At 62.0% G+C, this 55,586-nt stretch carries 55 protein-coding genes and 1 tRNA gene (2 of these 56 only partly in view); 23 read left to right on the top strand and 33 right to left on the bottom strand.

The features are described 5' to 3' along the window. Nucleotides 1-2,027 carry the 3' portion of a site-specific recombinase gene (locus CSQ92_RS00800; RefSeq protein ID WP_099394537.1) on the top strand. The gene continues 85 nt to the left of window position 1, outside the view, so only the last 2,027 of its 2,112 coding nucleotides appear in the window; its start codon lies off the left edge, out of view; the stop codon is at nucleotides 2,025-2,027. Between the two features lie 11 nt (nucleotides 2,028-2,038). After that, complete coding sequence (gene cls, locus CSQ92_RS00795) at nucleotides 2,039-3,415, top strand: cardiolipin synthase (protein ID WP_370385374.1); 1,377 nt, start codon at nucleotides 2,039-2,041, stop codon at nucleotides 3,413-3,415. Between the two features lie 120 nt (nucleotides 3,416-3,535). Here cls and CSQ92_RS00790 read toward each other — a convergent pair whose 3' ends face one another. Genes CSQ92_RS00790 through CSQ92_RS00780 form a run of 3 tightly spaced genes read right to left on the bottom strand, consistent with a single transcriptional unit; the run spans nucleotide 3,536 to nucleotide 6,042 of the window. Further along, the gene (locus CSQ92_RS00790) at nucleotides 3,536-4,354 is read right to left on the bottom strand and encodes a metallophosphoesterase family protein (protein ID WP_034786361.1); all 819 of its coding nucleotides are present in this window, start codon (nucleotides 4,352-4,354) and stop codon (nucleotides 3,536-3,538) included. A gap of 9 nt (nucleotides 4,355-4,363) precedes the next feature. Next, nucleotides 4,364-5,272 (bottom strand): diacylglycerol/lipid kinase family protein, encoded by a 909-nt coding sequence (locus CSQ92_RS00785; RefSeq protein WP_099388511.1) that lies wholly within the window; start codon nucleotides 5,270-5,272, stop codon nucleotides 4,364-4,366. A gap of 11 nt (nucleotides 5,273-5,283) precedes the next feature. Then, nucleotides 5,284-6,042, bottom strand: a complete 759-nt coding sequence (locus CSQ92_RS00780; RefSeq protein WP_257219090.1) for a phosphatase PAP2 family protein — start codon at nucleotides 6,040-6,042, stop codon at nucleotides 5,284-5,286. Between the two features lie 142 nt (nucleotides 6,043-6,184). Between CSQ92_RS00780 and CSQ92_RS00775 the strand changes: the two genes are divergently transcribed. Next, on the top strand, nucleotides 6,185-6,409 hold the full coding sequence (locus tag CSQ92_RS00775; protein WP_010396348.1) for a hypothetical protein: 225 nt from the start codon (nucleotides 6,185-6,187) through the stop codon (nucleotides 6,407-6,409). Between the two features lie 106 nt (nucleotides 6,410-6,515). On the opposite strand, the gene CSQ92_RS00770 is transcribed toward CSQ92_RS00775, so the two are convergent. From CSQ92_RS00770 to CSQ92_RS00760, 3 genes are all read right to left on the bottom strand, one after another. After that, nucleotides 6,516-7,676 carry an AI-2E family transporter gene (locus tag CSQ92_RS00770; protein ID WP_099392972.1) on the bottom strand — a complete coding sequence of 387 codons (1,161 nt, stop codon included), beginning with the start codon at nucleotides 7,674-7,676 and terminating at the stop codon, nucleotides 6,516-6,518. An 89-nt stretch (nucleotides 7,677-7,765) separates the two neighbouring features. After that, the gene (locus CSQ92_RS00765; RefSeq protein ID WP_099392971.1) at nucleotides 7,766-8,965 is read right to left on the bottom strand and encodes a DUF1501 domain-containing protein; all 1,200 of its coding nucleotides are present in this window, start codon (nucleotides 8,963-8,965) and stop codon (nucleotides 7,766-7,768) included. 20 nt (nucleotides 8,966-8,985) lie between these two features. After that, nucleotides 8,986-10,530 carry a DUF1800 domain-containing protein gene (locus tag CSQ92_RS00760; protein WP_099392970.1) on the bottom strand — a complete coding sequence of 515 codons (1,545 nt, stop codon included), beginning with the start codon at nucleotides 10,528-10,530 and terminating at the stop codon, nucleotides 8,986-8,988. 258 nt (nucleotides 10,531-10,788) lie between these two features. Here CSQ92_RS00760 and CSQ92_RS00755 point away from each other — a divergent pair, with 258 nt between their 5' ends. Beyond that, nucleotides 10,789-11,166, top strand: coding sequence for a c-type cytochrome (locus tag CSQ92_RS00755; RefSeq protein ID WP_099392969.1), 378 nt, complete (start codon nucleotides 10,789-10,791; stop codon nucleotides 11,164-11,166). A gap of 43 nt (nucleotides 11,167-11,209) precedes the next feature. Here the strand turns inward: CSQ92_RS00755 and CSQ92_RS00750 are convergent, their stop codons facing one another. Beyond that, complete coding sequence (locus tag CSQ92_RS00750; RefSeq protein WP_034786365.1) at nucleotides 11,210-12,124, bottom strand: LysR family transcriptional regulator; 915 nt, start codon at nucleotides 12,122-12,124, stop codon at nucleotides 11,210-11,212. 95 nt (nucleotides 12,125-12,219) lie between these two features. On the opposite strand from CSQ92_RS00750, the gene CSQ92_RS00745 reads away from it, so the two are divergent. Next, nucleotides 12,220-13,236, top strand: coding sequence for a zinc-binding alcohol dehydrogenase family protein (locus CSQ92_RS00745; RefSeq protein WP_099392968.1), 1,017 nt, complete (start codon nucleotides 12,220-12,222; stop codon nucleotides 13,234-13,236). On the opposite strand, the gene CSQ92_RS00740 is transcribed toward CSQ92_RS00745, so the two are convergent. Then, a complete protein-coding gene (locus tag CSQ92_RS00740; protein WP_099392967.1) occupies nucleotides 13,237-14,505 on the bottom strand; it encodes a glycerate kinase type-2 family protein in 1,269 nt (422 codons plus the stop codon). It abuts the gene before it with no gap. Nucleotides 14,506-14,594: 89 nt separating this feature from the next. Between CSQ92_RS00740 and CSQ92_RS00735 the strand changes: the two genes are divergently transcribed. Then, complete coding sequence (locus CSQ92_RS00735; RefSeq protein ID WP_034786368.1) at nucleotides 14,595-14,948, top strand: YnfA family protein; 354 nt, start codon at nucleotides 14,595-14,597, stop codon at nucleotides 14,946-14,948. 6 nt (nucleotides 14,949-14,954) lie between these two features. Here CSQ92_RS00735 and CSQ92_RS00730 read toward each other — a convergent pair whose 3' ends face one another. Further along, complete coding sequence (locus tag CSQ92_RS00730) at nucleotides 14,955-15,356, bottom strand: TerB family tellurite resistance protein (RefSeq protein ID WP_099392966.1); 402 nt, start codon at nucleotides 15,354-15,356, stop codon at nucleotides 14,955-14,957. Between the two features lie 66 nt (nucleotides 15,357-15,422). Beyond that, entirely contained in the window at nucleotides 15,423-16,385 is a 963-nt protein-coding gene (locus CSQ92_RS00725) for a TerC family protein (RefSeq protein WP_034786370.1), read from the bottom strand. Between the two features lie 159 nt (nucleotides 16,386-16,544). Between CSQ92_RS00725 and nhaR the strand changes: the two genes are divergently transcribed. The 3 genes from nhaR (at nucleotide 16,545) to CSQ92_RS00710 (ending at nucleotide 19,335) form a co-directional block, all read left to right on the top strand. After that, a complete protein-coding gene (nhaR, locus tag CSQ92_RS00720) occupies nucleotides 16,545-17,444 on the top strand; it encodes a transcriptional activator NhaR (RefSeq protein WP_099387097.1) in 900 nt (299 codons plus the stop codon). A gap of 74 nt (nucleotides 17,445-17,518) precedes the next feature. Further along, nucleotides 17,519-17,926: a LysR substrate-binding domain-containing protein gene (locus CSQ92_RS28960; RefSeq protein WP_180276903.1), complete on the top strand. Its 408-nt coding sequence runs from the start codon at nucleotides 17,519-17,521 to the stop codon at nucleotides 17,924-17,926. Nucleotides 17,927-18,012: 86 nt separating this feature from the next. Beyond that, nucleotides 18,013-19,335, top strand: coding sequence for a chloride channel protein (locus CSQ92_RS00710; RefSeq protein WP_070278553.1), 1,323 nt, complete (start codon nucleotides 18,013-18,015; stop codon nucleotides 19,333-19,335). Here CSQ92_RS00710 and CSQ92_RS00705 read toward each other — a convergent pair. The 6 genes from CSQ92_RS00705 to CSQ92_RS00680 all read right to left on the bottom strand — a co-directional run bounded on the left by CSQ92_RS00705 (nucleotide 19,332) and on the right by CSQ92_RS00680 (nucleotide 25,718). After that, a complete protein-coding gene (locus CSQ92_RS00705; RefSeq protein ID WP_099392965.1) occupies nucleotides 19,332-20,447 on the bottom strand; it encodes a toxin-antitoxin system YwqK family antitoxin in 1,116 nt (371 codons plus the stop codon). The two genes, CSQ92_RS00710 and CSQ92_RS00705, sit on opposite strands and share 4 nt — an antisense overlap. Before the next feature lie 77 nt (nucleotides 20,448-20,524). Next, nucleotides 20,525-21,019, bottom strand: coding sequence for a MarR family winged helix-turn-helix transcriptional regulator (locus CSQ92_RS00700; protein ID WP_034786664.1), 495 nt, complete (start codon nucleotides 21,017-21,019; stop codon nucleotides 20,525-20,527). A gap of 79 nt (nucleotides 21,020-21,098) precedes the next feature. Beyond that, nucleotides 21,099-22,229 (bottom strand): toxin-antitoxin system YwqK family antitoxin, encoded by a 1,131-nt coding sequence (locus CSQ92_RS00695; protein WP_180276902.1) that lies wholly within the window; start codon nucleotides 22,227-22,229, stop codon nucleotides 21,099-21,101. Nucleotides 22,230-22,383: 154 nt separating this feature from the next. Then, nucleotides 22,384-24,219: a lipid A export permease/ATP-binding protein MsbA gene (msbA, locus tag CSQ92_RS00690; protein ID WP_070255168.1), complete on the bottom strand. Its 1,836-nt coding sequence runs from the start codon at nucleotides 24,217-24,219 to the stop codon at nucleotides 22,384-22,386. Between the two features lie 108 nt (nucleotides 24,220-24,327). After that, complete coding sequence (locus CSQ92_RS00685; RefSeq protein ID WP_143450250.1) at nucleotides 24,328-24,711, bottom strand: hypothetical protein; 384 nt, start codon at nucleotides 24,709-24,711, stop codon at nucleotides 24,328-24,330. Between the two features lie 44 nt (nucleotides 24,712-24,755). Next, entirely contained in the window at nucleotides 24,756-25,718 is a 963-nt protein-coding gene (locus tag CSQ92_RS00680; protein ID WP_176375053.1) for a Dyp-type peroxidase, read from the bottom strand. A 160-nt stretch (nucleotides 25,719-25,878) separates the two neighbouring features. Here CSQ92_RS00680 and CSQ92_RS00675 point away from each other — a divergent pair, with 160 nt between their 5' ends. Beyond that, nucleotides 25,879-27,300, top strand: coding sequence for an aminotransferase-like domain-containing protein (locus CSQ92_RS00675; protein WP_070278540.1), 1,422 nt, complete (start codon nucleotides 25,879-25,881; stop codon nucleotides 27,298-27,300). Between the two features lie 130 nt (nucleotides 27,301-27,430). On the opposite strand, the gene moaA is transcribed toward CSQ92_RS00675, so the two are convergent. After that, entirely contained in the window at nucleotides 27,431-28,513 is a 1,083-nt protein-coding gene (gene moaA / locus CSQ92_RS00670; protein ID WP_099392961.1) for a GTP 3',8-cyclase MoaA, read from the bottom strand. Nucleotides 28,514-28,615: 102 nt separating this feature from the next. Beyond that, nucleotides 28,616-28,891, bottom strand: a complete 276-nt coding sequence (locus CSQ92_RS00665; protein ID WP_099388509.1) for a helix-turn-helix domain-containing protein — start codon at nucleotides 28,889-28,891, stop codon at nucleotides 28,616-28,618. 165 nt (nucleotides 28,892-29,056) lie between these two features. Between CSQ92_RS00665 and CSQ92_RS00660 the strand changes: the two genes are divergently transcribed. The 7 genes from CSQ92_RS00660 to CSQ92_RS00630 all read left to right on the top strand — a co-directional run bounded on the left by CSQ92_RS00660 (nucleotide 29,057) and on the right by CSQ92_RS00630 (nucleotide 38,244). Then, nucleotides 29,057-31,369, top strand: coding sequence for an FdhF/YdeP family oxidoreductase (locus CSQ92_RS00660; RefSeq protein WP_099392960.1), 2,313 nt, complete (start codon nucleotides 29,057-29,059; stop codon nucleotides 31,367-31,369). 13 nt (nucleotides 31,370-31,382) lie between these two features. Further along, entirely contained in the window at nucleotides 31,383-32,762 is a 1,380-nt protein-coding gene (locus CSQ92_RS00655; protein WP_099392959.1) for a cytochrome ubiquinol oxidase subunit I, read from the top strand. 30 nt (nucleotides 32,763-32,792) lie between these two features. Next, on the top strand, nucleotides 32,793-33,773 hold the full coding sequence (gene cydB / locus CSQ92_RS00650) for a cytochrome d ubiquinol oxidase subunit II (protein WP_099392958.1): 981 nt from the start codon (nucleotides 32,793-32,795) through the stop codon (nucleotides 33,771-33,773). Nucleotides 33,774-33,800: 27 nt separating this feature from the next. Further along, nucleotides 33,801-34,721, top strand: a complete 921-nt coding sequence (locus CSQ92_RS00645; protein ID WP_099392957.1) for a bestrophin family protein — start codon at nucleotides 33,801-33,803, stop codon at nucleotides 34,719-34,721. Nucleotides 34,722-34,736: 15 nt separating this feature from the next. Then, nucleotides 34,737-35,582 (top strand): formate dehydrogenase accessory sulfurtransferase FdhD, encoded by an 846-nt coding sequence (gene fdhD / locus CSQ92_RS00640; RefSeq protein WP_099392956.1) that lies wholly within the window; start codon nucleotides 34,737-34,739, stop codon nucleotides 35,580-35,582. A 153-nt stretch (nucleotides 35,583-35,735) separates the two neighbouring features. Continuing rightward, nucleotides 35,736-37,229, top strand: coding sequence for a metal-dependent hydrolase family protein (locus CSQ92_RS00635; protein WP_218964027.1), 1,494 nt, complete (start codon nucleotides 35,736-35,738; stop codon nucleotides 37,227-37,229). A 46-nt stretch (nucleotides 37,230-37,275) separates the two neighbouring features. Next, a complete protein-coding gene (locus CSQ92_RS00630; RefSeq protein WP_099394533.1) occupies nucleotides 37,276-38,244 on the top strand; it encodes a ribonuclease Z in 969 nt (322 codons plus the stop codon). 124 nt (nucleotides 38,245-38,368) lie between these two features. On the opposite strand, the gene CSQ92_RS00625 is transcribed toward CSQ92_RS00630, so the two are convergent. Both CSQ92_RS00625 and CSQ92_RS28540 read right to left on the bottom strand, forming a co-directional pair. Continuing rightward, a complete protein-coding gene (locus tag CSQ92_RS00625; protein WP_180276901.1) occupies nucleotides 38,369-39,025 on the bottom strand; it encodes a tetratricopeptide repeat protein in 657 nt (218 codons plus the stop codon). 185 nt (nucleotides 39,026-39,210) lie between these two features. Then, nucleotides 39,211-39,429, bottom strand: a complete 219-nt coding sequence (locus CSQ92_RS28540) for a hypothetical protein (protein ID WP_143450249.1) — start codon at nucleotides 39,427-39,429, stop codon at nucleotides 39,211-39,213. On the opposite strand from CSQ92_RS28540, the gene CSQ92_RS28535 reads away from it, so the two are divergent. Then, nucleotides 39,412-39,849: an XAC2610-related protein gene (locus CSQ92_RS28535; protein ID WP_143450248.1), complete on the top strand. Its 438-nt coding sequence runs from the start codon at nucleotides 39,412-39,414 to the stop codon at nucleotides 39,847-39,849. The two genes, CSQ92_RS28540 and CSQ92_RS28535, sit on opposite strands and share 18 nt — an antisense overlap. A gap of 49 nt (nucleotides 39,850-39,898) precedes the next feature. Beyond that, nucleotides 39,899-40,369: a GNAT family N-acetyltransferase gene (locus tag CSQ92_RS00615; protein WP_099387083.1), complete on the top strand. Its 471-nt coding sequence runs from the start codon at nucleotides 39,899-39,901 to the stop codon at nucleotides 40,367-40,369. On the opposite strand, the gene CSQ92_RS00610 is transcribed toward CSQ92_RS00615, so the two are convergent. Next, a complete protein-coding gene (locus CSQ92_RS00610) occupies nucleotides 40,366-40,974 on the bottom strand; it encodes a TetR/AcrR family transcriptional regulator (RefSeq protein ID WP_306508422.1) in 609 nt (202 codons plus the stop codon). The two genes, CSQ92_RS00615 and CSQ92_RS00610, sit on opposite strands and share 4 nt — an antisense overlap. 245 nt (nucleotides 40,975-41,219) lie before the next feature. On the opposite strand from CSQ92_RS00610, the gene CSQ92_RS00605 reads away from it, so the two are divergent. After that, nucleotides 41,220-42,365, top strand: a complete 1,146-nt coding sequence (locus tag CSQ92_RS00605; RefSeq protein ID WP_217495235.1) for an MFS transporter — start codon at nucleotides 41,220-41,222, stop codon at nucleotides 42,363-42,365. A gap of 10 nt (nucleotides 42,366-42,375) precedes the next feature. Here the strand turns inward: CSQ92_RS00605 and CSQ92_RS00600 are convergent, their stop codons facing one another. The 5 genes from CSQ92_RS00600 to CSQ92_RS00580 form a co-directional block, all read right to left on the bottom strand. Then, entirely contained in the window at nucleotides 42,376-42,870 is a 495-nt protein-coding gene (locus tag CSQ92_RS00600; protein WP_099392953.1) for a prolyl-tRNA synthetase associated domain-containing protein, read from the bottom strand. Nucleotides 42,871-42,933: 63 nt separating this feature from the next. Next, a complete protein-coding gene (locus tag CSQ92_RS00595; protein ID WP_092612368.1) occupies nucleotides 42,934-43,143 on the bottom strand; it encodes a DUF3079 domain-containing protein in 210 nt (69 codons plus the stop codon). Nucleotides 43,144-43,279: 136 nt separating this feature from the next. Beyond that, nucleotides 43,280-43,738: a hypothetical protein gene (locus tag CSQ92_RS00590; RefSeq protein WP_099392952.1), complete on the bottom strand. Its 459-nt coding sequence runs from the start codon at nucleotides 43,736-43,738 to the stop codon at nucleotides 43,280-43,282. Nucleotides 43,739-43,767: 29 nt separating this feature from the next. Then, the gene (locus tag CSQ92_RS00585; protein WP_099392951.1) at nucleotides 43,768-44,175 is read right to left on the bottom strand and encodes a GNAT family N-acetyltransferase; all 408 of its coding nucleotides are present in this window, start codon (nucleotides 44,173-44,175) and stop codon (nucleotides 43,768-43,770) included. A 152-nt stretch (nucleotides 44,176-44,327) separates the two neighbouring features. Beyond that, nucleotides 44,328-44,789 carry a GNAT family N-acetyltransferase gene (locus CSQ92_RS00580; protein WP_099392950.1) on the bottom strand — a complete coding sequence of 154 codons (462 nt, stop codon included), beginning with the start codon at nucleotides 44,787-44,789 and terminating at the stop codon, nucleotides 44,328-44,330. Nucleotides 44,790-45,080: 291 nt separating this feature from the next. Here CSQ92_RS00580 and CSQ92_RS28530 point away from each other — a divergent pair, with 291 nt between their 5' ends. Then, a complete protein-coding gene (locus CSQ92_RS28530; protein WP_143450247.1) occupies nucleotides 45,081-45,494 on the top strand; it encodes a hypothetical protein in 414 nt (137 codons plus the stop codon). Nucleotides 45,495-45,992: 498 nt separating this feature from the next. On the opposite strand, the gene CSQ92_RS00575 is transcribed toward CSQ92_RS28530, so the two are convergent. Both CSQ92_RS00575 and CSQ92_RS00570 read right to left on the bottom strand, forming a co-directional pair. After that, entirely contained in the window at nucleotides 45,993-46,385 is a 393-nt protein-coding gene (locus tag CSQ92_RS00575; protein WP_099392949.1) for a GFA family protein, read from the bottom strand. 343 nt (nucleotides 46,386-46,728) lie between these two features. Next, the gene (locus tag CSQ92_RS00570) at nucleotides 46,729-47,421 is read right to left on the bottom strand and encodes a DUF4274 domain-containing protein (RefSeq protein WP_143450246.1); all 693 of its coding nucleotides are present in this window, start codon (nucleotides 47,419-47,421) and stop codon (nucleotides 46,729-46,731) included. 77 nt (nucleotides 47,422-47,498) lie between these two features. Between CSQ92_RS00570 and CSQ92_RS00565 the strand changes: the two genes are divergently transcribed. Then, the gene (locus CSQ92_RS00565; RefSeq protein WP_099392947.1) at nucleotides 47,499-47,993 is read left to right on the top strand and encodes a DUF4265 domain-containing protein; all 495 of its coding nucleotides are present in this window, start codon (nucleotides 47,499-47,501) and stop codon (nucleotides 47,991-47,993) included. A 1,007-nt stretch (nucleotides 47,994-49,000) separates the two neighbouring features. On the opposite strand, the gene CSQ92_RS00560 is transcribed toward CSQ92_RS00565, so the two are convergent. From CSQ92_RS00560 to CSQ92_RS00540, 5 genes are all read right to left on the bottom strand, one after another. Continuing rightward, nucleotides 49,001-49,090, bottom strand: a tRNA-Ser gene (locus CSQ92_RS00560). A gap of 161 nt (nucleotides 49,091-49,251) precedes the next feature. Then, nucleotides 49,252-51,297, bottom strand: a complete 2,046-nt coding sequence (locus tag CSQ92_RS00555; protein WP_099392946.1) for a putative bifunctional diguanylate cyclase/phosphodiesterase — start codon at nucleotides 51,295-51,297, stop codon at nucleotides 49,252-49,254. A 1-nt stretch (nucleotide 51,298) separates the two neighbouring features. After that, entirely contained in the window at nucleotides 51,299-52,387 is a 1,089-nt protein-coding gene (locus CSQ92_RS00550; RefSeq protein WP_306532411.1) for an EAL and HDOD domain-containing protein, read from the bottom strand. 302 nt (nucleotides 52,388-52,689) lie between these two features. Next, entirely contained in the window at nucleotides 52,690-53,319 is a 630-nt protein-coding gene (locus CSQ92_RS00545) for a response regulator transcription factor (RefSeq protein WP_034786606.1), read from the bottom strand. A gap of 28 nt (nucleotides 53,320-53,347) precedes the next feature. Continuing rightward, nucleotides 53,348-54,718 (bottom strand): cache domain-containing protein, encoded by a 1,371-nt coding sequence (locus tag CSQ92_RS00540; RefSeq protein ID WP_099392944.1) that lies wholly within the window; start codon nucleotides 54,716-54,718, stop codon nucleotides 53,348-53,350. Nucleotides 54,719-54,959: 241 nt separating this feature from the next. Between CSQ92_RS00540 and CSQ92_RS00535 the strand changes: the two genes are divergently transcribed. Beyond that, nucleotides 54,960-55,586: the 5' portion of a carbon starvation CstA family protein gene (locus tag CSQ92_RS00535; RefSeq protein WP_099392943.1), read on the top strand. Its footprint extends 1,434 nt past the window's final position; 627 of the gene's 2,061 nt are visible here — the first part of the coding sequence; its start codon is at nucleotides 54,960-54,962; its stop codon lies off the right edge, out of view.

Genomic DNA, 55,586 nt, shown 5'->3' with positions numbered 1-55,586 from the left:
GCTCCCACGACAGCGCTACCGCGATTGCCAACGTGCGCACCCTGCGCCAGCTTCTCAAAGGTAACCCCGCGCAAGCGCGCGCCCTGCACGAATACGTGCTGCGCGTGCTGGCCGCGCGCCGCCACGCCAGCCTGTACACCGACATCGGCGTGCTGTCGAACAGCGGTTTCTTCACGGAATTGAAACGCCGCATCGCCTACCGCATGCTGCCGCCCGCCCTCGGCGACGAATATCTGAACGACGCGCTCGATCAGGTGCTGTACCTGAAAACCGATTATTTGTGGATCAGCAACGTGCCCGCCACGGACTGGCTGGAACTGTTCGACGTACTGACCAGCGACGAGATCGAACTGGCCGTAGGCGATGGCAATATCATGCTGCCAGGCATGCTCGACGCCATCCGCACCCTGTCCTACCGGGTCTGCGCCATGGGCCTGGAGCCGGAACTGACGCGTTTCCACAGCGAAATCGAAGTGTTCCAGTCGCCATTCATGGTGCAGAACACGGAAGTGAACGCCTACCTGGACGCCTACACGAATCTGCTGCACGGCGACATCGAGCACATCGAAGACGCGCGCCATTTGCTGGTGATGCTGGACCAGTGCGACGCCGTCATCGCCAAGATCCGCAAGAAGGCGCTGTATCAGGGCACCAGCATTCCCCTCACCTATCTGCTGGTGGCCTTGGCGCAAAGCATCGAGCGCCTGCGCAAGCTGCTGTTCCTCGTCGACACGAGCGGCGAGCTGCCTGCCTCCAACAACGTGGACATCGCCGCCATCACGGTCGACGCCACGCAAGACTTGCTGTACCCGCAGCCCGTCAGCCGCCGCCGCGCGGGCGCCGTCGGATTGGCGCTGGAACTGATACGCGCGCACAACCACAAGTACAAGGTCAGCGACCTGTTTTCCGACAATATCAACTTGCTGGCGCGCAATGTGACGGAAAACGCCAGCCGCACGGGCGAGCACTACATCGCGGAAAACCGCCGCGAAATGGGCGCCATGTTCCTCTCGTCCGCGGGCGCGGGCGTGATCATCGGCTTCATGGCCCTGTTCAAGATATTGATGTCCTACCTGCGCTCGGCGCCGCTGGTCGAAGCGTTCATGTTCAGCATGAATTATTCGATCGGCTTCATGTTCATCCACTTGCTGCATTTCACGGTGGCCACGAAGCAGCCGGCCATGACGGCGTCGCGCATCGCCGCCGGCCTGCACAGCAAGGATGGCAGGAATATCGACCTCGACAGCATGGCGGAACTGATCAACAAGGTCTTCCGCACGCAAAACATGGCCGTGCTGGGCAACCTGGCGACCGCCATTCCCACGGCCTGGCTGATCGCGCTCGGCTACAAGGCGATTACGGGACACAACCTGGTGACGCCCGAGAAGGCCATGCATTTGCTGCACGATATCGACCCCATCGGCAGCCCCGCCATCTTCTACGCCATGATCGCCGGCGTATGCCTGTTCGTGGCCGGCCTGATTTCCGGCTACTATGACAACCAGGCCCTGTACACGCGCTGGGCGCAGCGCATCGCGCAATTGCGCGGCCTGGGCCGCGTGATCGGCCAGGAACGCCTGCAACGGCTGGGTTTGTACCTGGAAAATAACCTGGGCGGGCTGATGGGTAACTTCTATTTCGGTATCCTGCTCGGCTCCATCGGCACCCTGGGCTTTTTGATCGGCTTGCCTATCGACATCCGCCACATCACCTTCTCGGCCGCCAACTTCGCCACGGCCCTGGTGGGCCTGGACCACAACATGAGCTGGCAACTGGCCGTCAAGTCGCTGTCGGGCATCTTCGCCATCGGCACGGCCAACCTGCTGGTCAGCTTCGGCCTGGCCCTGTGGGTGGCCCTGCGTTCGCGCCAGGTACGCTTCAAGCACGGCATGCAATTGTTGAAGATACTGGGCAAGCGCTTCCTCCGGTCGCCCATCGTCTTCTTCTTCGGTTCAAAAAACCCGCCACCTTTGGCACTGGCCGATGAGTCGGCAAACCTGTCACCCACCACCAAGGCTCAAAAATGACCGCTCGGCGCATGCAACCCTGCCTCACCGCCCTACTGCTGTGCTGGACCCTGGCTGCATGCGCCTCGCTGCCCAATGTCAAGAACCTCAACACCACCCTGGAGCCGGTGGCCAAGCCCAAGGTGATCACGGGCAAGGGCGCCGTGCTGAACGTCAACAGCCGCGCCGCCCTGCTCAACAAGCGCTGGGCCAAGTCCGGCATGGACTTGAAAACCCAGGCGGCGCTGGAAGAGGCGGCCACGGGCGTGCCTTTGATCAAGGGCAACAAGGTGACCCTGCTGTTTGACGGCCCGCAAACCATGGCCGCCATGTTCCAGGCCATCAGCGAAGCGAAAAACAGCATCAACCTGGAAACATATATCTTCGACCAGGATCCGCTGGGCCTCAAATTTGCCGACATGCTGATCGAAAAGCAGCAATCGGGCGTGACGGTCAACGTCATCTACGACAGCGTGGGCACCCTCGGCGTGCCGCAAGCGTTCTTTGACCGCATGCGCGCGGCCGGCGTGCACCTGGTGGCCTTCAACCCCGTCAATCCCGCCAAGCTCAAGGGCGACGACTGGAAGATCAACAACCGCGACCACCGCAAGGTGCTGATCGTCGACGGCAAGATGGCATTTACGGGCGGCATCAATATCAGCGATACCTATGCGAAAAGCTCGCTGTTCCGCTCGAAATCGAAACCCACCGACAAGAAGGACGTGGGCTGGCGCGATACCCATGTGAAAGTGGAAGGCCCGGCCGTGGCCGCCTTCCAGTGGCTGTTCATCCGCACCTGGGCCCAGCAAGACCAGGCCGACTTGCCGGACGCTAATTATTTCCCGACCTTGTCGGAAGTGGGCGACAAGCTGGTGCGCGTGGTGGCCAGCGAGCCGGAGGGCGGCTTCGAGATCTACAAGGCGTATATCCTGGCCATCCAGGAAGCCAAGAAATCCATCCACATCACGTCCGCCTATTTCGTGCCCGACCAGCAGACGGTCGACGCCCTGATCGCGGCCGCGAAACGGGGCGTGGACGTCACCGTCGTGCTACCGGGCGTGTCCGACAGCGGCCTCGTATTCCATGCAGGACACGCCCTGTACGACCAGCTGCTGGCCGGCGGCATCCGCATCTTCCACTTGAAACTGGCCGTGCTGCACGCCAAGACGGCCGTCATCGACGGCGCCTGGTCGACAGTGGGCTCGACCAACATCGACATGCGCAGCTTCCTGCATAACAGCGAACTGAACGTGATTGTGCTGGGCGACAGCTTCGGCAGGGAGATGGAAAACGCCTTCCAGGAAGACTTGCGCGACTCGGAAGAAATCACCAGGGCGAAATGGGAAACGCGGCCGATTGCCGACCGCATGAAGGAGTGGGCGGCCCGCTTCATGAACTACTGGCTCTAAGAGAGTCGCCGCCAAACAGGCGTAGGTCGGATTAGCGCAGCGTAATCCGACATCACCACAGCTATTACCAAAGCCAACAATAGCGTCGGATTACGCGGGGCCTTGCCCCGCTCATCCGACCTACAGCGGCCGCAAGCTGGCCCACACCCCGCCCTGGCGCTCGAACGCTTCTGTGCTGACCTTTTCAAAGTCGGCGCTGTCCTCATTCCAGCTGTAGCGCTCGACGCGAATACAACTATTTTCCACGCGCAGCACGTTGAAGGAGTTCGACTCGCCCCGGCCCCGCGTGGACGTGGCCGTGCCCGCCTGCACCATCAGGGCAGCGTAGCCGGCGATCTTGTAGCGCTCGGCCGTGTTGCCCGCCACGCTGGCGTGCAAGTGCCCGGCCAGCAGCAGATCCACGCCGCATTCGGAAAACATTTGCAGCGCCTGCGGGGCGCGGTCCACCAGGTCATCCTCGTCGAAGTGCTCGGGCAAGTCAAATGGATGGTGCGTGACGATGATGCGCGTCAAACCGGGCGGCAAACTGCCCAGGCGTTCACGCAGGAAATCGATCTGCTCGTGGCTGATGCGGCCATCCTTGAACGTCATGGAGCGGGCCGTATTGATGCCCAGCACGGCGATTTCCTCATCCACATATTCGGGCGACAAATCGTCCGTGACATGGCGCCGGTACTTCACCAGCGGCGTCAGGAAGCGGGAAACGACGTTGTAGAGTGGCACGTCATGATTGCCCGGCACGACGATCTGCGGCCCCGGCAAGCTGTCGAGAAAATGCCGTGCTTCCTGGAACTGGGCGCTGCGGGCGCGCTGCGTGAGGTCGCCCGAGACCACCACCACGTCCGGTTCCAGGCGCTCGACCAGCGCGCGCAGGGGCGCCAGCAGGTCAGCATCGACCCTGCCAAAATGCAAGTCGGACAAATGCACGATGGTACGCATGGCGTTCTCCTAGCTGGCTGCGGGTACGGGCGCCGGCACGATCACATCGAGCGCGGCCGTGCGGATGCGGTAATGCAGCGGCGTATTCATGACGGTCACTTCGCCATCGGTGGCCACGCGCAGGCGGCGGTGTTGCGTGGCAATCTCCAGGTCGGTGGCCGTCAACACGTCAAAATCCTTGGCCTGCGATAACTTGCCAAACAGCGCGTGCAAGGCCAGCTTCAGCAAACCCAGGCGGCCCGGACGCTGCGCCACGTACAAGCTCAGCTGGCCGCCATCGAGCCGCTCGCGCTCGCCGATATTCAAGCCTTCCATCAGGTATTCATTATTGCCGATGAAGACGAAAGGCGTGCGCCGCGCATGCACGGCGTCGTTGAGTTTCAATTGCACGCTGAGGAATGGGTAGCGGCGCAGCGCGGCCACCAGCGCCCAGCTGAAGGCCAGCCACTTGCCCCGTCCCAGCCGGCGCTGCTGCTTTTCGCGGTCGCGCACGATATCGGGATACAGGCCCAGGCTGGAATTGTTCAGGAAGATGCGGCCATTGACTTCGCCCACGTCGACCTGGTGCCGCACGCCCTGCGCTACATTGGCAATGGCCGCATCGAGGTCGAGCGGGATATTCAAATCCTTGGCGAAATGGTTCAGCGTGCCCAGCGGCAAGACACCAAACGGCGTGCCGCTGCCGACAACGACGGATGCGACGGCATTGATGGTGCCGTCGCCGCCACCGGCCACGACGATGGGCGCGCCATCGCGCAGGGCTTGCTCAGCCGTGGCGATCATGTCGGCGCCGCCTTGCGCCAGGGTGATGGCGGCGTCGAGTCCCACGGCGGCAAAAGCCGCTTCGAGCTGCTGCGCCCAGTCGGGCGCATAGCCGCAACCGGCGCCCGCATTGATGATGACTGCAATCTTGCTCAGGATCGTACCCCTTATTTGGTTTGCCGGATATGCCGGCGGCGGCGCAGGGTCGACACGCCGGCGATGCAGATGGCCAGCCAGCCATAGCTTTCGGCCATGGCCGCCAGCACATCGCTCAGGTAATGCGCGCCCAGGTAAATGCGGCTGAAGCCCACGAGTGACGCCATCAGGAAAGCTCCCAGCGCGATGGCGATGCGCTTGCCCCACGCGCCCGGCGCCGTCTGGCAAATCAGGTAGGCGGCCAGCAAGCCGTACAGGGCTGTCGAGGTGGCCGTATGGCCACTGGGAAAGCTGTACGTGCTCAGGGCCGTCTGCAAGATGGGCTCGTCAAAGCTGGGCCGCGCGCGGACAAAAATGTACTTTAGCAGCAGGTTCAAAAACATGACGCCCGGCATGGTGATGACCAGGGTAAACAGCCAGTAATCGGCGCCCTTGCGGTGCAGATACCAGCCCAGCAAGACGGCCAGGGTGATGGCGCCGACCACGCCATGCATGTGCGTGACGACCAGCAGGCAGCTGGTGATCCACGGCACGGCATGCTGGTTGAACCAGTGCGCCACCTGCAAGTCGATCACCGTGATCCGGGCCATGCCCATGACGGCTTCGGCGATTTCGTGAAACACCACGATGGCTACCAGCATCAGCGCCACGCCCACCGTCATATGCAGGCCCAGCTCGCCTTCCGGCGACAGGCGCGCCTCGACGAAGCGGCGCAGTTTCGTGGTAAAGCCCGTGGTCATGCCCATGTCATTTTTCTCTTGCAAACTCATCTCTCTTTCATGTTCCTGGTGCTGATCAAAAAAACCACACCAGCAAAAAAAATACTGTTTATTCATACAGTAGCTGTGTATTCATACAGTACTTATGCTATTCTGATGACTCGTTCAACACATCTCCCTCAAAGGAATTGTCATGGCAACATTGAATAGCGGTTTTGGCTCACGGTTCGGCCTGGAATACGCCCCAAGCTCTTTCCTCGTCCGCATGGGCAAGCGCGAAATCCTCGTCTGCCGCGACTTCCGCAAGCGCTACTACACCGTCAATCCCTTGATCGAGTGCGGTACGGGCATCGAGCCGGGTTATGTTGAAGTGCTGCTGATGCGCCGTTGGCTCCTCATTTTATCCAAGGCACATTAAGAATGACTTTAAAACAAGGTGTTCGCACCCTGTTATCAAGTCAGCTCCGTCCGGCCACGCCGGGAACGCCTCAGTACCGGCCAGCGGCACGCTGACCGACCCCTCACTACTGTGTGCGTTCCGGCGCGGCCGGGCTGGCAGGTGTTTCAGCAACTGTGCCGGCAAGTGCGTCGGCACCTGCATCGGCAGCTGTGCTGGAAGGCATGGTCGCCGGCGGTACGCGGTCAGTCGCATTCGCTTCGTACCACAAGGTAACAAACAGCACCATCACGACGGGGCCGATGAACAGGCCCACGAGGCCCAGGGTTTCCACCCCGCCCAGAATGCCGAACAGCACGGCCAGGAAGGGCAAGCGGGTAGCGTTGCCGATCATGCCGGGGCGCACGAAGTGGTCGGCGACAAACAGCACCACGGTGCCCCACGCGGCCACGCCGATGGCGGCGCCCACATTGCCCTGGAAGACCAGCAAGGCGGCCGCGCACAGGTAAGCGAGCGGCGCGCCGAACGGGATGATGGCCAGGATGCCCGTGGCAAAGGCCCACAGGGCGGGCGACGGCAAGCCGGCAATCGCATAGGCGATGCCGATCAGCACGCCTTCGGCCAGGCCCACCAGTACCAGGCCGTTGACGGTGGCGCGGATGGCCGTGGGGATCTTTTGCGCATACCGGCCCCACCGTTCGGGGCGCAGGAAATGGCTGCCGACGGCCGTGATCTGGCGCGTCAGCGCTTCGCCATCCTTGTAAAAGAAAAACAGGCATAAAAACGCCAGGCCGAAGTCGACCAGGCGATGGAACACGTCCGCCCCCAGCACCTTGAGCATGTCGCGCGCGGAATGAAAGCCGCCCACGGCGCTGCCCGCAAAGAAGTGGCCCAGGCCGTGCGGCTGGCTCAGGGTGGCCAGCCACCAGTCGCCGATGGCGCCGCCGGCCAGCGGAATATGCGCCACCCAGTGCGGCACGGGCAAGCCGTCGGCATTCGCATGGACGATAAAATTGGCCAGCACGGGCACTTCGCGCGCCGCCTGCGCCACGCCGAACAGCACGGGAATGATGAAGATGCAGGCGAACGCCAGGGTCAGCGCGGCCGCCGCGATGATGGGGCGCTGCCCCAGCGCCGCGCGCACGCGCAGGTACAAGGGCCAGGTGGCCACGCACAGGATGCCGGCCCACACGAGCGGTAAAAAGAAACGCTGCATGACGAAGGCCGTCACGGCGATCAGGGCCAGGGAAAAGCCTGCGCTGACAATATCGCGCTGGGTATCGTTCATGCCACTCCATTCGTGCCCGGCGCCACAAGCCGCCGGTTTTCGCTACGCGCCAGTTGCGCAGGCGTAGCGTAACACGGAGATTCACCGATTTACACGAGGCCCAGCTCCGCCGGTTTCACGCCGGCAAACACGTGGTCGAGCTGCGCCGAGGTCAAGCCGAACGTGCGGCGCAGCAAGCCGCCCAGCACGGCCCGGTATTCGTTCAGCACGGGCATGTCGCGGTTCTGGAACAGGTTTTCCTGCGCAATCGCCACTTGCTCGCCCGCCACCTGCTTGCCTTTGATGCCGCCGCCCAGCACCCAGAACACGCTGCCGTGGCCATGGTCCGTGCCGCGGTTGCCGTTTTCGCGGAAGGTGCGGCCAAATTCGCTGACCACCACCACGACGGTATGGCGCCAGGCGCCGCCCATTTCCTGCGAAAACGCTGACAGCCCCCGTCCCAGCTCGTCAAAACGTCCCGCCAGGTAGCCGCTGGCGCCGCCCTGCCCCACGTGCGTATCCCAGCCGCCCACATCGACGAAGCCGATGTTGTATTTATCCTTCATCAAACGGGCGATGCGCTGCGCTTCCAGTTCAAAGCCCTTGGTACTGATGGCGTTGCGGTTGGCCGCCTGCATCTCTCCCGTCAACTCCTTCGTCACGTCGTCGCGCACGACAAAGCCCGCGCTGACGGGTTGCTGCAGGGGCGTGCCCCGATACATGGCGGCGATGATCTGGCTTTGACGCGCATCAATGCCCGACTTGCCCACGGAACGCAGCGCCATGTTCGGCACTTGCACGCCGCCCTGGAAGATCAGCGGCAGCTGGTCCGTGAAGGCGATGGCGGGATTGAGCGGATTGGCCTTGCTGCCATTCAAGGTCTGTACCAGGCGGTTCAGGAAACCCGAACGGAAGTCGCGGCGCGTGTTGATCTCTTGCCCCAGCTCGATCGTATCCTGCGTTTCAAAATGGCTGCGCGTCAAATCCGTCGTGCCCGCAAACGGGATGAAGGCCGCCTCGCCGCCCGTGAACATGGGATAGATGGTCTCGCGCAAGGCTGGATGCAAGGCCCAGTCAGCGTTCAAGGCCAACGCGCCGTTTTCCTCACCCGGTTTCGCAATGGCGATATTCGGCCGCGCCGCATAGTAAAAATCGCTGCCGACCGGCACCAGCAAGTTGTTCGCATCATAGCCGCCGCGCAAAAAGACGAACAGCAGCTTCGCATCCGTGGCCGGTGCGGCCAGCAGACTGCCCGCATGAGTCAGCAAGGGCGCGGCGGCCACGGCTTTTAACAAGTCACGACGATTCATGGCAATCCTCCGGTTTCAACTTAGCGGTGCATCATTTCGGGTGACGAGAGCAGGAAGGTATTCCACTCCTGCGGCGAGGCGGCCTGCTCCAGTGCCAGGCGCGTGGCCGGACTCAAGGCTGGCTGCAGCGACTGGTAATACAGGGCGCTGGCCAGTTGCGGGAAGGCCACTTTTTCCTGCGGCTGCGGGCCATCCGTCTTGAACAGGCCGGCGCTGCCCGAGCCGATGGTGCGGGCGATATCGAAACGCGTCGTCATCTGGCCGGGACTGGCCCAGGAGGCGTCCGCCAGCGGATAGCCGTCCGGCGTCTGGCGTCCGTACAGGGGCTGGCCCATGCGCGAGAGCCAGCTCAGCATGGGCCCCGCGTTCAGGATGGGCTTGTCGTCATAGCTGAGGCGCACGGCCGACACCACATAATGCATGGGGTCCTTGAATTTCTTGCCCAGCGACTGCTTGAACTCCGGGCTGCTGAACATGGTTTGCAACACGTCGGCGATCATGCCATCGCTCTGCTGGAAGGTAGCGGCCATGCGCGCCACCAGCGGCGCGGGCGGATTGTCGCCGACGAAATACTGGGCCAGCTTGCCGCTGATGAAATGCGCGGTGGCCGGACTGCGGCTGAGGCGGTCCAGCGCTTCATCGAGCTCGGCCAATCCCCTGCCCTTCACCGTTTGCCCCAGGAATTGCTTATCGCCGTAATCGTGGCGGTTTGGATTGAATTCAAACAAGCCCCGGCGCACGTATTGCGATTGCAGCGCCGGTTTCACCTTCGGCGTGCCCGCGCCCAAATTCACGCCCACGCCCGTCAGGATGCGCGCCAGTTCCTGCACATCCGCCTGGCTGTAGCCGCCGTTGACGCCCAGAGTGTGCAGCTCCATCAGCTCGCGCGCATAATTTTCATTGATGCGCTTGGCGGCGTTGGCTTCATTGTCCAGGTAGCGCAGCATGGCTGGATGGTGGACGGTGGCGCCCAGCAAGTCGCGAAATTTCCCCAGCGCGTGCGGCGCGATGGCGTTCGCCTCATAATCACCGACCATGGCGCGCAAGTTGTGCTTGCCCTGGTGCACGCTGAAATGGTTGAGCCAAAACCAGCTCAGCTGCTGCTGCAACTGGTTCGGCGAATACACGTCCAGCAACAGTGAGCGCGTGGCCGCTTCGCGCGCCAGGCGGTTCAATTCCTGCTGGTATTCCTTTTGCGCCTGCTGCTTCGCCATGTCATCCATGACGCCGGCCGACTCCTTGCGCTTTTGCTCGATAGAAAACACCAACTGATCGAGCGGCACCTGGCTGATGGTCATGGCGTCGATTTGCGCGGCGATGGCCGGCGGCAAGGCCGCTTTTCCTGGATGCAACTGCGCCTGCAAGTAGGCATTCCAGCCTTGCGCCTGCACCTGGCGCACGCTGCCCCCGTTCACGCCCCAGCTGACCCGTTCCAGCATGGCGATGTCCTGCGCGGAACTGGTTTGCGCGCGATGACCGGGCTGGACGGCAGGTCCGGTTGCGGCGCAGCCGGCCAGCAAGAGCAGGGAAATCAAGGTCGTCGGCAACAGTCGGTTCGGAGTCATGGCAGTCCTTCAAGCGGTTTCATGCAGAATGCCTGAGGGTACGCCCAGGTTGACCTGCGCATGATTGCCATTTGCAACGAGTTGTAATCCAGCGCGATAGTTTTCAGGCCAACCTTTCGCCGGCAAGAGTGCCGCGCGTACCATTACGAATGAATAATCTCGGATAAAATATTATCGGGAGAATGGCGTATTGCAATGGCAGCTGCGTATTTTCTCTCGAACCGGACATTATCCATACAAAAGTCATATTAAAAATAGATGAAAATATTATTTATCGCTGCATTCGGAATGTTATCGCTGATTCAAACACCATCCTCCTTCGCGGAAAATCTCAACGGGAAAACGCTGTATGTACAGAGATGCGCCGTGTGCCATGGAGCAGAGATCAAGGGAACCGGGCCATTGGCGAATAAAAGCAATCCTCCCACGCCGGACCTGACAACCGCCTCTTTCAAAAAACGCCTGAAAGATTATCCGGGCGTGATTGTATCGTCGGTCATCCTCCGTCCGAATGGCGATTTGATTCCAAAGACCTTGAAAGAGAATGGCGTCAAGATCGCGCCATATGCCTGGCGGGTGAAGGATTTTCGCGATTTGAATCAATACATGAGTGACGTGATTCTAAAAAATCGATGAAATCGGGCTGAGCGGCGGGAACATCGCAATAAGCAATCCACCGTCAATCATGCTGTTTCAATAGCTCCGCACATTGGTCGCGCAGGAAATCGCGCAGCTGCAGCACCAGCGGCGTCACCTGCGCCCGGTGCGTGCAGACTAGGTGCAAGGGCGTGGCTTCGCCCGCCACGCCGGGCAACAGCGCTTGCAGGCGGCCGGCGGCCAGGTCGCCCGCCACGTCGAGCCGTGATTTGTAGGCGATGCCCAGCCCCGCCACGGCCCAGCGCCGCACTAGGTCGGCGTCGTCGGCGCTGCGGTTGCCGCTCACGGACACCGTCACTTGCTCGCGCTGGGGCAGGCGGTAAAAGGTCCAGCGGTCGTGCAAGCCGTCTTCCAGCGCAAAGCGCAGGCAATTACGCTGCGACAAATCTTCCAGCGCCAGCAGGGGGCCATGTTCGCGCAGGTAGGCGGGCGACGCCACCAGCACCCGGTCGTTGGCGGGCGCGATCGGCATGGCGACCATGCTTGAATCGTCTTGCTGGCCATAGCGGATGGCCACGTCGACTTGCTGGCGCACCATGTCGGCCACCCGGTCGCTGACGCTGAGCTGGTAGTGCAGTTTCGGATGGCGCGACTGGAATTCGTCCAGCCAGCCCAGCATCAGGTTGCGGCCCAGATCGGAGGGCATGGCAATTTTCAAGGTTCCGCCGAAACTGTCCTTGCCGGCCAGCAGCGCATCGTGGCCTGCGCGCAGCAGGCGCAAGGCTTCCCGCGCGTGTTCCAGGTATTGCGTGCCTTCCGCCGTCAGGCTCAGCGAACGCGTCGTGCGGGCCAGCAAACGCAAGCCCAGCTCCCCTTCCAGGCGCTTGACGGCGGCGCTGGCCAGCGCGGGCGAAATGCCGATCTCGCGCGCGGCCGCCGACAAACTGCCCCGGTCGGCCGTGCGCACAAATACCTGCAAGTCATCGAGTCGCAGCAATTTTCAGCATTCCTTTGAAAGTGTTTCGGTACGTACCCCCTGTTTCCAGGACGGCATTGCCGCCATCATACGGTATCCACCCAACGAGGAAGCACATGAAAGCCATCGCCTACCACCACAGCCTGCCCATCACGGATGCCGACGCCCTGCTCGACATCGAGCTGCCCGTGCCCGTCGCCACGGGGCGCGACCTGCTCGTCGCCGTGCACGCCATTTCCGTCAATCCCGTCGACACCAAGGTGCGCAAGAACCGCGCCCCGAAAGAGGGCCAGCCGGAAGTGCTGGGCTGGGATGCAGCCGGCGTCGTCACCGCCGTCGGCCCCGACGTGACCCTGTTCCAGGTGGGAGATAAAGTCTGGTACGCGGGCGCCATCAACCGCCCCGGCAGCAACAGCGAATTCCAGCTGGTCGACGAGCGCATCGCCGGCCACATGCCCGCCAGCCTGGACTTTGCCCCGGCCGCCGCCCTGCCGCTGACGGCCATTACGGCCTGGGAACTGCTGTTCGACCGCCTGCAGCTCAGCCGCGACAAGAGTTTGACGGGCAAGTCGCTGCTCGTGATCGGCGCAGCCGGCGGCGTCGGCTCCGTGCTGGTGCAGCTGGCGCGGCAATTGACGGGTGTCACCATCATCGGCACGGCATCGCGCGCGGAAACTGCGGACTGGGTGAAGGAATTGGGCGCCCACCACGTGATCGACCACAGCCTGCCGTTGGCGGGAGAAATCACGCGCCTGGGCTTGCCGCCCGTCGATTATGTGATCAGCCTGAACCAGACCGACAAGCACTTCGAGCAGATCGTGGAACTGATCGCGCCGCAGGGCAAGTTCGCCCTGATCGACGACCCCGAGCACATCGACGTACGCAAGTTCAAGGGCAAGAGCGTGTCGCTGCACTGGGAACTGATGTTTACCCGTTCGCTGTTCCAGACGGCCGACATGGTCAAGCAGCATGATCTACTGGAAGAGCTGGCGCAGCTGGTCGATGCGGGCATCATCAAGACCACCCTGGCCGAGCGCTTCGGCACGATCAACGCGGCGAATTTGAAGCGCGCGCATGCCCTGCTGGAAAGCAATACGGCAAAAGGGAAGATTGTGCTGGAAGGTTTCCAGTAATCAGGTAATCAGGATGGCCCGGAAATCATTGACGTTCGTCAATGTCGGGCCCGTGACCACGCTGTCTCCCAGCGCCTGGAAAAATCCGTGGCCATCGTTGTCGTCCAGGCTGTCGCGGGGCTTGATGCCCTGGGTCCAGGCCCGTTGCAGGGTGTCGGGCGCCAGAACAGCGCCGGCGATGTCTTCCTGGCCGTCGACGCCATCCGTGTCGCCGGCAAGCGCGTGGATACCCTCGTGCCCATCGAGCGCGATGCCCAGCGCCAGCAGGAATTCCACGTTGCGCCCGCCACGGCCGTTGCCGCGCACGGTGACGGTCGTTTCGCCGCCCGACAGCAGCACGCACGGAGCGGGAAACGGCTGGCCCCGCACGGCCGTTTGCAGCGCGATGCCGGCCATCACCTTGCCCACGTCGCGCGCCTCGCCTTCCAGGCTGTCGCCCAATATATACGGCGTGACGCCGGCAGCGCGCGCCACGGCGGCTGCCGCTTCCAGCGCCATCTGCGGCGTGGCGATCAGGGTCGTGTGCGTGCGCGCCAGGCGTGGATCGTCGGGTTTCACGGATTCGCCGCGCCCGCTTTCCAGCACTTTGCGTATGCTTTCCGGCAAGTCCATGCCATAGCGGCGCACGATGGCCAGCGCGTCCTCGCACGTGGTGGCGTCGCCCACCGTGGGGCCGGACGCGATATCGCCCAGCTTGTCGCCGGGCACGTCGGAAATCGCCAAAGTGATGACTTGCGCCGGATGGCAGGCGGCTGCCAGGCGCCCGCCCTTGATGGCGGACAAATGCCGGCGCACGCAATTCATTTCGCCGATGGTGGCCCCCGACGCCAGCAGCGCGCGGTTCAGCGCCTGCTTGTCTTCCAGGCTGATGCCCTCCAGCGGCAAGGCCAGCAGCGACGAGCCGCCGCCCGAAATCAAACACAGCACCGTGTCGTCGGCCTGCAAGTTGTCAACCAGGCCGAGCATGCGCCGGGCCGCCTCCATGCCAGCCTGGTCCGGCACCGGGTGCGACGCTTCGACGATCTCGATGCGCTCACACGGCACGGCATAGCCATAGCGCGTGACGACGAGGCCCGACAGCGGCCCCGGCCAGTGCCGTTCCACGGCTTGCGCCATGGCGGCCGACGCCTTGCCGGCGCCGATGACGATCAAACGCCCCTTGGGCGCGGGCGGCAGATGGGGCGGTATGCAGTGCGATGGCTGGGCCGCTTCGATGGCGGCCTGGAACATGGCTTGCAGCAAGGCGCGTGGCACTGGGGTGGTCGTCATTTTGTTTCCTCCGGGATCCGGTCCCGATCATAGCAGGGCCGGCGACCTGGCAGCTACAATGGCTGCTCGACGGTAAAAACAGGAATGCAATGAACGATGCAATTGAATGGACTGGACTGGCCCGCACCTTCGGGCTGTTTACCGTCACGGCCGTGGCCGAACTGCTGGGCTGCTACCTGCCCATGCTGTGGCTGAGCAACAAGGGCAGCGCCTGGCTGCTGTTGCCGGCCGCCGTCAGCCTGCTGATCTTCGTCTGGCTGCTGACCTTGCACCCGGCCGCCAGCGGCAGGGTGTATGCCACGTATGGCGCCATCTATATCGCCACGGCCCTGGGATGGCTGTGGCTGGTGGACGGCGTCACGCCGGCCTGGACGGACATCGCCGGCGTGGGCCTGGCCCTGGCCGGCGCCGCCGTCATTGCGATGGGACACAAGACGGCTTGATGCGCATCACGCGGCGTGCGCGCGGAAGTTCGTTTCCGCCGACCATGCCGCGCTGGCGCGGGCCAGCAAGACGGCTTCGCCATCGGCCAGCCAGTCGTCCGCATCGGCGATCTTCCACATGGCTTGCAACAGCTTGCGGCGCAGGTCCGGGTCATCGATTTCATCGAGCAGGCTGTCGATCACGCCATGGGCCAGCTGCACGGCGCCATGCACGGTCGACGTCAGCATGTCGTCGCACAAGTCTTGCAGCAGTTGCTGGAAGGCGGCCGGCGCCAGGTCGATATGCTCGAGGATCTTGCTGCGGTGCATGGCTTGCAGCTCGGCGCTGGCCAGGTTGCCGTCGACCACCATCATCAGGGCCAGGATACGTCCCGCTGCCTGGGGACTGTTTACTTCATACGTACGCATAATCTCTTTTCCATTGTGAGTTTAAAAAGCGCGCCACCGCCGTGCGGGGCGCGCCGTACTGCTGTTTTACTGTTTGTCGCTGCGGGTGATGAACACGCTGGCCACGCAGCTCGACACGATCAGGACTGCCACCACCAGCAACGATGCTTCCACCGGCACGTGGTACCACGGCATGATCAGCATCTTTGCGCCGATGAACACCAGCACCATCGCCAGGCCATACTTGAGCATGTGGAAGCGGTCAGCCACGTCCACCAGCAGGAAGTACAGGGCCCGCAATCCCATGATGGCGAACAGGTTCGACGTGAAGACGATGAACGGGTCCGTCGTGATGGCGAAAATCGCCGGGATCGAGTCGACCGCGAATACCAGGTCCGTCACCTCGATCAGGATCAGCACCAGGAACAGCGGCGTGACATAACGCAAGCCACCCTTTGCCACGAAGAAACGCTCGCCATGGTCACCATCGGCCACCCGCAAGTGGCGGCGGGCAAAGCGCAGCACCGGGTTGTTCGCCACGTCCGGTTCCGCATCGGCCGCCACCAGCATGCGCATGCCTGTAATCAACAGGAAGGCGCCGAACAGGTACAGCACCCAGCTGAACTCGCTCACCACCCATGCACCGGCCATGATCATCACGGCGCGCATGACGATCGCGCCCAGCACGCCATAGATCAGCACGCGGCGCTGGTACTGGATCGGTACCTGGAAGGCGCTGAAGATCAGCAGGAAGACGAACACGTTATCGACCGACAGCGCTTTCTCGATCAGGTAGCCGGAGAAAAATTCCAGCGCCTTCTGGTTGGCGATCTCGGGACCGGCCGTGCCGTTCAGATACCACCACAGGCCGCCGTTGAACAGCAGGGCCAGGCTGACCCACACGAGCGACCATGTCGCCGCTTCCTTGACACTGACCTTGTGCGCCTTGTTGCCGCCAAAGACGAACAAGTCCAGCGCCAGCATCACCAGGACAAAGGCGATGAAGCCGGCCCACATGGGGGCCGTCGCAATACTTTCCAGGCCGTTCATCGGCGGCCTCCGCAATGCTCTGTTTGTATCCTGAAGTCCATGGCACTCTCCTTGCATGAATTGAGCAGCCATCATAGTCCGAATATAAACATCGAACAAATCGAATATAATTTAAGAATACATCGAAAAATTCGATGTATTAATCTGCCGGGGAATACCATGTCGACACTCAACTTCAAGCACTTGCGCTATTTCTGGATGGTGGCCAAGACGGGCAGTATCGCCCGCGCGGCCGAGCAGCTGCACCTGACGCCGCAATCGATTTCCGGCCAGCTCAGCGAGTTTGCCGACACCCTGGGCGTGGAACTGTTCCGCCGCAGCGGGCGCCAGCTGGAATTGACGGACACGGGCCGGCGCATCCTCAGCCATGCCGAGAGCATCTTCAGCACGGGCGATGAATTGCTGGAAATCGTGCGCGACCAGTCGCGCACGACGACGACCACGTTTCGCGTCGGCTGCGCCGATTCCGTCTCGAAACTGATCGCCTGCCGCCTCGTCGCGCCGGCGCTGGGACTGGCTGAACCGCTGCGCATCATTTGCCGCGAAGGCCGGCTGGCCAGCCTGCTGGCGGACCTGGCCGTGCACCGGCTCGACCTGATCATGGCTGACCGTCCCATGCCGGCCCACTTGAGCGTGCGCGGCTTTAACCATTTGCTGGGCGAAAGCGGCATGACCCTGTTCGGCACGCCAGCGCTGGCCGCCACCCTGACGGGGAGCTTCCCGCAATGCCTCGATGGCGCGCCGCTGCTGCTGCCCGGAGAAGACTTCGCCATTTACGGACGCTTGCTGCAGTGGCTGGGCGACAACAAGCTGCACCCGCGCATCGTCGGCGAGTTCGACGACAGCGCCATGATGAAAGCCTTCGGCCAGTCCGGCGCCGGCCTGTTCTTTGCGCCCACCGTGATCGCGCCCCAGGTCTGCGAACAGTACGCCGTGGTGGCGCTGGGCCGGGTCGACAGCCTCGTCGAGCAAGTCTACGCGATCACCACGGAACGGCGCCTGAGCCACCCGGCCACCATCGCCATCAGCCAGAGCGCGCGGCACGAGCTGTTCGTGTAAGGCGGATTCAATCGCTGACGACGATTTTTCCCGGCTGCCCGCCCCGCTCCAGCAGGGCATGCGCGCGCAACACGGTGGCGGCATCCATCGGCGACAGGCGCCGTCCTCTTGATCTGCAACACCATACTTGCCTGCACTACCGCTTCCGCCACAGCGGCAAGATCGAACAATGGCAACTGCACCAGGAAGCCGAGGCGCCGGTAACGGACTTGCCTTTGTCGATGGTATGCAACAACGTGGAAGCACGCCTGCACTTCGCCCGGCAAGGCCTGGGCATCGCCTGGCTGCCCGACTTTCATGTGCGCGGCGCGCTCGCCGACGGCAGCCTGGTCGAGGTGCTGAGGGACTACGCGATCGCCGGCCATCCAGCCCACAGTTGCTGGCTGCTGTGGCCGTCCGGACCGCACCTGGCGCCGAAAGTACGGGCCCTCGTCGATTTCCTGGTCGAGGCGAAGCTGTTGTCGCCTCTTGCCCACAAATAAGGCACAGGAAATACATTTGAACAAATACATCTATATAATGGCAAGTCTCCCCGACGCCCTGCGCGCCCCTTCCTGGACTTGCCGCAATGAAGCACTTGCACGATATTCCCTCTGCCTTCAAGCATGAATTTGCCAACCCGCGCCTATGGTGGTCGCGCGCCGTCGTCGTCGGCATGGCCGCCATCGCGGGCCTCGTCGTCGTGGGCTTTACGTGGCTGGCGGAAGAAGCGCTGGACCTGTTTCTCTTTTTTAACGGCAAGGCCTGGTGGTTCGCCCTGCTGTGGACGCCGGCCTGCGCCGCCGTGCTGGTCTGGCTGACGCGCCGCTACGCGATGGGCGCGGCCGGTTCCGGCATCCCGCAGGTGATGGCCACCCTGGACCCTGCCGTGGCGCCCGAGCAGCGCTCCTTGTTTGTCTCGTTGAAACTCAGTGCCGCGAAAATCTGCCTGACGGCCGGCGGCTTGCTGGGGGGATTGTCCTTGGGACGCGAAGGGCCGTCCGTGCAGATCGCGGCCGGCGTGATGCTGGCCGCGCGCCGCTGGCTGCCCCGTCACTCGCAGGTGAGCGCCCATTCCCTGCTGGTGGCCGGTGGCGCGGCCGGCATCGCGGCCGCCTTCAACACGCCGCTGGCGGGCGTCATGTTTGCCATCGAGGAACTGTCACGCTCGCCGGAACAACGCAACAGCGGCCTGATCGTGGCCGGCATCGTGCTGGCCGGCATGATGGCCGTGTCGATCCACGGCAACGCCACCCACTTCGGCATCATCCACCCCGGCCCCATCGGCCTGGCGCTGGCCTTGCCAGGCTTGCTCGTGACCCTGGTCGCGGGCGTGGCGGGCGGCCTGTTCGCCCGGCTGCTGCTGGCCTCCGCCCGGGGCAATCCGCTGGGAAAATTGTCTGCATGGAGAAAGGGCCGACCCGTGCTGTTCGCCGCCGTCTGCGGCGTGCTGGTGGCGGCCATCGGCATCGCCAGCCACGGCGCCACGTTCGGCAGCGGCACCGTGGCCACGCGCGCCATGCTGGAAGGCGCCAGTGACGCCTCCCCCGCCTTTGTTGCCTTCAAGTATGTGGCGACGTGGCTGACCGTCTGGTCGGGCGTGCCTGCCGGCATCTTCGCGCCGTCCCTGGCCATCGGCGCCGGCATTGGCCACGATATCGCCGTGCTGCTGCACTACCCGCACGCGCCGGCCCTGATCGCGCTGGGCATGGTGGGCTTCCTGGCCGCCGCCACGCAGGCGCCGCTGACAGCCTTCATCATTGTCATGGAAATGGTCGACGGCCACGGCATGGTGCTGAGCCTGATGGCCTGCGCCGTCGTCGCCAGCACGGTGTCGCGCGTACTCAGCGAACCGCTGTACGGGGCGCTGGCGCAGCTGCAATTGCAACGGTTGCCAGCGGCAGCAAGCTAGAAATTACGGCAGGCACGCAGCAAGCGGCCATCCTGCCACTCGCAGATGGTGCGCGTGCCGTCGCCGGCCCAGGCCCGTTCCAGGCCCTGCTTGCGCCCGTGCACATAATCCACGGCATGGCGGGGCGAGCCGTCCGCATGCCACTCCCGCCACGCGCCATGCGGCACGTCATCATGGTAGGAAGCGAGCCGGGCCAGCTTGCCGTTCGCATGCCATTGCCTGTCCTCGCCCTGCGCGCGGCCCTGCTCATCCTGCTGGCGCTGGCGCAGCGGCGTGCCATCATCGCGCCAGCTTTGCGTGCTCAGCATGACGCCATCCTCGAACAGGTTTTTCTGGTCCAGCTGGCCATTCGCGAAATACAGCAGCGACCAGCCCTGCGGCTTGCCATGCAAGAAATTGAGGCGCGACATTTCACGGCCGTCCGGCCACCAGGCCTGGTGCAGGCCGTTGCGCTGGCCGTCCAGATACGGTCCCCGCTCGGCCAGCCTGCCATTCGGATGGAACGCCGTCACTTCACCGGTCAGCACGCCATCGACGAAATGCGCGCGGTTGCTGACCTGGCCATGCTCGTCAAAGCTCAGGAATTCGCCATCGGCGGGCTGGCCCGCGTGATACAGCAATGCATGCCTCAGCTGGCCATTCGCATGATAGTGGCTATGCAAGCCTTCGTACTCGCCTGCGCGGTAAGCCTTGCGGCTTTTCACCGTGCCGTCCGCATAGTACGCGACGGTCACGCCATCGAAGTCTCCTTCCCCATTGCGCTCTTCCAGCAGGCCCAGCTGGCCATCGGCAAAATACACGCTGCGCCGGCCGGTGTAGCGCGGCGACGCCACGTCGGTGCCCAGCAGCCAGGCATCCATGTGCAGCTTGCCCGGCGGCTGCGCGAAATGCAGCTGCCAATGCCAGGCCTGGCGGGCTGCATCGTGGTGCAACGGTGCGCGCTGCTCGTACATGGCCGCAGCGGGCGCAGCGGGCTGGTAATCCGCGTCGAAATAGAGGGAGGCCGGCGATTGCCCGGAAAGCAAGGCCGGCATGGCCAACTCATTGGCCATGCAAATGGTGGAAGAACCGGCCAGGACGGTGGCCAGCAAAACGGAAGTGAATATCTTCAATGCGTGCTTTCATCAACGGTGCGACAGCGCCGATGATAATGGCAAGCGCGGCGGTCCAGCCGCACGCTTGCCAGTGATTACATGGTGAACGGAAACGGTTGCATGCCCGCCTGCCTGTCATCGGGAGCGACGACGGCCAGCAAGGCGCTCAAGCCCTGGTTCAGGTGCGCCAGGCTGTCGGCATCGAGCTGGCTCAGCGCGCTGGGCAGCAAGCCGCGCGCCGGCTGCGGCGCGCCGGCGATCACGGCCTGCCCTTCCGCCGTCAGGGTCAGGGTCACCACGCGCTGGTCGGGCTGGTCGCGCGCCTTGCGCACATAGGCTTTTTTGACCAGCGCCTCAACCAGGTTGCTGGCCGTCGTCTGGTGGATCGACATCTTGCTGGCCAGCTCGCCCATGCGCAAGCCCGGCCGCTCCAGCAATTCCTGCATCACCCACAATTGCGCGCCCGATACGCCGCATTGCTTCTCGATCTGCGCCGAGTGGCGCTGCGCCGCGCGCATCACGACGCGCATGTTTTGCAAGGCCATGCCTTGCGCCCTGGCCATCGCCGATACTTCCGCTTCCACCACCATTGCCTCCAGTTATCCCGCCGGCTTCACGCCTGCTGGCGGGCCGGAATCCCTGCATGATACCTGCAAAGGCGGACGACTCCTAGCGCATGGAAACTGGCTCTCCGGCTTGCCATGCCTGTTCCAGCAGCAGCTTGCCGGCCTTGTCCCAGTGGCGCTCGATGCCGTGCTTCTTGCCATGTTCATATGGCACGATCTGGCGCAGGCTGCCATCGTCGTACCACGTCTGCAGCAAGCCGTGGCGCTGGCCTTCGACAAACGGGGTCACGCTGGCGCGCGCACCGTTGGCATGCCAATCCGTCGTGTCGCCGTGGTCGCGCCCCTGCGCGTCTTTTTGCCAGGCAAACACGGGCCGGCCATTCGGGGCCCACGTTTGCAAGCTGAGCACGGCACCCTTCTGGTACAGCGTCTTGTTCGACACGACGCCATTGCCATGGCTTTCAAACGACCAGCCGTCGGGTTGGCCGTGCACCCAGACGGTCCGGGCCAGCACCTTGCCATCCTGCGCGTACATGACGAACTCGCCCTCGCGCTGGCCATCGACGTACCGCCCCTTCCGGAACAGCTTGCCATCGGCATAAAACGATTCCTCCACACCATCCATCTGGCCATGGCGTCGATACGAGCGGTTGCTGACGGCCCCGTTCGCGCCATACGACACTTGCTCGCCATCGGCCATCTCGTCGCCGTGATACAGCGTGCGGCTCATCAGCTGGCCATTCTGGTGATACGTTTCCGATATGCTGTCGCGCCCGTTCGGCAAGGCGGTCACCCGCTGCTGGACCTGCCCACTCTCGAAGTACACGGAGCCGCCGAGCAGCTCCTCGCCCTGAGCATTGAAATAGGTTTCACGCAGCAGCTGGCCATTCTCGTGGTAGTACTTGCGAAACTTCACGAATTTGACCTGACTCAAGTCCAGGTCCGTGGCATAGGTTTCAAAGGCCAGCACGCCCGGCGTATCGGGAAATTCGAGCCGTACATGCCAGGCGCCCAGCGCCTCGTCGCGCACGGGCGGCGTGCGCAGCGCATACACGGCGCGACGCTCGTTGCTGGGCATGAAATTTTCATCCAGATACATGGTCCTGTCCTCTTCTTGCGCGTGATGGGAAGCCGTTGCCGGCGACGGCGTATCTTCCTGTGCCGCCAGCGGCAAGGCCGTACTCATACCCAGCGCGGCGGCCAGCAGCCAGCGCATTGTCTGTTGATTCTTCATGTTGCTCCATTGTTCATGTTGCTTTGCGGCTGCCATCATAAAGGCAAGCGCCGGTCGCCACAGGCACGATTGCCGCCCCATGAAAAAAGGCCGGGACGGACCTGCTGGTCCGGCTCCGGCCTGGCGCATGGGCAGGCGCAGGATGGGCCAGGCGTCAGCCCAGGGCATCCTTGACGGGCGACAACTGGCTCGCATGCAGGCGCGCATACGCGCCGCCCTGCTGCAGCAAGTCCGCATGGCTGCCCGATTCCACCAGGCGCCCGCCCTGCATGACGACGATGCGGTCGGCGCTTTCGATGGTCGACAGCCTGTGGGCGATGACGATGGTGGTGCGGTTGCGCATCAGCACTTCCAGCGCGGCCTGCACGGAGCGCTCCGACTCCGTGTCCAGCGCGCTGGTCGCTTCGTCGAGCAGCAAAATCGGCGCATCCTTGTACAGGGCGCGGGCGATGGCCAGGCGCTGGCGTTGTCCGCCCGACAGGCGCGAACCGTTCTGCCCCGCCTGCGTGTCGTAGCCTTGCGGCAACTGCATGATGAAGTCGTGGGCGTAGGCGGCGCGCGCCGATGCTTCGATCCTGTCCTGGTCCGGGGCCGGGTCGCCATACGCGATATTCGCCGCCATCGTGTCGTTGAACAGGATCACATCCTGGCTGACGAGGGCAAACTGGCGCCGCAGGGCCAGCAAGGCGTAGTCGCGCACGTCGACGCCGTCGAGCAGGATCTGGCCGCCGCTGACGTCATAGAAGCGCGGCAACAAGCCCAGCAAGGTCGTCTTGCCGCCGCCGGAACCGCCCACCAGAGCCACCGTCTCACCGGCGCGGATATCGAGCGTGATATCGCTCAAGGCCGTGGGCGCATCGGGATCGTCGCTGTTGTAGCGGAAATGCACGTTCTGCAAGGACAAATTGCCCTGCACCGCGGCCGGGGCCACTGTGCCCGGGTCCGGTTCCAGCGGCGTGTCGATCAAACCAAAAACGGACTCGGCCGCAGCCAGGCCCCGCTGCAGCGGCTCATTGATCTTCGTCAGATTCTTGATCGGCGACTGCATGGCCATCAGCGCGCCCATGAACGCGACGAAGGCGCCCGGCGTGATGGCGCCGCTTTGCGCGCGCAGCATGGCGAAGTAAATCACGGATGACAGGGTAATACCGACAAGCATCATGATGAAGCCGGAATTCATGGCCGAGGTAGCCGCGTGCTTGACGGCCAGCTGGCGGTTGCGCTTGACCACGTCGACGAAGCGCGCCTGTTCATAATCTTGCCCGCCAAAGATTTTCACGACGCGCTGGCCGGCTATGCTTTCGTCCAGCACGGACGTCAGCTCGCCCACGGCTTGCTGCGAACTCTTGCTCAGGTGACGCATGCGGCGTCCCGCCAGGGTCACGACGATGGCGACGATGGGCATCGAGGCCATGCAGAACAGGGCCAGTTTCACGTCGATGCTGAATAGCAGGATCAGGTAGCCGACGGTGGCGACGGAGTCGCGCACCATCACGTTGAGCACGTTCAAGCCCGCCTGCGACACCTGGCTGGCGTCGAACGCCACGCGCGACTGCGTCAGGCTGGTGGTGGTGGTATCGAAAAAGCGGCTGGGCAGGCGCATGATGGTGGCGAACATCTTTTCGCGCAGGTCGGCCTGTACCCGGCTCGATAGCCAGACGGAACCATAATCGCCGGCAAAGCTCGACACCATGCGCAGCACGGCCAGGCCCAGGATAGTGGCGGGAATCACCCACAGGTCCACCTGCCCCGCCTGTGCCGGCAAGAAACGGTCGACCCAGCCCTGCAACATGCCCATCACGCCGGACACGGGCGCGACCTGCGTGCTGGCCGTCGCGCGCATGGCATCGACGACGTTTTGCAACTGGCGGATTAACAACACATCGGTGGCGGACGCCACGCCCACGGCCAGCAAGGTGGCGGCAACGATGGCGCCATAGCGGCGAAACTGGCCGGCCAGGCGGAAAAACAGGAGGCGACTTTGCTGCATGCAGGTGAGAAAAGTGAGGGTAAAGCGTGATTCTAACCGCTGCAACACTTACTTATGAGAAAGTCGCACCTTGCCGGTGCAGAACCGGCAAGGGAAATGCACGGGCAATCAGCTCTTCGCCACTTTCCACGTGGCCGTGCCGGCCTTGCAGACCTTCAGCTTGAGGGTCTGTTCCTGGCCCTTGGCGCTCAAGGCAACCTGCACCTTGCGGCATGTTTGCGCATCCGTCTTTTCCGTGTCGCTGGCCGTGATCTCGGCGGCGATGCGCACGGAATTGCGCAAGCCTTCATTGCTCCATTGCACGGTTTCGCCATCCTTCTTGTCATTGAGCACGTCGGTGACGGCCTTCACGAAGACGGGCTTGTCGTTCTTGTTCAGGTAAGCCATGGGCGTATCGGCCAGGAAACCCAGGCCGACGGCGGAAGCGGAAGCGCTGAAGACGACGCTGCCGAAGATCAGGGCGGACAGCAATGTGGCGGGACGAATACGCATGGAAAACTCCTTTAAAGTAAAAATAGGGACCGCCGGGACGGCCCTCAGCCGGGATCCGCCGGCGAAATACCCACGGCCAGCAAGGCATCGATGCTGGGCACAAAATAGATCGCCGACGACAGCGCCGTGGAAAAATCCAGCAGCCGGTCCGTCTTGGTGACGCCATCATAGCCTACGCCGTACATTTGCCGCAGCATGCCCATGGTCACCGTGATGTCCTTGCAGAAACCGACAAACATGACGCCCGCCTCGCTGGCATTGGCGTAATTGGCGTTGCGGCGCACGATATCGACTTCCTCGCCATCGCGGATGAACTGGTTACGGCCCACGTGGGAATCGACGGGCAGCGGCGACAATTCATGGCTGCCGGCCTTGGTGCGGCCCCACACCTGCTCCGCCGCGTGCACGGGCAAGGCGCGCAGGCGCTCCACATCCATACGCCATTTTTGCAGCAGCACGGTGGAGCCGCCCGCGCCCGCTTCACCGTCCGGAATGATGGCCACGCCGTTGGCGCGAAACGGATTCGGGTTGGCGACGCCGTCGGCAAAGCCGTCAAACGTCACGTTATTGTGATACGGAAAACACACCTGCTCGCTGGCCAGCTCGGCGAAAGGACTCAGCAAAGTGAGCGTCGTGCGCATGCTGTCGTACAGGGTGGCCGCGTTCGACTGCGTGATCCAGACCCAGAAATCGTGCTGGGTGGCCGGCGCCGTCTTGCCGTTGGCGCCCACCAGGTCTTGCCCGAACGACGCCATATTGTCCGGCACGCAACCCGGGCAAGCGGCGCGCCACAGCTCGGGCTTGAATCCCAGTACCACGTTGGCCGTGCCGCCCGTCAGCTGATGGTGGCGGTTCAAGGTGGGATCGAGGATGCCCGTGACCTCGGACTCCCACAGCTTGCCCAGCACCCTGAACAGCTGCTCCGGTTCAACGCCGGCCTTCACATTGAACTGCAAATGCACTTCGTCGCGCGCGACGACGGACAGCATGCTTTGTGGAATTGCCATGACCGATATTCCTTTTTTCATTTTCTATGTGGATGGTAAACCAGAAGTGCCGGATGGTAGTTTCATTTTGGCAACATGCGATAACTGTAACTATAGGTAGTCATGAATTGGACGATAATGCAATGACGTAGAGCAAGAATCAAAGAATGGATACCATTGCATGAAATTGTATGAAAAGCTCGTCAGCGACATCGAGCAACTGGTGGCCAAGGGCGTGCTCTTGCCCGGCGAACGCATTCCCTCCGTGCGCCAGACCAGCCAGCAGCACAAGCTGAGCATCACCACGGTGCTGCGCGCCTACGTCAAGCTGGAAAGCATGGGCGTGATAGAAAGCCGGCCCCAGTCCGGCTACTTCGTGCGCCCGCGCGCCAGCGACACGGCCGCGCCCGCCATGTGCATGCAGGCGTCGCATCCCAGCCCCGTGCCGGCGGAAGTGCACGTCAGCCGCCTGGTGCTGTCGACCCTGCGCTCGATCGGCTTGCACGACGCCATCCCGCTGGGTTCGCCCTACCCCGACCCGTCGCTGTTTCCCTGGGAACGCATCAACCAGTATGCGGGCGCCGTGGCGCGCCGCAACCGCGCGTGGAACGTGACGGACGACCTGCCGCCGGGAAACCCGCAGCTGATCCGCGAAATCGCCCGCCGCTACATGGAGAACGGCCTGGCCGTCGATCCCGACGAAATCATCGTCACCGTGGGCGCCACGGAAGCGATCAACCTGTGCCTGCAAGCCGTGGCCAAGCCGGGCGACACCATCGCCGTCGAGTCGCCCACCTTCTATGCCATGCTGATGGCCGTCGAACGGCTGGGCATGAAGGTGGTGGAAGTATCCACCGATCCGTACGACGGCATCAGCATCGAGGCGCTGGCCGACATCATGGCCCGCCAGCCCATCGCCGCCGTCATGGTGATGCCGAACTTCCAGAATCCGCTGGGCTTCCAGATGTCCGACCAGCGCAAGCGGGCCTTATACCAGCTGCTGGAGCAGCACGACGTGCCCGCCATCGAAAACGGCGTCTACAACGAACTGTATTACGGCGATGCCCATCCGTCCTCGCTCAAATCGTACGACCGCAAGGGCCTGGTGCTGCACTGCTCCTCGTTTTCCAAGAGCCTCAGTTCGGCGCAGCGCGTGGGCTGGGCCCTGGCCGGACGCTACCGGGGCAAGGTCGAAGAGCTCAAATTCCTCAATACCCTGGCCACGTCCTCGTTTCCCCAGCTGGCCATCGCCGAATACCTGCAAAACGACGGCTACGAACAGCATCTGCGCCGCACCCGCAAGGCGTATGCCCAGCAAGCGCGCATCATGGCGGCCGCTGTGCTGCGCTTCTTTCCTGCCGGCACGAAAATCTCGCACCCGCAGGGCGGCTACGTGCTGTGGGTGGAGCTGCCCGGCAATATAGATTCCATGCAGTTGTACCGGCGCGCGCTGGAATGCAAGATCACGGTGGGTCCGGGCCGCATGTTTTCCGTCAGCCAGGCTTACAAGCATTGCATCCGCCTCAACTACAGTTATCCGTGGAGCGTGGGTGTGGAACAGGCAATCATCCTGCTCGGTAAGCTCATCACCGAATTCCTCTAATAACACCTATCAAAACCTACTGCGCGTCGTAATTTGCGGCCTGCGATGCTCACTGTACCTTCGTACAGTTGCGCTTCTTAGCCACAACTTACTTCCGCTCGCTACGGTTTTACTAGGCGTTGTAAACCAGTTATCCGCCCACCAGCGACATGCGCACGGTGGGATACTGCTTGCGCCCGCCAACCTGGGCCAGCGCGCCGCGTACTTCTGAGTAGCGGTCGCCACGTCGCTGCCAGTGCTGGCGCAGCAGGATTTCCAGGCCTTGCTCGGAGTCAAGCCGGGGCCGCAGGTCGAGGCCGTCGTGGGCAAACAGGCAGGTAAACAGTTTGCCGTCCGACGACACGCGCACGCGGCTGCAGTCGCCGCAGAACGGCTGCGACACGCTGGAAATGAAGCCCACTTCGCCGCCGCCATCCAGATAACGGTAGCGGCTGGCCGTTTCGTGCAGGACAGGCTTGCCTTCGCCCAGCGACTCGAGGGGAAATTCGGCGGCGATCAGCGCGCGCGCCGCCTCGGACGTGACGACGTGCGTGCGCGACCAGGCGCCGATGCCGCCCACGTCCATGAATTCGATCAGGCGCAGCACCACCCCCGTGTGGCGGAAATGGCGCGCCAGCGGCACGATCTGGCTATCGTTGACACCTTTCTGCACCACCATGTTGACCTTCACGGGAGTCAAGCCCACGGCTTGCGCTACCTCGATACCGTGCAGCACTTTCTCGACAGGAAAATCGACGCCATTCATGCGCTGGAAAATACCGTTATCAAGACTGTCGAGGCTGACGGTGACCCGCTCCAGCCCCGCGTCCTTCAGCGAACGCGCCTTGGCCGCCAGCAAGCTGCCATTCGTCGTCAGCGCGATGCTCACGGCGCGCCCGTCCGGCGTGGTGAGACGCGCCAGCATTTCGATCAGCCGTTCGAGGTTCTTGCGCAGCAGCGGTTCGCCGCCCGTGATGCGGATTTTATCGACGCCGAGGCGCACGAAGGCGTGCGCCATGATTTCGATCTGCGCGAAGGACATGCGCTCGCTGGAGGGAAGAAACGGGTAATCGCTGGGGTACAGTTCGGCCGGCATGCAATAGGTGCAGCGGAAGTTGCACTGGTCGATGACGGAAATGCGCAAGTCCGTCAGGGGGCGGCCCAGCATGTCCACGCATGGCTCACTATAGTCTGGCTGCCAGAGCGCTGGCTGCGGATACAGGATGGTGTTCATAGTGCTTCCCCTCGATAGGCATTCGTCTGGAAGTAGCATAGGACGAATGAAGGGGTACAAAGAGGTACAGTCCGGCGCCAGCCGATAGAGTACAGACGCGATCTATTCCGCTGGCGGTGCAGTAAAGACGCTGGCGCACAGTTCCGCGCCCGCCGCGCTGAGTAGCGCGCTGCCGCCGCCGCTCTCCGCCGTGGCGACCACCACCAGTCCCGCGCTGGACAGCGCATTGAGCTGGCGCAGCAAGGTGCTCATCTGTACTCCCGCCCGCTTGGCCAGCTTGGCCAGCGACCATGGTCTCACCGGCGCCTCCTGGCGCGCTTGCCACAGCAGCGCCAGCAGCGCGATCAGCGCCGCATCGATTCCTTCTTCCTTTTGCATATCTTTCTCCTTGTCCACATCATAAATCACGGCCGGCGCCGGCGCGACCGGCATCGTCATCTTGCCATCTGTACTCTGTTTTTTTACCCGGAACTGTGCGCCTACGGGGCAGTCCGCCGCCCCTACCATGTGATTGTCCCATCGCACATCACCAGGAGAGTCATCATGAGCAAGCCAAAGTCCGACGCGCGCATCGCGCCCTACACCCATGCCGCGGCCGGTTGGGGTGCCCTCAAATATGTGGCCATCAATCTGTTCAAGGAAAAAGTCAGCGCGGGCAATTACCGCTCCCTGTTCGAGCAAAACCAGCCCGACGGTTTCGACTGTCCCGGCTGCGCCTGGCCCGACCGCGAACACGCGTCGACGTTTGAATTCTGCGAAAACGGCGTCAAGGCCGTGGCCGCCGAATCGACGAGCAAGCGCGTGCGCCCCGAGTTTTTCCAGGAACACACTGTCACCGAACTGATGGAGCAGTCGGACTATGATCTGGAACAACATGGCCGCCTGACAGACCCCATGGTGTACGACGCCGCCAGCGATAAATACCAGGCCATTTCCTGGGACGACGCCTTCGCCCTCGTGGCGCACCACCTGCACGCGCTGGACGACCCGAACCAGGCCGCCTTCTACACGTCGGGCCGCGCCAGCAACGAAGCGGCTTTCCTGTATCAACTGTTCGTGCGCGCCTACGGCACCAATAACTTCCCCGATTGCTCCAACCTGTGCCACGAAGCGACGAGCCGCGGCTTGCCGGAAACCGTGGGCATCGGCAAGGGCACGGTGCTGCTCGACGATTTCGAGCACGCGGACACCCTGTTGCTGTTCGGCCAGAATCCGGCTACCAACCACCCGCGCATGCTGGGCGAATTGCGCGAAGCGTCGCGCCGCGGCGCCACCATCGTTTCCATCAACCCATTGCACGAACGGGGCCTGGAGCGCTTCACCAGCCCGCAGCATCCACTGGAAATGCTGACGGGCGGCAGCACGAACATTTGCTCGCTGTTCATCTGCCCGACATTGGGCGGCGACTTCGCGCTGATCAAGGCCATGGCCAAGCGCGTCGTCGAACTCGATGACGAGGCCATCGCCCACGGCCAGGAGCGCGTGCTCGACTGCGATTTCATTGCCGAACACACGACGGGCTTCGACGCCTTCGCGGCCGACCTGCGCGCCGAAAGCTGGGACTTGCTGCTGGCCGAATCGGGCGTGGCGCGCGACAAGATCGAAGAGCTCACGCAAATCTATGTGAAGGGCAAGGCCGTCATCGCCACCTGGGGCATGGGCGTGACCCAGCACAAGAATTCGCTGGCCACCGTGCAAATCCTGTCGAACTTGATGATGATGCGCGGCAATATCGGCAAACGGGGCGCGGGACTGTGCCCCGTGCGCGGCCACTCGAACGTGCAGGGCGACCGCACCATGGGCATCGAGGAACAGCCGACCAAGGAATTCCTCGACCGCCTGGGCCTCGTCTTCAACTTCGAGCCGCCGCGCCACCACGGCTACGACGCCGTCGGCACCATCGCAGCGATGCTGGAGAAAAAGGTGAAAGTGTTTGTCGCGCTCGGCGGCAATTTCTCGATGGCCACGCCGGACACGCCGCGCACGTGGGACGCGCTGCGCTCGTGCGACCTGACCGTGCATATCGCCACCAAGCTCAACCGCAGCCATCTCGTGCACGGCAAGGATGCGCTGATCCTGCCCACCCTGGGACGCACGGAGATCGACGTGCAGGCGGGCGTGGCGCAAGGCGTGACGGTGGAGGATTCCATGAGCATGGTGCATATCTCGTTCGGCATGAACCAGCCCGCCTCGCCCAATTTACGCTCGGAAATCGCCATCGTGGCCGGCATGGCGCAAGCGACCCTCGGTAGCGAAAAGATCGACTGGCTGCGCTATTCCGGCAACTATGCCTTGCTGCGCGATTCCATCGAGCAAGTGTTCGACGACTTTTTCGATTACAACTTGCGCGTGGCCAAGCCGGGCGGCTTCCACCTGGAAATTGCCTCGCGCGAACGCGTGTGGAAGACGCAAAGCGGCAAGGCGCAATTCCTCGTCAACGCCATCGAACTCGATACGCCGATCCACCGTGCGCGCCAGCAATATGGCGAGCGCCTGATGGTGCTGATGACCACGCGTTCGCACGACCAGTACAACACGACGATCTACGCCATGGACGACCGCTACCGTGGCGTGTTCGGCCAGCGCCGGGTCGTCTTCATCAACAAGGACGACCTGGCCATGCTGGGCTTTGCGGCCGGCGACTGGGTCGACCTGATCGGCGTGTGGGATGACGGCATAGCCCGCCGCGCCGACCGTTTCCTGCTGGTCGAGTACGACATTCCGCGCGGCTGCATCGGTGCCTACTACCCGGAAACCAATCCGCTGGTGCCGCTCGACAGCGTGGGCGAAGGCTCGCGCACACCGACCTTCAAATCCATCCCCGTGCTGCTGTCGCCTTCGGCCGCAGTCAGCTGAACAGGAGAACGCCATGTTCGGTTTCGATACCCTGGACCTGTCGCGCGCGCAATTTGCGATGACGGCCATCTTCCACATCCTGTGGCCCATATTGACGATCAGCCTGTCGCTGTTCCTGTTCGTCGTCGAGGCGCTGTGGCTGCGCACCAGCGACCCCGTCTACTACCGCCACGCGCGCTTCTGGAGCAAGCTGCTGGTACTGAACTTTGCCGTCGGCGTCGTCAGCGGGATTCCCCTGGAATTCCAGTTCGGCACCAACTGGGCGCCGTTTTCGCACCATTCCGGCCAGTTCATCGGCAACATCCTCGGCTTCGAGGGCGCCATGGCCTTCATGCTGGAAGCGGGCTTCATCGGCATCATGATGTTCGGCTGGGGCCGCGTACCGAAGGGCGTGCACCTGTTTGCCACCGGCATGGTGGCGCTCGGGTCGAGCATTTCCTCATTCTGGATCATGGTCGCCAATTCCTGGATGCAGACGCCGGCCGGCGTGCGCGTGGCGGACGGCAAGATCATCGTCACCGATTACGTGGCTGCCATCTTCAATCCCGACATGGCCTGGGCCGTGGGCCACATGTGGGTGGCCGCCGTGGAAACGGGCTTGTTCGTCATCGCCGGCATTTCCGCCTGGTATATGTTCAAGCGCCGCGAACCAGCCTTCTTCGCCCGCTCGTTCAAGCTGGCGCTGATGTTGCTGTTGGTGATTGCGCCGTTGCAGGTCTGGCTCGGCGATTCGAGCGGCGTCGACGTCTTCAAGACCCAGCCAGCCAAGGGCGCGGCCATCGAAGGCCACTGGCACACGAATCCTGATGGCGAAGGTGCGGCCTGGTCCCTGCTGGCCTGGCCTAACCAGGCGGAGCAAAAGAATGACTGGTCCATCGAAGTGCCCGGCATGCTCAGCGTGATTGCCACGCATAGCGCTACGGGCAAGATCACGGGCCTGGCCGATATCGCCCGCGAAGACCAGCCGCCCATGCTGCCGTTGCTGTACTACGCCTTCCGCGCCATGGCCGGCATCGGCATGTGGTTCGTGCTGCTGTCGTTCTGGACCTTCGTTGCCTGGCGCAAGGTGGGCGGGCGCGTGGAAGAGTTCGTGCGCAAGCGCACACTGCTGCTGGCCTGGGTGCTGACGATACCGCTGCCGTATATCGCCGTCGAGTGCGGCTGGATCGTGCGCGAAGTGGGACGCCAGCCGTGGGTCGTGTATGGCTTGCTGCGTACGCGCGACGCCGTCTCCGACGTGGCAGCCCACGCCGTGGCCGGCAGCATGCTGATGTTCTTCGTGTTTTACATCGTGCTGTTCGTCACCTTCTTTGTGTTTGCAAAAAAATGGCTGCAACAAGGCCCGGACGTGGCGCTGCCGCTGCCGGACGCCGCCCATGCCGCGGGGTATTGAAATGCGCCGCTATCTGACGAGGAGTGTGTAATGGATATGAATTCGCATGCCATGCTGGGCAATGCCTGGTTCGGCTTGATCGGCCTGATGCTGATCTTTTACGTGGTCACGGACGGCTTCGACCTGGGCGTGGGCATCCTCAGCCTGTTCACCCGCCGCGAGCAGGAACGCAACCTGATCTTTCAATCGATCGCCCATGTGTGGGACGCCAACGAAACCTGGCTGGTGGTGGTGGGCGGCGCCCTGTTCGGCGCCTTTCCCAGCGCCTATGCCACCTTGCTGGAACAGCTGTACATTCCCATCATGCTGCTGATCGCCAGCCTGATCATGCGCGGCGCCTCGATCGAGTTCCGCCATGCGGCCGGCAACAAGCGCCTGTGGGATGTGGTCTTCGGCGTGGGCAGCCTGCTGGCCGCCGTGGCGCAAGGCGTGGTGCTGGGCGAGGTCATCACGGGCTTGCAGCCGGGCTGGCTGAGCGGTATTTTCACGGCCTGCACGGCGCTGGGCGTGGTGGCCGGTTATTGCCTCCTGGGCAGCACTTATCTGATCAAGAAGACGGGCGGCCAGCTGGAAGCGGCAGCGCGCCGCCATGCCACGGCCAGCGTGCTGGCGACTGTCGCGGCCGCCATCGTGCTGTCGGCCGGCACCATGGTCTTCAGCGCCATCGGCCACGACCGCTGGGCGCAGCCGGGCGTGTTCGGCGTGCTGCTGGCCCTGGCCGCCATCGCCGCCAGCGCCTTCATCTACATCCTGTGGGCCGTGCATGTGAATGGCGTGCGCGGACCGTTCCGCGGCGCCATCGTGCTGTTCCTGGCCTCGTTCGCGGGCCTGGCCATCAGCTTTTTCCCCGACCTCGTGCCAGGCAAGCTGAGCATCGCGGCGGCCGCATCCGATGAGCCGACCCTAATCTTCATGCTGATCGGCATGGGTTCCATGCTGCCGATCATGATCGGCTACAACCTGTTCCAATACTACGTCTTCGAGGGCAAAGTCGTGCCCCGGAAACATTAACCGGCATCACGGCATGCGCATTCCATCATGATCATTCGCCCCACCACCAACTGGTTTCGCATGCTGTTCGTCTGGGATGGCTCGGTGCTGCAAGCCATCATCCCGCAATTGCTGCTGATGCTGGTCGTCAGTTCGCTGGCCCTGCTGACGGATGGCCGCATCTTCGGCGTCAAGATTCCGCTCGATACGGCGCCGTTTCCCATGGTTGGCATCAGCCTGGCGATCTTCCTCGGCTTTCGCAACAACGCCAGCTATGCGCGCTTTGTCGAGGCGCGGCATATCTGGGGGCAATTGCTGATCGCCGCGCGGGCCCTGGCTTCGCAAGCGATCACGTATATGCCACGGGAGACGAGCGGCCTGGACCATGAGTTGCTGATGAACCGGCTGATCGCCTTCGTCTACGCGCTCAAGCACCAGTTGCGCCAGACGGACCCGCAGGAAGACCTGGCGCGCTACCTGCCGGCCGAAGAAGTGCAGCGCTTGCAGGGACTGAACTTCAAGCCGGTCGCCGTGCTGCACACGGTGCGGGCCATGCTGCATGACGCCGTGCAGCGCCAGCCGGGCCAGGCGCAGCTGCTGTGGATGCTCGACACCCAGCTCAACGACCTGGCCGCCACCGTGGCCGGTTGCGAGCGCATCAAGAACACGCCGATTCCATATCCATACGGCGTGCTGGTGCACCGCACCGTCTACATGTACTGTTTTTTACTGCCGCTGGGCCTGGTGGACGCCATCGGCGTGGCCACGCCCCTCATTTCCGTCTTTGTCGCCTACACCCTGTTTGCGCTGGAAGCCATCGCGCAGCAGATCGCCGAACCGTTCGGCCTGGCACCCAACTGCCTGGCCCTGAACGCCATGACGCGGGAAACGGAACGCTCACTGCTGGAATTGCATGGCGACCCGCTGCCGCCCTCGATACGGCCCTGCCCGCGCTATCAGATCGATTAACCGGAGGAAAAAATCATGGAATGCGATATCGACATCACCACCATCGAACGCGACGGTTACCTGGACGTCCCCATGGTGCGCCACCAGGGGGGCGTGGCCACGGCGGGCCGCGACATGGTGGCCGAGGAGTATCCCGTGGCCCTCGTCTACAACGGCATCGCCCACGCCGTGATGATGGCCACGCCGCGCGACCTGGAGGAATTCGCCGTCGGCTTTACCTTGACCGAAGGCATCGTCGGCAGCGTGCGCGACATCTACGACCTCGATGTGTGTTGCGGCGAGGATAGCGCGGAAGTGCGGCTGACCATCGCGCAGCCGGATTTGATCAAGCTCAAGGCCCGCCGCCGCGCGCTGACAGGGCGCACCGGTTGCGGCGTGTGCGGCATCGAAAGCCTGGCCCTGCTGGACCTGGTGCCGGAAAAGATCACGCGCCCCCTGCCGCCGCTGGTCGCCAGCAGCGCCATCCTCGGCCGCGCCGCGCGCGAACTGCTGCCGTACCAGGAATTGATGCACAAGACGGGCGGCGTGCACGCGGCCGCCTGGTGCACGGCCGAAGGTGCCATCGTGAAAGTGTTCGAGGATGTGGGCCGGCATAACGGCCTGGACAAGTTGATCGGCTACCTGGCCCTGCACCGCATCGCCATGCACGACGGCTTCGTCTTCCTGTCCAGCCGCGCCAGCTATGAACTGGTGCGCAAATCGGCGCGCATGCATATCGGGCTCGTCGCCACCATCTCGGCGCCCACCTCGCTGGCCATCCGCATCGCGCGCCAGGCCGGCATGCAGCTGGCCAGCTTTTGCCGCCGCGACGGCTTTGTCGATTACACGGCGAGCGAAGATAGCGGCCAGCATGCACCTTAGCATGTACTTAACGGCAGATGCTGCATTCTTTGCTGTAAAGCAAGTGCACGCTTGACTTGCCATCGCTTCGGGCTTTCAATGGTCGTAGTTTCTAATTATCAACTTTGACTGCGGCAGCCATGCTGGCGCGGCAACGATGAAAGGATGGCGGCGATGGCCCTGGCACAACATCTGGCGGATACATGGCAGACGGGCGGCTTGAAGCCGCGCGCCTGCGACTGCGGCGGCACCGTCTTCACCATCCTGCACCAGCGGGTGATGGCGGACATGCGGCGCCGGCAGTTTCTCGGTGGCGCGGCCGCCATGCTGGCGCCCTTCGTCGGCCTCGGCCTGTCCACCGGCAACGCCATCGCCCAGCAGCCGCAAACGCCCCAGCGCCCCCTGCTGCTGACCAATCTGCGCCTGTTCTACGGCACGGGCAAGGCGCCCCGCTCCGGCATCCACGTGCTGGTGACAGGCCCGACCATTACCGCCCTGTTGCCGGCCGGCGAGAAGGTGGACGGCGCGCAAGTGATCGATTGCCAGGGCAAGCTGGTGATGCCGGGCCTGATCGACGCTCACTGGCACACCATGCTCGCCGCCATCAACCAGGTGACGGCCATGACGTCCGACGTCGGCTATCTGTACCTGGTGGCGGCGCAGGAAGCGCAGCGCACCCTGCTGCGGGGCTTTACATCCGTGCGCGATCCAGGCGGCCCCGCCTTTGCATTGAAACGCGCCATCGATGAAGGCATCGTCGACGGTCCCCGCATCTTTCCTTCGGGCGCCATGATTTCGCAAACCTCGGGCCATGGCGACTTCCGTTTGCGCTCGGACATCCCGCGCGCTGCCAATGCACCGCTGGGCATGACGGAAACGGCGGGCATGGCCATGATCGCCGATGGCGAGGCGGAAGTGCTGCGCCGCGTGCGCGAACAATTGATGCTGGGCGCGACGCAAATCAAGATGATGGCGGGCGGCGGCGTCGCTTCGATGTACGACCCGCTCGACAGCACGCAGTATTCGGAACGCGAACTGCGCGCCGGCGTGGAAGCGGCCGCCGACTGGGGCACGTATGTGATGACCCACGTCTACACGCCGAAAGGCATACAGCGGGCCATCCGCGCAGGCGTGCGCAGCATCGAGCATGGCCAGCTGGCCGACGACGAATCCGTGCGCATGATGCGCGACACGGGCACGTGGTGGAGCCTGCAGCCGTTCCTGCAAGACGCGGATGCGAATGTCTACCCCGATGCGGCGCGCAAGGCCAGCCAGGCCATTGTCTCGGAAGGCACGGTGAAGGCGTATGCGCTGGCGCAAAAGTACGGCATCAAGACGGGCTGGGGCACGGATATCCTGTTCAACGCGAAAAACACGCCCACGCAAGGCCGCCAGCTGGCCAAGCTCACGCGCTTTTACGACCCATTGACCTTGCTGGCGCAGGCGACGGGGCAAAATGGCGAACTGCTGGCCCTGTCCGGCCAGCGCTCGCCCTACCCTGGCACCTTGGGCAAGCTGGCCGCGGGCGCGCTGGCCGACTTGCTGGTGGCCGATGGCGACCCCGCGAAAAACCTCGATTTCCTCGCCCAGCCGGAAGAAAACCTGCTGCTGATCATGAAGAACGGGCGCATCTACAAGGACAAATTGCGCGCGCCATTGGCAAGCTGAAGACTGGCGCGTTGGCAACGGCGTTGGCTTGCCGCATAATGCGCGCATGTTCAAACTGACTTTTCTCGGCACGTCTTCCGGCGTGCCCACGCGCTACCGCAACGTCACGTCGCTGGCCCTGCAAACCACGCACAACCGCGACTGGTGGATGATCGATTGCGGCGAAGCCACACAGCACCGGCTGCAGCGCCTGCCCCTGTCCGTGCACGACCTGGTGGGCATCTGCATCACCCACGTGCATGGCGACCACAGCTATGGACTGCCGGGCTTGCTGGCCAGCGCCTCGATGACGGGGCGCAAGAAGCCCTTGCTGCTGATCGCCCCGGCCGCCATCAAGGCCTGGATCGACGCCACCTTGCTGCACACGGAACTGTTCCTGACGTATCCGCTGATCCACATCGACGTGGACAGCGCGCCAGTGGTGTACGAGGAAGCGGGCTTGACCGTCTCGCGCCACGCGCTGTCGCACCGCGCACCCAGCGTCGGTTATCGTTTCGCGCTGGAAACGAGCAGATGGAAGCTGGACAAGGCGGCCCTGCAGGCGGCCGGCGTGCCGCCCGGTCCCGCCTGGGGACTCTTGCAAGCTGGCCAGGATGCGCTGCTCGACGACGGCACGGTACTGAACGCCGCCGCTTTCCGCCAGGTGGAAACGCAGCGCGCCACGGTGGTGATCGGCGGCGACAACGACACGCCAGCGTTGCTGGCGGAGGCTTGCACGGGCGCGCAATTGCTCGTGCATGAAGCCACCTACACGGAAGCGATGCTGCAAAAGGTGGGTCCCGGCCCCACGCACAGTTCCGTGCAGCGCGTGGCGCAGTTCGCCGAAGCGGTGCGCCTGCCGAACCTGATCCTCACCCACTTCAGCGCCCGCTACCACAATGCGGACGGCATGGCCGAGCTGGAAGCGGAAGCCCGGCTGCATTATTCGGGTGAACTGTTCCTGGCGCGCGATTTCGACAGCTATGAACTCGACGCGGCGGGCGTGCTGAGCAAACTACCTGGGAAATCCCAATAACAACGCCTAACAAAACCGTAGCGAGCGGAAGTAAGTTGTGGTTGAGAAGCGCAACTGTACGAAGGTACAGTGAGCATCACAGACCGCAAATTACGACGCGCAGTAGGTTTTGTTAGGTGTTACTTTAGTGGGGATTGACGCCATATTGCGCCGCATACTCGGCAGCCAGCGCGCGCGCCGCCTGCTGCTGTGACGGCGTAAGGATTTCCAGCAACTGGTCGCGGTTCTTGATCGATTGCACGCTGCCTGCCTCGGCCGGCATGGCGATCCACGCATACGCCTGCACGTAGTCGAGCTCCACGCCCTGCCCTTGCGCATACAGCAAGCCATATTCGTTCTGCGCCGACAGGGAACCGGCTTCGGCCGCCTGCTTGTACCAGAACGCCGCTTCGGCAAAGTCTTGCGGTACGCCATCGCCCTTGCGGTAAGCCTGCGCCAGGTTGAATTGCGACTGGCCATCGCCCGCCTCGGCCGCCTGGCGGCAGTACGCGAGCGATTGCGCCATGTCTTGCGCGACGCCATCGCCGCTCGCATACATCAGGGCCAGATTGGCCAGCGCTGGCGGAAAACCCGCCTGCGCGGCCGCCGTAAACAATTCCACCGCTTTCGGCAAATCTTGCGTCACGCCATGGCCCTGGTAATACAGGCTGGCCAATAAATGCTGGCCGGCCGGATCGCCGGTGCGCGCGGCCGCATCGAATTGCTTGAATGCCTCGGCATGATGGCCGTCGTTATAAGCGAGGATGCCCGCTTCATTCAAAGATTCGGGAGAGGATGTCATAAGAATTCCTTGTTCATGGATTTTTGGCATTGTACACAGCACCGTTCCGCGCAGAATGCACGATAGGGAATGGTGTGGCGCACTGCCCAAATCCTGCAGTATGATCACTCTCCGCCTGATGCAATCGGGGTATTGTGCCCCAACGCCCGTCCACGAATATCGCCATGAAACTGATTGCTCTGCTTTTATCCCTGATTTCCACCTCGGTTTATGCTGGCACCTTGCATCTGGATAAAGCAGTAACAGGCAAAGTGTGGCAAGCGGCCGATATCCGTTATGCAAATCACGATGAAAAACAGACGTATCAGCTGAAAGTCGGGAAACAGTGGCTCAATGGCAGTTGCAGCAGCAGCGGCACGGGCAATTTGCACGCGCTGCTGCTGGACATGAATTTCGACGGCCATGCCGACCTGTGGGTCACCGGCTATACGGATAGCCAGGGGCGCATCCGCTGTTCCGATGTATGGCTATGGGATGCGCCGGCGAAGCAATACAGTTTCAACAAGCCATTATCAGCCATTCCAAATCTGGATATCGGCATGAACGATCAAAGAATCGAAGGCGGCATCGCCAATTGCGGCTGCGCGGCGCAATGCTTTTATGAAGACAGCTATGCGTGGCGGGCCAGCAAATTAATCGCCACCGCGCGGCGCGAACAGGATTGCGAGCGCTATCGGGAATATCGCTTGAATGACAAAAACGACTTGATCATCGTCAAGGATGAAATCATCGATAGCAGCAACCCGGGCCAGCAGGCCATCGAGAATACAAAAGTAGTTGACTGGCAGCGTCACGCGAAAATCATGCGCAAACCCTGGGAATGATTTTTATCCTGCCCTGCCCGCCATTCATCCCACACCATCGAGCAAATACATGACGACACACCCAACATCGATTACGTTCCACCCCGCCAAGGCGGAAGACACCCCCGCCTTCATCGACTTGCGCGGCAAGACGCGGCAAAATGCCATTCCCGCGGAACGCCTGGCGGAAGTGGGCATCACGGCCGACTCCTGGGCCGAAATGATGCGCTCGGGCAGCCTGCCTGGCCAGGTCTGCCATCACGACGGCCAGCTGGTCGGCTACTGCTTTGGCGAGCGCGACACGGGCGAAATCATCGTCCTGGCCCTGCTGCCGGAATTCGAAGGCTTAGGTATCGGCAAGACCTTGCTGGAATTGGTGATGACGGAACTGCGCGCGCAAGGCCACCAACGGCTGTTCCTCGGCTGCTCCAACGACCCCGCCTCGCGCTCCTACGGTTTTTACCGCTACCTGGGCTGGACCGCGACGGGCGAGACGGACAAGTATGGCGACGATGTGCTGGAGTTCCGCTTTACGGCCTAGGCTGCCAAGCGGTTGGCATCCCACACGCGCATGATTTGCGTGATGGCAGAGTCAAACACGGCGTAGCCTACGCCATCGCGGGCCTGGATAGCCACGCCCGATAGAAAGCTGTCGAAGACGGACGCCAGCGCCACGGCATCCATATCACCAGGCAAGTCGCCGCTGGCCATGCCCCGCTCGACGCAGCGCACGAAGCCGGCGCGCGTGCGGGCGCGCGATTGCGTGAGGGGCGCGGCCACGGCCGCGTGTTCGGCCGTCGGCGCGCTCATGCAGCCGAGCGCCACCATGCAGCCGGGCGGATGTCCCGGCTCGGACTGCATGCTGGCCGACTGGCGCAAGGCCAGCTCGATGGCCGCGCGCGGCGCCAGGCTATCATCCCACAGGCACTCCGTCACGCGGGCAAACGTGTCCAGATAGCATTGTGCCGCTTCGCGGAACAGCGCTTCCTTCGAACCGAACGCCGCATAAAAACTGGGCGCGGAAATGCCGCCGCCCAGGCTCGCCTTGAGCTGGCTCAAGGACGTCGATTCATACCCCTGCTGCCAGAATAAAAACATGGCCTGCTCGACCGCTGCCTGCCGGTCGAACGTGCGTGGCCGTCCCATTTGCGCCATCCTTCGCTCCTCCTCATTTACTTACATACTACTCGATACAGAAGTCATTGACAACGCGGCACGTCATCACCTATATTTATACCGATCGATACATATGTGCCGCAACGACGGTCAGGGGCGCTCCTGCGCCTGATCTCTTTACAAGGATGTTTGCCGTGAATCTCGCCACTATCACCACCGGAGCCAGCCCCGCGCTGGCCGACCGCCTCCCCGTCGCCGGCCTGCTGGCCCTGGCCATGACGGGTTTTATCTGCATCGTCACGGAAACCTTGCCCGCCGGCTTGCTGCCGCAGATCAGCTCTGGACTCGGCATCAGCGCCGCGCTGGCCGGGCAAATGGTCACGGCCTATGCCCTCGGCTCCCTGCTGGCAGCCATTCCGCTCACCATCGCCACGCGCGGCTGGCGCCGCCGCAACGTGCTGTTGCTGACCATCATCGGCTTTCTCGTGTTCAATACCGTCACGGCCCTGTCGTCGCACTACTGGCTGACCCTCGCGGCCCGCTTCTTTGCCGGCATGGCGGCCGGACTGGCGTGGAGCTTGCTGGCCGGCTATGCGCGGCGCATGGTGGCGCCCCACCAGCAAGGCCGCGCCCTGGCGCTGGCCATGGTGGGCGCACCGGTCGCCCTGTCCCTGGGCGTGCCGCTGGGCACCTTGCTCGGTTCGCTCGTCGGCTGGCGCGCCGCGTTCTGGATCATTTCCGCACTGACATTGATCCTCATCGCCTGGGTGCTGGCCAAGGTGCCGGACTACCCGGGCCAGTCCGTCCATGAGCGCCTGCCCTTGCGCCGCGTCTTCACGACGCCGGGCGTGCGCCCCGTGCTGGCCGTCGTCATCGCCTGGATGTTGGCCCACAATATTCTCTACACCTACATCGCCCCATTCGTGGCGCCGGCCGGATTGACGGAGCGAGTCGACCTGGTGCTGCTCGTCTTCGGCGCCGCCGCCATGGCTGGGATCTGGATCACGGGCAAGCTGGTCGAGCGCCACTTGCGCGCCACCGTGCTGGCCAGCCTGGCCGTGTTCGCCGCGACGGCCTTCGTGCTGGGCGTCGCATCGCACATTCCCGCTGTGATCTACCTGGGCATGGCCGTCTGGGGCTTGTCCTTTGGCGGCGCGGCAACGCTGTTGCAGACGGCGCTGGCCGACACGGCAGGCAGTGGCGCCGACGTGGCCTTGTCGATGAACGTCGTGGCGTGGAATGGCGCGATTGCGGCCGCGGGCGTGGTAGGCGGCGCCCTGCTGGAAACGTGGGGCGCGGACGCCTTCCCGTGGGCCATGGTCAGCTTGCTGGTGCTGGCGCTCCTCGTCGCCTGGTCGGCCCGCGCGCACGGCTTCCGGCCGGGACGGCGCAGCGGCGGCGCGTCCGTAGCCGGGCATTGATACAACGCGTTTAATCAGCCACCGGCACGCTCAGAATGCGGGGTACGTGTCCAGTATGGGCGAGGAAATCGACCAGGGTGGCATGCGACAGCGCCACCGTGGCCGTATTGCGCAAGGGATGGGCTTGCACAGAACCAGCTTCCCATACGGCCTGGTCCAGCACCAGTTCCACCGCCTGCGCACTGTCATGCAGCAAGGCAAACAGGCTGACGGAGCCGGGCGTGATGCCCAGATGCTGGAGCAAGCGTTCAGGCGAAGCCATGCTCAGCTTACTGGCCGGCAACAGCCGCCCCAGCGCCGCCAGGTCGATGCGCTTGTCGAAAGGCACGATGACGAGAAAATGCCGCCGACCCTTTTCATCGCGCACGAACAGATTCTTCACCATCAGGCCGGGCATGGCTGGCACGTGGATCAGCGCCTCGGCTATGGTGTGGACGGCCGGGTGTTCGGCCAGGGTGTAATCGCCGGCGCTGCTTGCCAGCCAGCGGGACAGGGTTTCTTGCATGGAGACTCCTCAGCTCGGACGCGATGAAGAGATTGTAGCGGCGCGCCGCGTGCTGCGCTGCCGTCAGGGCGGGTTCTCGTCCTTGTCGGCCTTGTCGACCTTGTCGGCCGCCGCCAGCCCCCAGTCATTCCAGCCTTCGCCAAACAGCTCGATCGGATGCTGCGTGCGCTCGGAACCATTGCCGCAGCGCATGGCGTCCGGCGGACAATACTTGTCGCAGCCCCAGCAGATGCGTTCGGGGTTCTTGGGGTTCAAGGGAAAAGGCTTGGCCATGGTGTGGGCGCCGGGGTCGGTTGGGTCTTGTTGATGACTCTAGACCTGGCGCGGTGGGCGGTCAAACCAATTTCAGCTAAAAACTTGTCCAATATCAAGCTTATGCAGATAGTGGAGCATCTGCATGGCGCGGCCCCTACTCTGTATCTTTTCTGACGGAGATGGCCACTTCCAGCACGATACGCGCCACATTGACACCGCCGTCGGCGGCTGGCTGTGCCTTGAGCTCATCCAGCGCGTAGATCATCGTCACCATGGCGCCAGGCACGAACAGCTTGATGTCCTGTTTGTCGTTCATGTAGATGCTCTCGTCCACTACCGAGCCATCCGCCAGGCGCAAGGTAACGCTGTTGACCTGATCGCCATGGCGGCTGTCCTGGCCCGCGAAATACGTTCGTTCGATGATGCCCGTCAAGGTTTGCGTCGGGAGGCGCTTGGCCTCGATGCTTTTCCACCATGCTGCGGAAGCGAACAGGCCGTGGCTGCCTTTCAGGCCCATGTAGGGCCTGGTACTGTCGAGGGTGAGGGCCTGGGTTTTGGCAACACGGCCGGGATCTTTTGCCAGGGCTTCGGCGAGGGTATAGACGGGTTTCATCAGGTGCGGGAATTGTTAAAAACGGTCGCTCAATGTTTGCGCCGGATGACGTAGGCATTGCCGGCAGGTTCAAAACCGAGCGTCGGATAGTAAGACATGGCGTCCGGGGCGGAGAGCAGTATCAAGGACACTTCGTCACCGATGACGGCCCGGGTCCGCTTGACAAGTTCCTTGCCGATTCCCAGGCCCTGGTAATGCTTGTTGACGGCCAGATCCGACAGATAGCAGCAATACGCATAGTCGGTCAACGACCGGGCCAATCCTACCAGCTCCCCATCCACCCAAGCCGACAGCAAGAGGCAAGGCGCGGCGAACATGCGCGCGATTCTCGGGAGATTGTCGGTGGGGCGCTTGATTCCGGACTGATCGAAAACACGGACGACATCGACCGGATCAAGGGGGAAATTGTGACGATATTCTACGGTGATGTTTTTCATGGTTTCAAAGGTGGAGGTAAGCGCGCTTGGGCATGCTGTACCCATGATATGGCCGCAGCCTGTTTCGACAAGCATCGCTCATGTCGGCGTATTCATAGTATGGCAGTTGCGGGGGATAAGGGCTGTTCCCGTCTCCGCCACGCACCTGTAACTCAGTCAATTGCCCGGAACTTTAAAAAACATTGGCCCTCATACTCCACTTCGCAATCCAATGCGAAGCCGATTCTTGCAAGCCCCCTGACGCGAGTGCGGCTGGGCGGCAGCAGGATAGTGACCGGGCTAATACCCAGTTCCAGCCGGCGGTGCATGAACCGGCGAACCAGCGCAGGACCATGTCCCCAGAACGCGGGGAGCAATACTAGTGCCAGGTCAGCTTCGCGCCCTTCCTTCTGAAAACCGCCCCAGCCGGCAAACGCGCCATCAATCCGGATAGCCCACGGCCCATAGCCATTTGCTTGCCACTGCGCGTCCTTGCCTTTCGCCCATTCCATCACAGTGTGCTCATCCCAGCTTTCGGTGGCGAGCGGCATGTGGCGGATGACGTCCTGGTGATTCAACAGAACGAGCCATTCTTCATTGGCAATATCGGAGAGCGGGTGAAAAGTAAAAGCCATGTGCGTCTTGTCAGTTTAATGAGAAGCCGATGAACCTCTCATCGTGCCACGAAAACTACATACTCACCAGTGGAGAACAAAAACGCTGGAGCCGGGATTGTTGACTGTAGACGGGGCAGTTCCATCCTTCCTGCATTCGCAAGGGTGTGAAGGCAGAGTCAACATGCGTGAGGCAATCCTGCCAGCAAACGAACAAGCTGTCGGCAGCTTGTGTGACAATGCACACACTGGAAATATGGAAGCTTCCATCTCTCTATCTGATATCGAACAGACTTGGCAAGGATTGTAAATATGTTGGCACCATTACGTTTGAATAGACGCATGTACGCTTCCTTTGTCGCCGCCGTTTTTCTTGTTGCTGGCGTCTCATCGGCGCGCGCTACCACGCTTGACGAGGACAGGACACGCGGTGACATACATGGATTGTTTGAGATCAGGGATGCTGCAGTAAAGTTCATGGCAGCAGAGAATTCCAAAAACGACACAAGGTGGCAGGTCTTGGAGCCGAACCGGAAGATTCTGGTGACGAAATGCGCGGTATCTTTACGTGTGGAATGGGTTCCGAAGAGCCGTGGCCTGTCTGGATCAAATGTTGCGGTGAGCTGCGCCAAGACTGTAAAGCCCACGATACAGCATAAATGGGAAGTGTTTGTGCCAATCGCCAAGGGTCCACAACGCGCCACAGTTATTCCAGGAAACTCCTGAGTGACACCGCTTATTTTGAACCGCGGACGAAACTGCCACACAAATATTTCAATTTGGCAATGTCGATTTGCATTTTCTGAAAAATCATACATCTATCACGACCACGTTCCACACCACAACATTGAACGCATCAATTACAAATATTTCAAATTTCATTGAAAAAGTCAGCTCTTTCAACGTTTTTCGCCTATGCGCACGCGGCAGCTGTATACTCCATGTCATACGCATCCTATTCCGATGCCAGTTATAGCGAGCAGGTGGTCGAAGGACAATTCAATTCCTTGAGCAGCCAAAAAACTTCAGCATTGTATAAATCAGCTATCGATTTTTTCCACGCATGAGGAATTGATGGAACTGGGTTTCGAGGGATTTGACGACAGGGTTGCAACATTCGCGAGGGTATGGCGGGAGGGTCAATCCTGACAAAAAAGGAATATCGAAATTACTTGAAATCTCAAGATTGCGATAAAAAAGCCAGTCAAATGACTGGCTTTTTTATTATGCAGGACTTTCCTGAAACTGTTCTGCATTATCACAAATTTTATACCATGCGGGCTTGGAGCCGACATACACATGAAATTGCATGCTGACCTCAGGGTCATCATCCAGGCAGTTAACTGATATTGGAAATGAATCATTTTCTGAGCCAATTTCCCCCAAAGAAGTCCCGCAGTTTTTACAAAAAGTTCTTGCATATTTAAAGGGAGTCTCTGGCTCATATCGCTGAATAAATTCTCGCCCCTCCAGCAAGGTAAATGAATTTTTATCAACGAAGGCCAAGGCACTCGCGCCGGCCTTCCGACAACGAGAACAGTGACACATGCCCATCATGCCCGGGGGAGACGCCAATTCAAACTTTACTGAGCCACAGCAGCAACTGCCTCTGATCATGAGATGTCCTTTTTGAAAGTTGACACTGTATTTTTACACAGTACTTTTGGACAGGCAAGTGACATATGGTGGAATTTTTCAGGACCGAAGCGAGGAAGGGGCAACTCTGCCATTCAGGCACAGACTGATGCGTTGAGTGCCGTGAAAGCTTGCTCAGTCTTAAACTGATTAGAGCTCTATGTAGAGTTTGCGAACGGTAGCAGTGGATCTATCCTGCTGTTGGAACAGGCCGGGAGATCGTGCTGGTGTTGATGATGAGCGTGCACTGGAGTCAAAAAAGCAAGGGGAAGGATTCTGGGCGGGCTCGTCCCGCAGACCCAGCCTTTAGCCCAAGCTTTATTCTTCACAAGTGTACACGGAGTTCAATTGGAATATTTATCCATGGCTTCATTGAATAATCTGGCTTGCGATCCAGGAAACAAGCAACGTCGGGAATGGGAAGGATCTGTGCAAATATTCCCAGCTTTGTCTTGTATTCGATTTTATTGAGCAACACGGCATTCGCATGGGATAGAGCATGGATGTCCTCGCAAGCAAGATCGAGTGTCTCGTATCGCGCATAGTGATCGCCCGGCTGATTGGCCCAGTAGATGCACAGCGCTGTAGCAAATTCACACTTTGCTTGCGCTATGACCTGCGTTATAAACCATATGCCACTATCATAATTATGATGCTGGACGATGGCATGAAGCTGACATCCAGACAGAGTCGAGAGATCGTTTTCTACTTCTTTTTTGAACGCTTGAATACCTATCGTTCTCTGCCGAACATAGAAGTGATAAAAATCTTCCTCCTCGTTACCTTCCATAGCGCTGTCAAAAACCGACTGATCCATGTTGTGGTAATAAGTGTCGCCGGCACATTTTCCTTTCAGGGCCAGGATTAGGATATCTTGCTCGGCATCCGAGCCGTTCGGCTGTGTAAGTCCCAGCGCTTTTTTCAGTTTTGTTAAAATTTGCATTCCTTGGAGTAGACGGTTTGACAAAACTTCAGGATGAGTGAATGCGACAAATGGAAAAGAAATGTCGTTCCTCATGCAGCCTGCACAATATTGTCGTATCTATTTAGCTGGCGCGACTCGCACCACAGCGTACCAGCAATATGAAAGAGTTAATGGAAAACATCAATTGTAAAGGCATGCCACACATCCGCGTACTGGCAGACGAAGACACCGACGGCCCCACGTACGAAACTCTGCCGGCGCGCCAGATTGACGAGCACGTCTTCGAACTGCTGGCGTCACCCGGCTTGGCCCTGAACCTGGCGCGCGGCGACATCGTAAACATCGCCGACCCGCTCTCCCCTGCACTAGTATTAAAGCGCGGCGGCAACTTCTGCATCCAGATCTACGATGCCGACGCCGTGAGCCAGTCCGCAGTCGACCAGCTCGAGTACGACGTGCAAAAGCAGCTTGGCGGCACCATGGATGCCCAATATGAAGGCAATCTGACCTTCAGCGTGCCGGGCCACCACGGCATTTACAACGTCAACGGTCCCTTCGACGCCTTCCGCGAAGCAACGGGCGTGGAATGGTACTTCGCCAATATCTACGCCAACCTTGATGACGACAATGATGAAACCCTACTCAACTGGTGGGTGGATATATAAAGTTTACTGACTACCTTGACGAGGCGCCGCAAGCCTTGGTCCAGCACGTCATCAAGGGCTACCTCATACCAACACCAAAACCGTAGAAAAAGTTTATCGCGCTTGGCCACTTGGCGAGGCAAGTTCGGTCCCAGACGTCTCCACCACTGAATTTTTAGAATCAAGTAGTTAGCTAGAAGAAGGCTGTCATTATTTGGGGTGTTTTTGCCTGGGAATGACAAAAAAATGACAGCTTTTTTCGTACGTTAGCGACTCAGCAACAGCAGCCATCCCCTCATGTCGTAGCCTTGCGATGGGTTTGCGTCAAGACCCGGAGCGCTATGTGCATAGGAACGTTGTTTTTCGCCAAGTAGGCGGCCGCAGTCGCTGTGCCTAGCATTTCTTGAAAAATGACTCCGACATCGACTTTTTGCGCTGTTAGACCGTCATGCCTTAAACAGTCATAATTTTGGTTGGCTGCAATAGCAAATATGGGTTCATCAAGGTTGTTAACGTGCATTTTTGCCTCATCAATAAAAGAGAAAAATGTCTCCTTTTTTATCTTAAAGATAACTTAAATTTCCATTTTTGAGTAAATATTTTCTTTAATCAAGTTGTTGAAAAAGTAAAAAATTAACTATTAACAAGCAAAAATCATGCTGACAAGAACGTAAGTAAGCATGGGGGCAAAACACCTACTATTGTAAGTGAACACTCTCCCACATCCCCTGCAAATCCCTTGGGCAGTACACACCACGCGCACTGACGCGAGGGTCAGGTTTGGCGTTCAGACACGGACTGAGGCGTGGGGTTCTGTGGCAGTTGGCTCAGTCGCAAAACTGATTGGAAGCACGAACGCGCGTCCACGACGCGCGGAGCTGCCGCGCAGCGGCAGCGGTTGGAGGATTCGGGGAGGGCTGGGCCGGTAGGCCCAGCCCTTCGAATCTCACACGCAGGGCGCCGCCCTGCTCGCTTCCGCCAAGAAATAAAAAAAGCCGCCCAAGGGGGCGGCTCTTCTTTTTATTTTTTGGCGGAAGCGGTGAGATTCGAACTCACGAACAGTTTAACCCGTCGCTAGTTTTCAAGACTAGTGCCTTCAACCACTCGGCCACGCTTCCAGATGGCAGCATTATACATAAAGGTCCGTGGCTTACCAATGGCGAGTAGTCAGTGCCGCGTATTTAAACCTCACAGCAACCTCCGGGGTCAGACCCGGCGGGTCTGATCCCAGCCCTTCGCCTATGGGTTCCATATTTGCGCCGGTACGCCAACGGGAAGCCTAAACGCCCCAATTCTCCCTCAGCGCCCTTTCGAACTCCCCCGCCGGCAACGGCCGCGAGAACAGATAGCCCTGCACTTCGTCGCAGCCAGAACTCTTCAGGAAGGCCAGCTGCTCCGCCGTTTCCACGCCTTCCGCGATGACTTTATGGTGCAGCTGCTGGGCGATGCTGATGATGGTGCTGGCGATGGCGCAGTCGCTGGCATCTGTCGGAATGCCGGTGGTGAACGAGCGGTCGATCTTTAATGTGTCGATGGGGAAACGCTTGAGGTAGGACAAACTTGAGTAACCAGTGCCGAAATCGTCCAGCGACAGGGCCACGCCCAGCGCCGTGATGCGGTCCATGATGCCGATGACCCTCTCGATGTTGTGCATCAGGGTGCTTTCCGTGATTTCCAGCTCCAGCCAGGCCGCCTCCAGGCCGTAGCGGGCCAGGGTCGCGGCCACCCTGGCGGGCAGGGCTGCCGTGAATTCGCGTGCGGACACGTTGACGGCCAGGCGGATCGGCGGCAGGCCGGCCAGTTTCCACGCTTGCGCCTGGGCGCAGGCCGCTTCCAGCACCCATTCGCCCACTTGCACCACCAGCCCCGTCGATTCGGCCAAAGGAATAAACTCGGCGGGCGGGATCATGCCGTGCTGCGGGTGGTGCCAGCGCACCAGGGCTTCGGCGCCGATGATGCGCCCGCTGGCCAAGGCATACTTTGGCTGGTAGTGCAGCAGCAGTTGCTGCTCAGACAGGGCCTGGCGCAAGCCTGTTTCCAGCCGCATGCGCGCCTGCATGCCCAGGTTCATGTCCTGGCTGTAGAAGGCCACGCTTTCCGCTTCGCCGCCGCTGTCCTGTTTGGCCCGGTACATGGCGATATCGGCCAGGCGCAGCAGGGTTTCCGCGTCCTGCCCGTCTTGCGGATACACGCTGATGCCGATGCTGGCACCCACGCGCAAGTCGTGGCCTTCGATCAAAAACGGTTCCACCAGCGAGGCCAGCAGCTTTTGCGCCACCATGCTGGCCTCGAAATGCTGGCCGATGTCGAACAGGCCGACGGCGAACTCGTCGCCGCCCAGGCGCGCCACCAGGTCCTGGTCGCGCAAGGCGTGGCGGAAACGCAGCGAGACTTGCCGCAGCAGTTCGTCGCCGATGCGCCGGCCCAGGGTGTCGTTGATCAGTTTAAAACGGTTCAAGTCGATGAACAGCACGCAGCCGAGCATCTTGCTGCGCTGCGCCACGCTGAGGGCCTGGTCGACCAGCTTGGCCAGCAAGGTACGGTTAGGCAGGCTGGTCAGGGGGTCGTAATAGGCCAGGTGGTGCAGGCGCTCTTCGGCCAGCTTGCGCTCCGTGATGTCCGTCAGGTAGGCGATGAGTCCGATGGGCTTGTCGTCCAGGTCTTGCAGCGGCGACAAGGACAGGCTGGCCCAGAAGATCTCGCCCGACTTCTTTCGGCGGCGCACCTCCATCAGGCGCCCTCCCTGCTCCAGGAAAGCGTCGTGGAAACCCGTGTCTTCGTCGTCATACAGGAACAGGATGTTGCGCCCCACGGCTTCCACCGAGGTGTAACCGAACAGGCGCTCGGCGCCCTTGTTCCAGCTGGTGATGTAGCCGGTCAAGTCCATCGTCAGCACGGATTCGTGCAATTGATCGAGGATTTGCGTCTGCTGCGCCAGCAAGGCTTCGACTTGCGCGTAAGCATGGGTCGAGCGTTGCGCCAGCGAATGCACTTGCAAGACGCCGGCCGTCAACGATGCAAGGCTGGCCAGGTGGCGGCGGTCGGCGTCGTTATACAGCGGGCGCCCCGCCACGCTGTAATGGCCGAAGCAGTGGCCGTCGAAACTGATTTCCTGCAGCAATGCGGGCGTATCGTCGGGAAACAGCGCGGCTGGCGCAGCGGCGTCCATACTGGCCGCAGGCAGGAACCGGCCATGCGGGCTGGCCATCACGGCGCTGGCGATACGGCCCAGCTCGGCCACCAGCGCAGGGCCGCGCAAACGCACGACGGCGTCGCACAGGGCGGCGCTGTCACCGAGGAAATCCGACACCGGAAACAGGGTCATGCTAGAGGTTCCGGCTGACCTGGATGGCCCATTGGTAGGCCTGCAGCAGGCTGCGCCAATAGGTTTCTCCATCGATGCCGGCGCGGCGCAAGCCCTCGGGCGGCGGCGCGGCGCTTTCGACCAGCGCCAGCAAGGTGCCCAGTTCGCCACTGCGCTCCAACAAGGCGGCGCTCACTTCCGGCGCCAGATTCAGGGTGGCGATGATCTCTTCCATCGGCATGCCCAGCAGGACGTCGAGCAGCGAAAACACGCCCGCCATGAAGGCCAGGTCCTGCGCGTCGCGGTCGCCGCCGCGCAGCTGGCACAGCGCTTCCATCTGCGCCGCGCGCACGGCCGCCAGCGGCAGCAGCGCGTGGATCTTGCCATCGTCCTGTTGCCGCGCATACAGCAGCAGTTGCAGCCAGCGCTGCAGCTGGCGCCGGCCCAGCAGGGTGATGGCCTGGCTGAAGCTGGTAATCGGCGCCGTGAAGCCGAAGGCGGCTGAATTGACCAGTTTCAATAAATGATAGCTGAGCGATGGATCTTGCTTGAGCGGCACTTCCAGCTCGTGCGCGTCCGCATCGCGGGCCAGTAAACCCAGCAGCGCCAGCAGGCGGCGCCGCGACGTGGCGTCTTCCGGCTCGCTTTGCTGGCGCGCATGGTGCAGCGCGTAATCGCCGGCAAACCAGCTCACGCCGAGTTCTTGCAAGGCAGCAAGCTGCCCCGCGTCGGCGATGTTGTAGGCCAGGTGCGGCCCCGCCAAGGGCAGCAACTGGTGCAGGGCCGGGCGCGCGCCGGACGCGTCAAAGCTCAGCGCGCGCGCGTCGACTTGCGCCGCCGCCACGGGACCGGCATCGGCGCCATCGAGGATGAGGCGGTAGCCGGCGTCGCGCCATTGCTGGCATTTTTTCTGGATCTGCTTGTCGCCGGCAAGATGGGCCGGCAAACGGAAGATGGTGCGTTGCGGCGCCAATTGCGCCAGCACGGCCTCGTCCACGCCATGCGGGTCGGCCAGGGGAATGATGCAGTCGAGCGGCGCCAGGAAGGCATACGCATCGGCGGCGGCCAGCGCCGCCAGCAGCGGCGCCGTCGAGGCCTGCGGTACATGCAAGGTGACAGCGACCCACTCGTTATGAGCATTGGCAACTGCTTGTAATCCCACCAACGGAAACAGGTTTGATTCAGACGCTGACATCGGTATCTCAGTGTGGGTAGGGCGCCATAGTAAATAAACTGACCAGCATTGGCAACCCTGGCCCGACAGGGATGCCATTTCGACAGCGAGAATCATTCTATCCGAATCTCACCCATGAAACAGTTTAATTTTGGCAATAAATATTCAAAAAGAACATTCCCCCGCGAGACCCGCCTGCCATGCGGGTTTGACAAAAACACGGCACGGCGCGCGCATTCTCAGGCGCTGCCGCCATGCGCGTGCTCGACCGCATATTTGATCAATTCGGCCTGCCCTTCGATGCCCAGCTTGCGCTTGATGTTCAGCCGGTGCGTCTCCACCGTGCGCACGCTCAGGTCGAGGTCGCGGGCGATCTGCTTGTTCGACTGGCCCGCCGCGATGTGCTGCAGCACTTGCTGTTCGCGCGTGGTGAGGAAGGAATCGTGCACCTGCGGGCGCGACAGTTGCCGCGCCAGGGCCGCGCTGTAATAGATGCCGCCGGACATCACCGTCTCGATGGCGAAGACGATATCTTTCCCAGGAGCATCTTTGAGCACGTAGCCGCGCGCCCCGGCGGCGATGGCTTGCGACACATATTCGAGCTTGTCGTGCATGGACAGGATCAGCACGGCAATCTGCGGAAACGCCTGCTTGAACAGCGCCGTCGCTTCGATGCCGTTGATGCCGCGCATATTAATATCCATCAACACGAGATCCACCTGGTGCGCGCGCGCCTGGCTCAACGCCTCGTCGGCGCCGCCCGCCTCGGCCACCACGTCGAAATGCGCCACCGCCTCCAGGCGCGCGCGCAAGCCGTCGCGTACGAGGGGGTGGTCGTCCACCAGCAGGATGTTGATCTTCTCGCTCATGTCTCGGTATCTTCTCGGTATTTATTCATCAGTGTGTCGGTGGAAGGGCGAGCCGCGCCAGCACCAGGGTACCGGCCGCAGACGAGGTGATGTGCAGGCTGCCGCCGATGGCTTCCATGCGTTCCGTCATGTTGCGCAGGCCGATGCCGCGCTGCGGATGCAGGGCGATGCCGTCGAAATCAAAGCCGCCGCCATTATCCTGGATGCGCAATTCCACGGCCTTGCCCGCCTCGTGCAAGCTCACTTCCACGCCGTGGGCGTGGGCATGGCGCTCGCAATTGGTCAGCGCTTCCTGGGCGATGCGGAACAATACGGTATTGACCATGTCCGGCAAGCCCTCGCCCGCCGCCGCCGGGCTGGCCGTGAAACTGGCTTGCGCGCTGCTGCTGTCGTTAAATTCATGCACGAGGTGGTCGAGCGCGGCGGCCAGGCCCAGGTCGTCGAGGATGGCCGGGCGCAGGTTGTGCGAAATGCGCCGCACTTCGCCCAGCACCTTGTTGAGTTGCTCGGCGGCCCGCTCGAAGGTGGCGGGCGCCTTGTCTTTCTGTTCTGCATTGCCGGCCAGGCGCGCGATGCCCGCCTCGATCTGCAGCTTGATGGACACCAGCCACTGGCTGATGCCATCATGCAAGTCGCGCGACAGCCGCGCCCGCTCTTCTTCCTGCGATTCCACCACGCGCTGCGCCAGCACTTTCAGCTTGGCGTCGGCCACCCGCAATTCGCGCAGGTTCAGCACGAGGCCGCAGGCGGCCACCAGCAGGGAGCCGAGGATGGCGATGGCGGCGATCAGTTCCATGGTCGAGCGGATATTGCGCGACTGCTGGGCATCAACCTTGGCCAGCGCCTGGTCCACGTCATCCATATAAATGCCGGTGCCCATCATCCAGCCCCATTCCGGCATCAGGATCACATAGCCGAGCTTGGGGGCGGACTTGTTCGTCGACGGCTTGATCCAGTTGTAGCGCTCGAAGCCGCCGCCGCTCTTCGCCCGCTGCATCAGGCGCTGGATGGTCAGATTGCCCTCGGCGTCGCGCAATTGCCACAGATTCTGCCCCACCAGTTCGGGCTGGCGCGGATGCATCAGCGACTTGCCCTGCAAATCATAGATGAAGAAATAGCCGTCGTCGCCATAGCTGAGGGCGGACAGGATGCGCTTGGCCTCCTCTTGCGTGGCCTCATCCTTGCGCCCCGACTGGTACAGGGAAGCGATGGAATGGCTGGCCAGGGTCACGTAATGCTTGAGCTCAGCTTCCTTGCTGGCCAAATACGCCTGCTGGATGGTGGCGCGCTGCTGCTCGGCCAGGGTGATGGCCTGGTGCCGCACAGCAAATGCAATGGCGCACAGGGCGAGGATCAGCGGCGTGATGGCCAGGAAGATGACTTTCTGTCTGAGTTTCATGGCCTGGCGCTCCGGCGGCGTCGATGCTGGTGGGAATGCGTGATTTTACGTCGCGGCACGGCGATCGGTCTGCGTAGTAATACTGAGCGTTACTGCGTAGTCGTGCGCTTGCGGCAATTATACGATTCCTGAATACTCGCCATAAGCTGCAAACACCCAATTCACACCCAAACTGGCGACGACCAGGCTCGGCAGCACACATCATCGCACGGCACAGCGCCCGTCAATCTCTGGAGGAAGCATGAACCGCATTTTCAAACAACTGGGCTGGGCAGCGCTTGCGCTGGCAGGCGCCGGGTCCCTGGGCGTCGTCGCCCTGCAACGTGGCGAACCGATCAGCGCGATCTGGATCGTCATCGCCGCCGTCTGCGTGTATCTGATCGCCTACCGTTTCTACAGCCTGTTCATCGCCGACAAGGTGCTGGGCCTGGACGCACGCCGCATGACGCCTGCTTTCAAGCACAACGATGGCCTCGATCACGTGCCGACGAATAAATATGTGTTGTTCGGCCACCATTTCGCGGCGATCGCCGGCGCCGGCCCCCTGGTCGGCCCCGTGCTGGCCGCGCAGATGGGCTATCTGCCCGGCATGCTGTGGATCTTGGCGGGCGTGGTGTTTGCGGGCGCCGTGCAGGATTTCATCGTGCTGTTCATTTCCATGCGCCGCGATGGCCGCTCGCTGGGCGACCTGATCAAGGCTGAACTGGGCGAAATTCCCGGCATGATTGCACTCCTGGGCTGCTTCATGATCATGGTCATCATCCTGGCCGTACTGGCATTGATCGTCGTCAAGGCGCTGACCGGTTCCCCATGGGGCAGCTTCACCGTGATGGCAACGATCCCCATCGCGCTGTTCATGGGCGTGTAT

Origin of the sequence: Janthinobacterium sp. BJB446 (assembly GCF_002735655.1) — a bacterium.
Classification (GTDB): domain Bacteria; phylum Pseudomonadota; class Gammaproteobacteria; order Burkholderiales; family Burkholderiaceae_D; genus Janthinobacterium; species Janthinobacterium lividum.
Note: the sequence above shows the minus strand (reverse complement) of the source record. Positions and strands in the feature narration are given on the sequence as shown.

What these genes read in the sequence shown, in the direction of transcription:
- cls (WP_370385374.1), top strand. Translation starts at nt 2,039, where the DNA reads ATGCAACCCTGCCTCACCGCCCTACTGCTGTGCTGGACCCTGGCTGCA.
- CSQ92_RS00790 (WP_034786361.1), bottom strand. Translation starts at nt 4,354, where the DNA reads ATGCGTACCATCGTGCATTTGTCCGACTTGCATTTTGGCAGGGTCGAT.
- CSQ92_RS00780 (WP_257219090.1), bottom strand. Translation starts at nt 6,042, where the DNA reads ATGAGTTTGCAAGAGAAAAATGACATGGGCATGACCACGGGCTTTACC.
- CSQ92_RS00775 (WP_010396348.1), top strand. Translation starts at nt 6,185, where the DNA reads ATGGCAACATTGAATAGCGGTTTTGGCTCACGGTTCGGCCTGGAATAC.
- CSQ92_RS00770 (WP_099392972.1), bottom strand. Translation starts at nt 7,676, where the DNA reads ATGAACGATACCCAGCGCGATATTGTCAGCGCAGGCTTTTCCCTGGCC.
- CSQ92_RS00765 (WP_099392971.1), bottom strand. Translation starts at nt 8,965, where the DNA reads ATGAATCGTCGTGACTTGTTAAAAGCCGTGGCCGCCGCGCCCTTGCTG.
- CSQ92_RS00760 (WP_099392970.1), bottom strand. Translation starts at nt 10,530, where the DNA reads ATGACTCCGAACCGACTGTTGCCGACGACCTTGATTTCCCTGCTCTTG.
- CSQ92_RS00755 (WP_099392969.1), top strand. Translation starts at nt 10,789, where the DNA reads ATGAAAATATTATTTATCGCTGCATTCGGAATGTTATCGCTGATTCAA.
- CSQ92_RS00745 (WP_099392968.1), top strand. Translation starts at nt 12,220, where the DNA reads ATGAAAGCCATCGCCTACCACCACAGCCTGCCCATCACGGATGCCGAC.
- CSQ92_RS00740 (WP_099392967.1), bottom strand. Translation starts at nt 14,505, where the DNA reads ATGACGACCACCCCAGTGCCACGCGCCTTGCTGCAAGCCATGTTCCAG.
- CSQ92_RS00735 (WP_034786368.1), top strand. Translation starts at nt 14,595, where the DNA reads ATGAACGATGCAATTGAATGGACTGGACTGGCCCGCACCTTCGGGCTG.
- CSQ92_RS00730 (WP_099392966.1), bottom strand. Translation starts at nt 15,356, where the DNA reads ATGCGTACGTATGAAGTAAACAGTCCCCAGGCAGCGGGACGTATCCTG.
- CSQ92_RS00725 (WP_034786370.1), bottom strand. Translation starts at nt 16,385, where the DNA reads ATGAACGGCCTGGAAAGTATTGCGACGGCCCCCATGTGGGCCGGCTTC.
- nhaR (WP_099387097.1), top strand. Translation starts at nt 16,545, where the DNA reads ATGTCGACACTCAACTTCAAGCACTTGCGCTATTTCTGGATGGTGGCC.
- CSQ92_RS00710 (WP_070278553.1), top strand. Translation starts at nt 18,013, where the DNA reads ATGAAGCACTTGCACGATATTCCCTCTGCCTTCAAGCATGAATTTGCC.
- CSQ92_RS00700 (WP_034786664.1), bottom strand. Translation starts at nt 21,019, where the DNA reads ATGGTGGTGGAAGCGGAAGTATCGGCGATGGCCAGGGCGCAAGGCATG.
- CSQ92_RS00695 (WP_180276902.1), bottom strand. Translation starts at nt 22,229, where the DNA reads ATGAAGAATCAACAGACAATGCGCTGGCTGCTGGCCGCCGCGCTGGGT.
- msbA (WP_070255168.1), bottom strand. Translation starts at nt 24,219, where the DNA reads ATGCAGCAAAGTCGCCTCCTGTTTTTCCGCCTGGCCGGCCAGTTTCGC.
- CSQ92_RS00685 (WP_143450250.1), bottom strand. Translation starts at nt 24,711, where the DNA reads ATGCGTATTCGTCCCGCCACATTGCTGTCCGCCCTGATCTTCGGCAGC.
- CSQ92_RS00680 (WP_176375053.1), bottom strand. Translation starts at nt 25,718, where the DNA reads ATGGCAATTCCACAAAGCATGCTGTCCGTCGTCGCGCGCGACGAAGTG.
- CSQ92_RS00675 (WP_070278540.1), top strand. Translation starts at nt 25,879, where the DNA reads ATGAAATTGTATGAAAAGCTCGTCAGCGACATCGAGCAACTGGTGGCC.
- moaA (WP_099392961.1), bottom strand. Translation starts at nt 28,513, where the DNA reads ATGAACACCATCCTGTATCCGCAGCCAGCGCTCTGGCAGCCAGACTAT.
- CSQ92_RS00665 (WP_099388509.1), bottom strand. Translation starts at nt 28,891, where the DNA reads ATGCAAAAGGAAGAAGGAATCGATGCGGCGCTGATCGCGCTGCTGGCG.
- CSQ92_RS00660 (WP_099392960.1), top strand. Translation starts at nt 29,057, where the DNA reads ATGAGCAAGCCAAAGTCCGACGCGCGCATCGCGCCCTACACCCATGCC.
- CSQ92_RS00655 (WP_099392959.1), top strand. Translation starts at nt 31,383, where the DNA reads ATGTTCGGTTTCGATACCCTGGACCTGTCGCGCGCGCAATTTGCGATG.
- cydB (WP_099392958.1), top strand. Translation starts at nt 32,793, where the DNA reads ATGGATATGAATTCGCATGCCATGCTGGGCAATGCCTGGTTCGGCTTG.
- CSQ92_RS00645 (WP_099392957.1), top strand. Translation starts at nt 33,801, where the DNA reads ATGATCATTCGCCCCACCACCAACTGGTTTCGCATGCTGTTCGTCTGG.
- fdhD (WP_099392956.1), top strand. Translation starts at nt 34,737, where the DNA reads ATGGAATGCGATATCGACATCACCACCATCGAACGCGACGGTTACCTG.
- CSQ92_RS00635 (WP_218964027.1), top strand. Translation starts at nt 35,736, where the DNA reads ATGGCCCTGGCACAACATCTGGCGGATACATGGCAGACGGGCGGCTTG.
- CSQ92_RS00630 (WP_099394533.1), top strand. Translation starts at nt 37,276, where the DNA reads ATGTTCAAACTGACTTTTCTCGGCACGTCTTCCGGCGTGCCCACGCGC.
- CSQ92_RS00625 (WP_180276901.1), bottom strand. Translation starts at nt 39,025, where the DNA reads ATGACATCCTCTCCCGAATCTTTGAATGAAGCGGGCATCCTCGCTTAT.
- CSQ92_RS28535 (WP_143450248.1), top strand. Translation starts at nt 39,412, where the DNA reads ATGAATTTCGACGGCCATGCCGACCTGTGGGTCACCGGCTATACGGAT.
- CSQ92_RS28540 (WP_143450249.1), bottom strand. Translation starts at nt 39,429, where the DNA reads ATGGCCGTCGAAATTCATGTCCAGCAGCAGCGCGTGCAAATTGCCCGT.
- CSQ92_RS00615 (WP_099387083.1), top strand. Translation starts at nt 39,899, where the DNA reads ATGACGACACACCCAACATCGATTACGTTCCACCCCGCCAAGGCGGAA.
- CSQ92_RS00610 (WP_306508422.1), bottom strand. Translation starts at nt 40,974, where the DNA reads ATGGGACGGCCACGCACGTTCGACCGGCAGGCAGCGGTCGAGCAGGCC.
- CSQ92_RS00605 (WP_217495235.1), top strand. Translation starts at nt 41,220, where the DNA reads ATGACGGGTTTTATCTGCATCGTCACGGAAACCTTGCCCGCCGGCTTG.
- CSQ92_RS00600 (WP_099392953.1), bottom strand. Translation starts at nt 42,870, where the DNA reads ATGCAAGAAACCCTGTCCCGCTGGCTGGCAAGCAGCGCCGGCGATTAC.
- CSQ92_RS00595 (WP_092612368.1), bottom strand. Translation starts at nt 43,143, where the DNA reads ATGGCCAAGCCTTTTCCCTTGAACCCCAAGAACCCCGAACGCATCTGC.
- CSQ92_RS00590 (WP_099392952.1), bottom strand. Translation starts at nt 43,738, where the DNA reads ATGAAACCCGTCTATACCCTCGCCGAAGCCCTGGCAAAAGATCCCGGC.
- CSQ92_RS00585 (WP_099392951.1), bottom strand. Translation starts at nt 44,175, where the DNA reads ATGAAAAACATCACCGTAGAATATCGTCACAATTTCCCCCTTGATCCG.
- CSQ92_RS00580 (WP_099392950.1), bottom strand. Translation starts at nt 44,789, where the DNA reads ATGGCTTTTACTTTTCACCCGCTCTCCGATATTGCCAATGAAGAATGG.
- CSQ92_RS28530 (WP_143450247.1), top strand. Translation starts at nt 45,081, where the DNA reads ATGTTGGCACCATTACGTTTGAATAGACGCATGTACGCTTCCTTTGTC.
- CSQ92_RS00575 (WP_099392949.1), bottom strand. Translation starts at nt 46,385, where the DNA reads ATGATCAGAGGCAGTTGCTGCTGTGGCTCAGTAAAGTTTGAATTGGCG.
- CSQ92_RS00570 (WP_143450246.1), bottom strand. Translation starts at nt 47,421, where the DNA reads ATGAGGAACGACATTTCTTTTCCATTTGTCGCATTCACTCATCCTGAA.
- CSQ92_RS00565 (WP_099392947.1), top strand. Translation starts at nt 47,499, where the DNA reads ATGGAAAACATCAATTGTAAAGGCATGCCACACATCCGCGTACTGGCA.
- CSQ92_RS00555 (WP_099392946.1), bottom strand. Translation starts at nt 51,297, where the DNA reads ATGACCCTGTTTCCGGTGTCGGATTTCCTCGGTGACAGCGCCGCCCTG.
- CSQ92_RS00545 (WP_034786606.1), bottom strand. Translation starts at nt 53,319, where the DNA reads ATGAGCGAGAAGATCAACATCCTGCTGGTGGACGACCACCCCCTCGTA.
- CSQ92_RS00540 (WP_099392944.1), bottom strand. Translation starts at nt 54,718, where the DNA reads ATGAAACTCAGACAGAAAGTCATCTTCCTGGCCATCACGCCGCTGATC.